The sequence below is a fragment of the Streptomyces sp. NPDC026673 genome (genome assembly GCF_040638135.1).
In the GTDB taxonomy this organism is placed as follows: domain Bacteria; phylum Actinomycetota; class Actinomycetes; order Streptomycetales; family Streptomycetaceae; genus Actinacidiphila.
Genome location: NZ_JBEZXR010000029.1, coordinates 1 through 57671, shown reverse-complemented (window position 1 = coordinate 57671; position 57671 = coordinate 1). Strand labels below are relative to the sequence as shown.

At 66.2% G+C, this 57671-nt stretch carries 17 protein-coding genes and 1 pseudogene (1 of these 18 running past the window's edge); 12 read left to right on the top strand and 6 right to left on the bottom strand.

Annotation, left to right across the window (positions count from 1 at the left end):
- The 3 genes from AB0F62_RS20800 to AB0F62_RS20790 form a co-directional block, all read left to right on the top strand.
- Positions 1-28817, top strand: partial view of a hypothetical protein gene (locus AB0F62_RS20800; protein ID WP_361800791.1) — the 3' portion only. 4636 nt of this gene lie to the left of the window's left edge; the window shows 28817 of its 33453 coding nt (coding positions 4637-33453); its start codon lies off the left edge, out of view; it ends in the stop codon at positions 28815-28817.
- 45 nt (positions 28818-28862) lie between these two features.
- Positions 28863-29624: a type VII secretion system-associated protein gene (locus AB0F62_RS20795; RefSeq protein WP_361800866.1), complete on the top strand. Its 762-nt coding sequence runs from the start codon at positions 28863-28865 to the stop codon at positions 29622-29624.
- 598 nt (positions 29625-30222) lie between these two features.
- The gene (locus AB0F62_RS20790) at positions 30223-31491 is read left to right on the top strand and encodes a ricin-type beta-trefoil lectin domain protein (RefSeq protein ID WP_361800788.1); all 1269 of its coding nucleotides are present in this window, start codon (positions 30223-30225) and stop codon (positions 31489-31491) included.
- A 271-nt stretch (positions 31492-31762) separates the two neighbouring features.
- Here the strand turns inward: AB0F62_RS20790 and AB0F62_RS20785 are convergent, their stop codons facing one another.
- Positions 31763-35038 carry a right-handed parallel beta-helix repeat-containing protein gene (locus AB0F62_RS20785; RefSeq protein WP_361800785.1) on the bottom strand — a complete coding sequence of 1092 codons (3276 nt, stop codon included), beginning with the start codon at positions 35036-35038 and terminating at the stop codon, positions 31763-31765.
- Between the two features lie 832 nt (positions 35039-35870).
- Between AB0F62_RS20785 and AB0F62_RS20780 the strand changes: the two genes are divergently transcribed.
- Positions 35871-36815 (top strand): S8 family serine peptidase, encoded by a 945-nt coding sequence (locus tag AB0F62_RS20780; protein ID WP_361800782.1) that lies wholly within the window; start codon positions 35871-35873, stop codon positions 36813-36815.
- Between the two features lie 201 nt (positions 36816-37016).
- Here the strand turns inward: AB0F62_RS20780 and eccCa are convergent, their stop codons facing one another.
- A complete protein-coding gene (eccCa, locus tag AB0F62_RS20775) occupies positions 37017-40928 on the bottom strand; it encodes a type VII secretion protein EccCa (RefSeq protein WP_361800863.1) in 3912 nt (1303 codons plus the stop codon).
- Between the two features lie 1357 nt (positions 40929-42285).
- On the opposite strand from eccCa, the gene casA reads away from it, so the two are divergent.
- The 4 genes from casA (at position 42286) to cas6e (ending at position 47493) form a co-directional block, all read left to right on the top strand.
- Positions 42286-43968 carry a type I-E CRISPR-associated protein Cse1/CasA gene (casA, locus tag AB0F62_RS20770; protein WP_361800779.1) on the top strand — a complete coding sequence of 561 codons (1683 nt, stop codon included), beginning with the start codon at positions 42286-42288 and terminating at the stop codon, positions 43966-43968.
- 742 nt (positions 43969-44710) lie between these two features.
- Positions 44711-45886, top strand: a complete 1176-nt coding sequence (gene cas7e / locus AB0F62_RS20765) for a type I-E CRISPR-associated protein Cas7/Cse4/CasC (RefSeq protein ID WP_361800776.1) — start codon at positions 44711-44713, stop codon at positions 45884-45886.
- Complete coding sequence (cas5e, locus tag AB0F62_RS20760) at positions 45883-46680, top strand: type I-E CRISPR-associated protein Cas5/CasD (protein ID WP_361800773.1); 798 nt, start codon at positions 45883-45885, stop codon at positions 46678-46680. The genes cas7e and cas5e overlap by 4 nt, the downstream gene beginning before the upstream one ends.
- Before the next feature lie 3 nt (positions 46681-46683).
- On the top strand, positions 46684-47493 hold the full coding sequence (gene cas6e, locus AB0F62_RS20755) for a type I-E CRISPR-associated protein Cas6/Cse3/CasE (RefSeq protein WP_361800770.1): 810 nt from the start codon (positions 46684-46686) through the stop codon (positions 47491-47493).
- A gap of 1645 nt (positions 47494-49138) precedes the next feature.
- Here cas6e and AB0F62_RS20750 read toward each other — a convergent pair.
- The gene (locus AB0F62_RS20750) at positions 49139-49606 is read right to left on the bottom strand and encodes a nuclear transport factor 2 family protein (RefSeq protein ID WP_361800767.1); all 468 of its coding nucleotides are present in this window, start codon (positions 49604-49606) and stop codon (positions 49139-49141) included.
- Positions 49607-50300: 694 nt separating this feature from the next.
- Between AB0F62_RS20750 and AB0F62_RS20745 the strand changes: the two genes are divergently transcribed.
- Both AB0F62_RS20745 and AB0F62_RS20740 read left to right on the top strand, forming a co-directional pair.
- The gene (locus tag AB0F62_RS20745) at positions 50301-51065 is read left to right on the top strand and encodes an SDR family NAD(P)-dependent oxidoreductase (RefSeq protein WP_361800764.1); all 765 of its coding nucleotides are present in this window, start codon (positions 50301-50303) and stop codon (positions 51063-51065) included.
- An 867-nt stretch (positions 51066-51932) separates the two neighbouring features.
- Positions 51933-52838 carry a LysR family transcriptional regulator gene (locus tag AB0F62_RS20740; RefSeq protein ID WP_361800760.1) on the top strand — a complete coding sequence of 302 codons (906 nt, stop codon included), beginning with the start codon at positions 51933-51935 and terminating at the stop codon, positions 52836-52838.
- 130 nt (positions 52839-52968) lie between these two features.
- Here the strand turns inward: AB0F62_RS20740 and AB0F62_RS20735 are convergent.
- The 3 genes and pseudogenes from AB0F62_RS20735 to AB0F62_RS20725 form a co-directional block, all read right to left on the bottom strand.
- Positions 52969-53254 (bottom strand): annotated as a pseudogene (locus AB0F62_RS20735) (RNA-guided endonuclease TnpB family protein); the annotation flags it as partial.
- 51 nt (positions 53255-53305) lie between these two features.
- Positions 53306-53863, bottom strand: a complete 558-nt coding sequence (gene ssuE, locus AB0F62_RS20730; RefSeq protein WP_361800757.1) for an NADPH-dependent FMN reductase — start codon at positions 53861-53863, stop codon at positions 53306-53308.
- A 529-nt stretch (positions 53864-54392) separates the two neighbouring features.
- On the bottom strand, positions 54393-55157 hold the full coding sequence (locus AB0F62_RS20725) for an SDR family oxidoreductase (RefSeq protein ID WP_361800754.1): 765 nt from the start codon (positions 55155-55157) through the stop codon (positions 54393-54395).
- 402 nt (positions 55158-55559) lie between these two features.
- Between AB0F62_RS20725 and AB0F62_RS20720 the strand changes: the two genes are divergently transcribed.
- A complete protein-coding gene (locus tag AB0F62_RS20720) occupies positions 55560-56141 on the top strand; it encodes a TetR/AcrR family transcriptional regulator (protein ID WP_361800751.1) in 582 nt (193 codons plus the stop codon).
- Between the two features lie 514 nt (positions 56142-56655).
- Positions 56656-57671: acyl-CoA dehydrogenase family protein (locus tag AB0F62_RS20715; protein WP_361800748.1), on the top strand; the 1016-nt coding region annotated here is incomplete at its 3' end.

Below are 57671 nucleotides of genomic sequence, written 5' to 3'. Positions count from 1 at the left end.
CGTCGGCATATTCATTCGGCGACTTGAAAGCCTGGGTCGACAGCGCCTTGCGTAAACTTCCCGGCACCTCCTCTCAATCGGCCACGGAGGAGGACATAACCGCAGCCATCGATAGAATCGATGGAGCGGCTCTCCGTAATCTACCTCGACTCGCAGAACAAGTGGCTCGAGTGATTGCCTACGATGCCGAACGGGCAGCAATGGCTTTGCCTGGGGGCGCTCCCAAAAGCACCGGAACGTCTGGTCTGTCTGGACCGAGTACACGGGTTTCACACACGGGCCGCCACCCAGACTTGCACTTGTCCCCACAAGGTCCTTCGCTAAGAGTCCGCGGCAGTCGCAAATCACGCAAGCCAATGCGTACTTCGAATCAGCTGACAGCAGCCTCCTGGAATGAAGTCGTGAGCGCGGTCCAGATTGATGGCGGATCGACACTCCTTGACATAGAGAAGGAGCGTCTTGATATATCCCTAGATCCTCAGACACTCATGGAGACCAGTCCGGAACTGGCGCATGTGCTTGGCTCCTCGATCCGGGAAATCATCAGCTCGTCGCCTCTGACTTCGCGAGCACAGGCCCTGGAGGCCGCCGGGAGGAGCGACGAACAAACTCGTCACTATTGGGAAACACAGGATCTACGCGACCGGCAACTCGTGCAGCAGGCCCGCTCCAGGCTAGAGCACTACCAAGCCTCGGGGAAAACGCTCCGTGAGCGGCATCAGAGGGTGGAATACGCGCTCAAGCAACGAGATCAGGCGAGTGCCCTGCGTGTCGCCTTGCAGGGATATCCCGGCGTAGCGATCGGCGGAATCCACTCGGGGTCTCCGTTGTGGAATTTTTTGACCTCCAATATGGAGCACATTAAAAACGCCGACGTACGTACACTCTACCTGGAAAGCATTCGCGGCGACAGCTACCAGGCTCACATCGACATTTTCCTGAAAACTGGGGACATGCCCGAGCCGCTCCGGCGCTACATTCGACGCTACGATACAAATATGCAGTTGACAGGCAAGGGATTGGAGATGCTGCTCCATTCCGCCCTGACCAACGGAATTCGAATTGTCGGCGTGGATGGCCGCCCAGCGCGCATGACCAGCAACGCTGGAGTCAATAGTCCGTACCAACGGGCTGTAACTCTTAATACATACGCCGCATCCGCAATTCACCGCGACCAGGAACGCACGCCCGGGCGCTATATAATAGAACTGGGATCCGCACACATAGGAAGCCACGATGGCCCTACTGCGGATATCGAAATCAATGGAGTTCACTTTAGTCGCGGAACTGAATTCCCGGGCATAGACGACCTGTTGAATATTCCGGCAATCCTTCAAGATGGCACGAGCGGCACCTTCACCAATGGACATCGATCCGCCAGCGAAACCAGCACCACGGCGTACCCATCTTTCACTGATCACACCCTCGATAGCGGGCTCCTGAAAGCTCTTAATGAAGCGCGCAGTGGCCCCAATTCCGAGCTTGCCGAGCGGCTCGAGGGGATTATTAAATCCCGGCAGGATGGCAGCGTTGCAAGGGAATCGGTGCGGATGGCACCATCCCCCGCTGGGCCCAAGCCCGTGCCCACCACCTACCAAGAAGCAGCCGTCGACACGCAGACCACAGCCCTGCCCACCTCAACCGCCACCAGCGGCCTTGGCGACGCCGTCGAGGTGACTGACCGCGGAGCGATCGGCACAGACGCCGACACCGCTGCCATCGACCCAGTCGTCCGTACAACCGACTCCAGTGATTCGTTGCTCCAAGGCTCGGAGAAGGCACTCGGCGACGCTCGTGAACGAAACGCCGCTCCGGAACATACCGAGCAGCCGGAAATTGCCCCGACACCCGGGCCCCGCATTCACCGGGGCCCTGGGGTGGCTGACGTGCTATCGGATCTTCATAATGTATTCGGGATCTTCCAGGCGGATGACACTCCGGGGTGGAGTGATTGGAAGGAGGCGCGTCAAGCCACTTCGGAAATCAATCAGATGCCGTCGGAAAGCGGCTTGAGGGACACAGGGCAGGGCCTCAGGCTGTTCTTCGCCGACAAGTTCAGCAGAGTGCTCCCCGGTCGCCGTAATACCGGTCAATTGAGAACCCCGGTGGATCCCGATGCGCCGGGTGATGCTCCGGTCGACAATCTGAGTGACCGTGACATCCGCCGGTTGCGAATCAACCGGGTGGACCACGGACCGACCGCTGGCGTCGTGAGTCTCCACAACGCCGAGGACTGGGCTTCTCGGCAGGTTCACTGGATGAACTACTCAGGCGCAGACGGGCATTATGCCTCGTTGCGCCCAGGTGCACTGAGCTGGCGCAAGGAGCCGGCGCCTTGGGGTGATGGCGATCGGGCCGTGTTCTACGTCACTACCCACGGCCAGTACAACAAGGCCAAGTCCTACCTACGGTCGGGTAAAAGGAAGATCATCGATGCACACGGGCTCAGCCGAATTCTGCGGCACGACCCCATCTTTCGAAACCTCTCACAACGGCCCGTCGACGTAGTGCTCGCAATCTGCGAGGCGGGCTGGACCGGCGAACAGAGCATGGCCCAGCAACTCGCCGACGAACTGGGTGTCACCGTGCACGCGCCGAACGGCAAAGTGGCTCTCCGGGCATCGCAGACTCACGGAACAACGCTGCTGACCGTCTTCGCACAGGGTGCAGAGGCGGGGGTATTCACGACGTTCATGCCTAGGACGGCCACAGCAGCCAACGGACCATCACTGCGCCTCAACTCGGGTAACGGCAGGTCCGAGGAGCTGCACTTCGCCACTGCGGTCATGGACGAGCGGGGTGTCCCACTGACCGACGCCTTGGGCGACGTCGAGGCCGGGATCAAGGATACTTTGCATGATTCGGACAAGACTGTGGGTGCCGCCTCTCACGCGTCAAGGCCCAGGCGGGACAGGCAGCAGGCCCTCGGCACACGTCAAGGGCGACGCCCTGCCGCGCTGACGATCGACGACCGGCCTCGGGTGACCGAGGACTACGTGATACAGCGCACGGGCGACCAGACGGCCGGCCCGGTCTTCAAGCGCGTCGCCCCGATGCTCCTCTCCGATGACCCAACGGTGGAGAAGGCCGCCACTCGGCCCGACGGGGATCGGTCCGGTCTGGTCACCGCGGTCCAACGTGTTGTAGCTGACGAGCACCCGGAACTCCGCGTGTCCGCAGACGGCACGCTCGCTATGAGCACACAGGGAGAGGCCCAGGAGGCATTCGCGACCCGGGAAGCCTTTGCACGCGCATCGGCGGCACTCAGAGAGACCGACAGCGGTGTGTCGCTCACCTTGGACCTCAGTGTAAAGCTGACGTTCGAGCACAACGGGGAGGAACGCACTCTCCACCCGATCAGGCCGGAGTTCAGCGAATCGCCTCCCGACGTGTGCCGCGATCTGGCCAGCGAGTTGATCGGCGGCATGCCTGACCATCTGGTCTTTCGCGGCAGTGACGGACGTACCGACCTCGGTCCCATGCAGGCGGCCGATAGTCTGAAGGTCCGCGAAATGCACTACCTCGCACAAGCCCTCTCCGATGTGGCCGACGGCAAGCACCCGGCTGCCGCCACGCCTGGCGTGTCCTGGGCTGTGGGAAAGCTTGTCAAGTCAGAGAACGCCGCCGATCCGAGCACGCCTCTCCCCGGCCGGACCTATGGCGCATACCTCGGAAACGCCCAGGAGTTCGCGTCTGAGCGGCGGATCCTACGGAATGCCGCCGCACAGGTCGGCGTAAACCAAAACGCCTGGGCACGGGTCGGCGAGGCCTACCTGTCCCAGTCCATCGGCAGCCCGGGCCCGGACGGAGCATTCCACCTCCAGGACCACGCGGGGGCGTTCCACCCGATCGAGAACCCGTTCGGCTACCACTATGCGACGGTCGTCCTCGACAGCGAAGACGGCAGGACGCAGGTGACGCTTGAGAATTACAACCGCCACGCCCCCACCAACCGTGCGCTTCGACTCGCCGCCTCACGGAACCTGGAACTCATCGGTGATCGGCTGGAGGCCATCCGGGACAGCCGCGCGCGGGAGAAGAACCTTGGCCCGCATGACGGCCGAGCCCTGGCGGCAGCCGAGTTCGACGCCGCCGTTGCGCTAATTGGCCTTCGTGACGCGAGGGCGGCACTCGGCACGGTGCACGGTCAAGATGGCGGCCGTGAAGCGGTCGAGGTGGCGCAGCGGGCCGTTGAGTCCGCCGCGCTTACCGCCGAACGGACGCTCCGCGTGCTCTCGAGCAAGCGGGGGAACCTGACCACGCCCGGCCATCTGTGGCATATGAGGTTCGTCAGCAAGGAGCACGCGACCTTCCACGATCAGATGGCAGGCTTGCGGGAGCACGAAACTTCGGGAGAGGTGGTCAATCCTCTGACCGCCGTGGTGCTAGGTGCCCATGGGGAGGTCGCCGAGTCGTCTCGCTGGATCGACTTCGGCAGCGACAGCGAGCAACTGCCCAGCGAAGCCCAGTTGAAGGTCGCGTCTGTGGCACACCGGGTGGCACGCGTGGCCTTGTGGAGCTTCCGTAATGGCCGCCCGTTGCCTGCCGTTCGCGTGTCGGCGGGTGGCGACAGCGCACGTTCCCTGATCCCCGGACGCCGTGAGCGGCTCGCGCACAAGCAGGCGGATGCCCGGCTGGAAGCCTTGACCAGCGCCTTTCGGATGGAGCTCCAGCGGAGTCTTCAGGACCTGCAGAGCAAGACCGCCGGGCGAGGCGGTGCTCTCCACGTCAGTCAGTTCACGGTGAGCGGCCATAATCGCGGACGCGCGTTCCCCGATGGCTCTGTTCCGACGCTGCACAGTCCGGCCAGGGTGCTGCGCGACCGAGCGGTGATCGATGTCGAGATGCATCCGAGGGCAGAGAACGAGCCTTCTCCCCTCACCGCCACCCTGCGGCACATCGGGATCACTTCCTCGGTTGCTCCCGGCAAGCTTGATCCACCGGTGGCGTATCCGGTCGGCACACCGGTGGAGGTGGCCTTCACGGGTGGAAACCACCTGCGGTCTTCCGGAGCCGCTCCGCACACGGTCGTCGTGACGTCGCATGTACATCCAGAAGGGGAGACAACAGGCACCACAGGCGCGGGCGTTGGTGACATCCCCCAGTCGAAGGGAAAGGAACGTGCCCGCACGTCGCAGTCGGCCGGCGAACGGCACGAGGAAGGTGGTTCCGCCACCGCGGCGCGGGCGGTCACCGACCTCAATGATGTGTACCGGGTCGTGCTGGCGGAACTGGACAAGCTGGACCCATCGCGCTCAAAGGAGCGTCCGAGCATCGAGCAGGTCACGGAGCTATATGACGAGGCACCTGACGCCTACAAGTGGCGCTATCCACTGCACGCGCTGTCTGGCCGGCTTGCGGTCCGTTGGTTGTCAGGCAAGTGGCCGCTCGGACTGCTCGGTGGCGCGAGGGAGTCTTCTGCTCCCGTGTTTGGGAGAATTCTGGAAGAGCACCGGAGAATTCCGGGCTTGGGGAACTCAAACGCTTACGAATCTCACTACGGAAAAATGGGTCCCGAGTTCGAGACCGAGTGGGTCCTAGACCGAGATCTCTGGCACGGCGATCAGCTGGCCGGAAACGGTGTAGTCACCTTGACCGCAGAAAGATTGCGACCTGATGCCCCGACGACACTTGAGATTGTCGGAGCGCCGATTGCTTTCCGTGGCGAGACAGACGGCGTGTCGGAGCAGGCGATATGGAAGTCGCTCGAAACCGTAATGGACACCTTGCGGCGGCGAACAGCTATCAAGTACCTGTTTGGACGCCAAAACGGATTCACTCCTCTGCGGCACGCCGATGCGGGGCTCTTGGAGGTTGCACCCGGTAGGGAACTCAGTCTCTCTGCGCAGTGGACGGTGGGCATGCCCGCCTCCGAACTGCTTGACTTCATCATGAATGACGTTAAAGCAATGTCAGTAAAAAGCGCCGATACCGCCCATGTCGATGCGGAAGTGGGCGCGGCCTTCGCTAAGGAAGTGGCGGCACTCTTTTATTCGACAGTTCACAGGACAACGCTTGCTAACCCGTGGGTCGCTTGGGAGACTTTGGACGACCCCGAGTACCGCTCCGTGGCCGGCTTGCTCCTACTGGTGTTCCTCCAGGCCATCACATCAGCACACATGGAGGATGACAAGATCGCCGGAAAGGAGGGTGGACAGTTCTTTAAGAGCTACACATTCGTCGCGTCTAGACACGACCCATGGATACTAAAGAACGCCCTGTCTTCTCGTGCCCACGATTTTCTTGACAGAAACTCGGATCACATCCTCCGCGAATTCTCTAAATATGCCAAACGCGCGTTGAGCGAACGATACTCCCGCGACCCGCTGCAGGCCGGTTTCGATTATATTGGCGCCACCGCTCGAGATTACCTTAATAGTTTCACAAAGCGACGCCCGGAGCGATTCGTGCCACAAAAGGCAATGCGAATCGCGACAATTTTCGAAAATCTCGACGGCGGAAAGCCGCTTGTCGAACTGCGAAACCTCGCGGACGTGCATGGCGTCAATCAAGCTCGCGAGCAATATGAGGCACTCAGGCGACGTGTCCACACGCGGTACGAAGGCTCGGCCCAGAGAGCCACGCTAGATCCTGTCCACCATGCTCGCCTCCACCAACTACAGGCGGGACTTGCGGAAAACGAGCTCATCGGATCATTGGAACGGTTGCTGCGGATCACGAGTGAACTAAACATCGCCCACCATCAGCGAGCTTTGGGGTTCGAGTTTCTCAAGCGGGAATCTGTCGGACCTCTGGTGCGTAGTGTTTTGAACGACCGCAGGGGAGGAACGGCGCATGGGGTGCTGGGACAGGAGCGCGCGCACGCTGCGTCCGCATTGAGGAAAATGGATGCCGATCTCACCGAGTTCGCCTACACCCTGAATCTATTCGACCATGCCGGTCGTTCTTGGGAACGCGTCAAGCGACCGTGGGCTCAAGCGATGCACGACCGGGCCACTCTCTTGGAGGCGCTGACCGGAGAGTCGGCAAATTGGCCGCCGCCCGAAGCCATGCGCAACTGGAAGTCGATTTCAGCTTTGCCAGGACTAAGAACCCGCACCAACCTAAAGGAAGTCGACGCTGCCGTCAAGAAGGCACTCGACCAGCCCGCCAATATGGCGACCCTTCAAGACATCCTATTCCGTGTCACTGAATGGCGTGATCATCATCAAGGAAGTAAGCGCGAAATCGCGATACAGCAGCTAGAACGCTACGTACTCCACCAGCTTGCCGGGAATCCGGAGCACGTCAGGAGGTCTCCGGCGCAAGTGCGACCGCAGGGGGCCGACCGAATGGAGTCAAGTGCGCTTCGGGATGCCGACACGATGGAGGCTACTAGTTCACGTACCGGTGGTGACCGCTACCCCCAGCCCTCCCCGGAGACGTTGCAGGAATGGTCCGACCGAATCCGTTTCGCGCGCGAATATATTCGCGATAATCTGGATGTAAATCGGCTTCGTCAGCAGGCAGAAGCGATTGTCAGCGAATACCACATCGCTCCCCCAAGTGATTCCGGACATCTCTCGCGCGAGGCTAGATCTTACCGTGAGCTCCACGGGAATGTGGTGGATGTCGTCACCTCTGTTTTGGGACGGGACCAGAACAGGTCTCAGCCAACGCGGCGCGCGGTTCAAGTAGCCCAGGACATGGCAGAGGCTTTCGGGAGTGGCCAACGCGCTCACACACATTCGAACGCGCTCGACTCACTCTCCGGTGCGGCGCAGCCACAGATGCAAGCCTTGACCGAGCAGCTCGGGCGCATGGAAATGCCCACTTCTGGCCCGCTCGAAAACCATCCCAATTCGACGCCTACAGGCACTCGACCATCGCAGCATGGACTACCCAGAAACCAAGTACCCAGAGGTTCACGGGCCGGTGCATATAGCGAGCAGCTCCCCACCCACACTCAGAGGGGACAGACGGTAACGAACAGCCCCGGCAATTCTGCTCATGGAGTCGGAAGCACCGGACCAGGCACCGTGTACCCCAATCGAGGACCACTTGAAGGCGGAGGGAACCGCCATCGAAATGCTCCTGGCCCCTTCATCGGGATGGCGCATACGGATGACGCGATGCTTGCTGGGTTGGCACGGGCCCTGGGCGACGCGCGAGCGTCGGTGCCCTCGAACACGGAACTCATCGAGCAACTCGAATCGACGCTGGCTGAGTGGACGTCCGGCAAGGATCACCGTCCCCCAACTCCCGCTATCGGCGATCCATCTGATTCAGCCGGTGCCGTTGTCTCCGACTCTGTCTCGAAGAACGGGACCGGGACGCGCCCTTCGCTGGACGAACTGTTCGGGCCCGCTGTGCCGCCGGAGACGGTGAAGCCCGGCGAGAAGGACGACTCGGTCCCGCCGCTGGTGCGGTTGAACCCGCTGTGGTATCCGCTGGAGGACTTCAAGCCCGCCCTGCTGGAGCGCGGCGGCGTATGGCTCTACGCGATCGACGAGGACGGCCGGTTCTTCATCGGCAGCGAGGACGTCTGGTCCATTGCGGGAGAAGAGGAGCGGCTGCAGCTCCTCGATGCGATGAGGACCACGGATCCCGGCTTGACGATGCAGGACCTGAAGGAACTGCTCAACGACCAGGGTGTGCCGACCATCGTGGCCGGCTTCAACGGGACCGGGGCCACGGTCGTCGGTTCCGCCCGCGTGGGTGGCGAACTGTTCCGCGATCCCCTCACCGCGCAGTGGACGATCGACGCGTCCAGCCGCTACGTGGGCCCCGCCGTCCGCCCCGGAGTCGAACCTTCAACCGTGAGCCGGTGGGTGCGAAACGCCGCGGACACCCTCAGTTCCACCCTGGGCATGACCATCCTCGCCAAGGACGCGGAACAACCGGTCATCGGCCACGGCGCGTTCGTGGCAGGCGCCGGGACCGAGGAGCTGGACCGCGCCTACGGTCCCCTTGCGGGGCCGAAGAAAGTCAGGGAGCAGGAACGCGACCGGCAGGACGCCACGCAGGTGCGCCTCAACCCGCTCTGGCACCGGCTCGAGGAATTCGATCCGGCCCTGCTGGAGCGCACCGACGGCGTCTGGCACTACGCCGTCGACGAGGACGGACAGATCAGCATCGGGAGCGAACGGGTCCTTTCCGTCACGTCGGAAGACGAGATCCACGAACTCTGGTCACGTATGCGCCGGGTCGAGAAGGACCTGACGCTGGAGCAACTCAAGGCGGCGATCGAGGGGCAGGGCCACCCGACTGTCGCCGTCGGCTTTCGGGCTGACGGAAGCACCGTCCTCCGGCCCGCGCGGATCAGTGGCGAGCTCTCCTACAACTCCGCTGCGGGGAAGTGGGAACTCAACGACAAGTCCGGCCGCTACATGAGCAACAAGATCCGGCCGGCCATCGCCCCGGAGGACGCGCAACGGTGGCTGGCCAACACCGCCCGGCGCATCAGCGAGCGGGTCGGCGTACCCGTCACTCCGGTCTTGTTCAAGAACGCGGCCGCGGCTACTGCCACCGAACCTCATCCGAACGCTGGTGCACCGACGTCCGGGGCCCTTGACGCAGGAACCGTCGCCCCCGCCGGCCCCCTCCGGCGCGGATCCGACCGCTATACCGTTGTCAGCGGTGACCCAAGCCTTCTGCTGCCTCCTGGCAACGGCGCACCACTCATCCTCGAAACCGTCCCGCAGCACGGTGACGGTGCCCGCGACCGCCTCGCCGACACCCTGCGCCTGGTCGTGGAGCGCGCCACCGCGGAGACGGGGAACACACGAACGGCGCCCGCCACCGACGACCGGTTGCGCGGTCAGATCGCCGACAGGCTGATGAGTCTGCCGGACGATTCCCACCTGCTCTCCCTGGTCGCCCCTGACCTCAGCGACACCTGGACCCAGGAAGAACTCGCCCGTGCCGGGGTCGCCCTCCCACCCGGGCAGCTGACACAATTCATCCTGGCCGGCGGGCAGGGCGTACTGCCCGCCGACTCGGAGCTCACACCTCGCCAGCGTGCCGTGCTCACCGCGCAGCAACTGCGCCGCTCCGGCGGCCGTGATCGCCTGGTCGACATGTTGCCGCTGCTGACGGCCCACACCTACGGCATCGATATCACCGTCGTTCAGGCCGACGGCACGGCCCGGCTCCATACGGCCTCGCGGGACGTGGACGCGACTGCCGAACGGCCCCACGTCACCTTGCTGATGGACGGCGATCGCATCCGCTTCAGCCTGCGGAGCACGAGTGTTGAGGCCGACGTCACCGACGGCGGCGGATCGCCGGTCTCCTCTGGGCCTCTGGAGACGACCGACTCACCTCCTGCCGTGGCCAGGCCGAATGCACCCGCCGGCGCAACCCGGGAGGCGTCCCGGCTGCCGGAAACCGATCCGTCGCCTTCCAGGGCGGCCACGGACCCGGCGACTGCGCCCGCGACCAGCACCGGTGCGCACGAGGGTCCCGCCGACTCCCATCCGGCCACCAGGCTCGCGGACGAGCCCGACGTGCCGCGCGACAGCGTCCTGCACGAAAACGCCGCGGCCCTCGATGCGCCGAACCACGGGATCGGAACAGCAGCACACGGCGAGGCTCACGCGGCAATGCCGGAGGCCGCAGACCCGGGGCGCGCTCAGCAGGCGGCCACCGCTGAGTCCAACCTCGCGCCGTGGTACATCGAGCACGGGATGCTCGGCGAATACACGCTGCGCGGTCTCGAGGAGTGGGATCCGGAAGAGGCAGTGAGCCACGCTCGGCGTGCGGCCGGCGCATTCACCCTCCCGGGTATCCGGGAAGAGGTCACGGAGCGGATCGCAGCCATGCTGCTCTCGGCTGATCTCGAGGGTTGGCGCAAATGGTTGGAGCGCGGGGAGCACTTCCTGCTTCCCGACGGCCGGGTGGGGTGGCTGCAGCCGCAACTGCACGAGCCGCAGCCCGTAGACGAGGTGGCACAGGACAAGGTCCGCAGGTACACCGTTCGGTTCGCGTCGACGTCCCTGACCGTGGAGAACGCGCAGGAACGCATCCAAGGCGCCGATCTGGCGATATTCCTCGCTGCACGGCTCACCGGTGTGGCCGCGTCCACGGCGGTCGTCGGTGCACCACAGCTCGACGTGCATTCTGCGAGCTCGGCGAAGTGGGGGGTCAAACAGAGCGTCATCAGCGGACGCAAACTGTTCGTTGACAGTACCGTTGGCTTCGGATCGCATCTGCGCTTCAGGTTGTCCGTGGACGGTGTGGAGCAGACTGCGACCACGACGCCTTCCGTGCCGCGCCGGATCCTGGTCGAGTTCCCGGCGGCTCGTGCTCGTCCCGCCGAGCCCCGCCTCGAACTGGATCCGCTGCCTGTCACCCCCAGCCGCAGCGCGGTGGCCACGGAGGCCGGCGCGGCCGGGGGGCCCCGGCGCTACCGGTTGGCCGGGGAGGTGCTCGACAGCCTCGACATGACCCACCTTGTCGACGGGCTCACAAGGGCGCTGCTCCACGCCGGGGTCCGGCCGAAGACGGCCGTCGAGGTGGTTCGCGACAGCATGCAGTGGCTGACCGAGCCGGCGGTCCGGAACCGGAGCCGGTGGTGGCTCACCGGCGGTGACGTCTCCGTACCGATCACGAGGGGCGTTCCGGGGCTGGGCGGGTTCCACGGGCATTTCCGGGCGAAGGCAGACTTCGTCGACCTGCAGTTGATCGGCGCCCCCGCCAAGGCCACGATCCGTGAGGATCTGGGTGTCGGCCTGTCGATCGTCCAGGAGCACGGCGGCAAGAGCGCGGCCACCGTGACCGCGGTCGGCAATGTGGCCGGAGTGGCGGATCCGGCACAGGAGCACCCGCGCCTGAAGGGCGTGCTTCCGTGGTTGTCCGCTTCCTACACCTCGGAGTCGAAATGGTCGCAGTCTCTGACCAGCCAGACGCTCAACCACACCATCCTCAAGAGTCAGGAGGTGATGGCTAGGTACCAGGCGAGAGTCGAGCTGTCGCTGGAGTGGCAGAGCACGACCCATCCCCGGCTGAGCACAGTCCGGGTCGAGACGTACGGCGAGGCGGGCGTGCCGTGGCGAGGGGCTCGGCAGTTCGAGGAGGCCGTTCTCGGCGAGGTGCGCAGCTCTGAACTGCTGGCGCCGTTGACTGCCGGGGTGTCCCCCGTCGTGGGGCAGCCTCATGTCAGGCAGCTGCTGCAGGAGTCCGGGCTGAAGACGAGGATGGTCGATGCCGGCGGAACGGCACTGCGACTTCAGCAACTTCGGGAGGAGGGAACGCCGGCTCACGTCGGCGGATCGGCGCCCGAGCCCCTGGCTCTGGCCGCCCGCCGTGGGGCCGGCTACGCGGCCACCGCGGCGCTGCCCGGCGCCGAGAAGGTGGAGGAGTCTTTCCGAGTGCTCCTGCACGACGCCGTTCCCGCGGGGGCCAAGTTCGACTGGGGCCCGGTGGATGGTCAGCTGTCGAGCTTCTTCGGTCGGCCCGCGCTTGAGGGCGTCGAGGTGGCCGACTTGCTCACCGGTGTCCACCAGAACGTCCGGGTGGGCGGGCGGGAGTACCGCCTGAAGGTGAGAGCCCACTTGCTGGAACACCGCGGTTCGGCGTTCTACGACACGTCGGTCAACCGGCGTGCCGTGATGGGCGAGACGGTCACTGGAGGCACTGACAGCGTCAGCCAGTGGCAATTCGGGTTCGGTGCGGCGGTACGCGTCGACGGGGGTCCCCAGGCCCGGTTGCAGCTGGGAGCGGTCCGGCTGCACGGCGCGTACGGCTCCTCCAGCGGACGCGGGCTGACAGGCGTCGCCAAGAGCTACCGGCGCATGGAAAACGTCGGAATCGTGGACGAACACCGTTACGACGTGGCCTACGAGTTGTCGGTCGCGCCGGTGGACCGGCCGCGCAAGGCACTCACCTATTGGCTCGACGAGCCCGGCAACCTGGTCGCCCAGATGGTGGTCGCCCGGGCACACGCGCCGGCTGAACCGGCTACCCGGGAGGAGCGGGTCGAAGCGGGTGATGATGTCCGGTACCTGCGGAGCTGGCCGAAGGGCGAGCCGCAGTTCGACTTCGCCAAGGGGGATTCGGGTCTGTATCCCGCGTTCCTCGCCACCGACCGCGTGCTGATGCTGGGTGGGCGACTGTACTCCTCGGTACATCGGCTGCCCGTCGGTGCGGATCGCGAGGAGGCCTGGCCGGTCCAGCTGACCCGTGTCTTCAGGGCCAACGCCTTGGCGGCGGCCTTCGGGCACCTCACCGACCCGGCCGGGCTCGTGGTGCCGCTGCCGGAGGTCAGGGGGTGGAAGTCCGCGATGACCGTGAGGTTGCGCGGATACAACCCGGTGCCCGTGGCCACATTCGCGGAGGGCCAGCCGACCGAGATCGAGCAGTATTCCCAGGGCCAGCTGGCACACGCGACGACGGCAGGACGACAGGTTTCGGCCGGCGCCTCGGCGGCGGCCGGACCCCAGTTCCGGTTCGGATCCGACTCGGGTACCGAGGTCACCACCATCGACCCGCACGATCTGGGACCCGAACAGCAACGCGCCGGCGGTCGGCAGGTCGCTCAGGTGATCGTCGACGGCACCTATCTGCGGGGGTCCTCGCAGGAGGTGTCCCAGGGGGAGATCGCGATCTCCCGCGTGACGTACCCGACGTCTGAGCCCTTCCGGGCCGACGCCGTCTGGGAAATCACGATGCAGCGATGGCGGAAGGGGAAGGAGAGCAGCGCCCAGACGGCGACCCGGCTGATCCGCATCACGTCCGGTATGGATCTTTTGGTGCCGACACGAATGATCGAGGATGTCCTGCCGCGCGCGGAATTTGCACCCGGGGCCGACCGCGGATCCGCGATGCGTGGCTACGCGGGCGGCAGTGTGATGGTCTCGGGAACCCGCGCGGAAACTCTGCAGGCTCCCGGTGTCCTCGAGCACATCCTGGACACCTTGAAGAGCCGTGGTGTGCTTCCCCGGAACGACGTGCCGACCACTCTGCGCACTGCCTTGCTGGCCAGATTCCGCTCCTCCGCCCTGGAGACGCATTGGACGCGGCTCCTCACGGGCGGCGTGTCCGGGTGGTTCCCGTTCCACGGCGACGAGACGTCTTCCTTGTCTGGTTTTGCCGGCACGTCGCACTACCTGTGGGTGAACGTCAAGGTGGTGGAGATGGGCCCGGCGACGGAATACCGAGACCGCGGCGAAGTGGGCCTCACGCTGCGGGGCGAGAGCGTGGAGGACGAGAAGAGCAAGAAGTTCGTAGGAAAGGCGTTCCGCTACGGTGTCGCGGTCACCGGGAGGGGCGGGGGCCACGCGGAGGAACACGAGGGCCACGTCGGCGCCGACCTCGGCGCCAGCCGCTTCCAGGTGAGCGGGCGGGGTGCCATAACGAAGCAGAAGGTACTGGACATTCAGCGGTCCAATCCGAAGGGCGGTAGCGCCGAGTTCAACCACACGCTGCACTTCCAGGTCGACATGGCCCTCACGTCGAAGGCACCCGAGATCCTCAATGCGCCGACCGGGTTCGCGGGTGCCATCGGCAGGATGGCGACCGCACTGGGCGACTGGGGGGCTATGAAGGAGGCCTGGCGCGAGCGGTCGTGGCCCACCCACCGGTCCTGGACGTGGCAGCACAGGAGCGAGCCGGGCACCCTTTCCGGTCACGTCAGGCTTCTCACGCCCCGCTTCCTCACGGTGCCGGTGGACAGCCCCGATCCGCAGCCTCTCAGGCAGGAGGTGACCAGCGGTGAGCCTCGATGGGACGCCGGGCAGCTCACGAACGAGCCCCGCAGGTCCATCGAGGAGGCCGGAATTCCGGGCATGCACCCATGGGACATACCTGCCGCAGCCGTGGTCGAACGGTGGGCGAAGGCGGTGGCACTCGCCAGCGGGCAACGGGCCCGTGACCCCTTGAGTATCGGCCCGGACATCGCTGTCGTCGGTACGGGAACCGACGCCGGCTGGGCTTACGAGCAGGCGACCGGTATGACGGCCCTGCGGGTCGGGATCGATCGGCTGCTCGCACACGCATACGAGATTCCGGTCGCGGGGCGAACGGTCACCGTCGGCTTCGACCTGATCTCCGCAGACCGGCGGCCGGAGGCCGACCACACGGCGAAGAACCGCAGGTACCGCCAGGCGGACGAGGATCAGGAGGCCAGCACCGTGCGTGCCGACGGGGTCGTCCGGGGCCTCGGTCCCGACACGGGCGGCGGCGTCGGCGACGTGGCGGCGCTGGCCCGCACAGCTGTCAACGAGGGAACGGGGCGGGACCACAAGGTCGAGCGCGGGGTCTCGGAGACGATCGAGACGAACGCGGAGTCCACCCGGCGCCACGCCGTGCTCGACTTCGGGGTCAGGGTGCACATCACAGCCCGCGGCCGGCGAGGCCGGATGAGCATCGACGTCCCGAACGGCCTCACCGCGAGTCTGCCACTCGACGACGCCGGAGAACTCGACGCCGGGGTTCGTGCGAGGATCGGGCATCTCCTCGATGCGCCGGTCGGCCCCGCAAACAGCCACGCAGCGGCGGCCCCAGTCGACCGGACCATCGCCCCGGTGGCACGGCAGACGCCTGATCCGGGACGGGAGACCGGCGGCGACCTCCACGTGCCCCCCGGCACCTCCCCCGAGTCGGATGACCCCGTCCTCGACACACTCCAGGGCCTCTTCGGCCTCACCATCGCCACCTCGCCGCAGTTCACCGTCCTCAAGGAAGGCCTCACCGCACTCCACGCCCTCACCGACCAGGGCGATCTCTACGGCGACAGCCCCTTCAAGGGCCGGCAGCTCTCCCCCGAACTCGTCCGCGATATCGCTTCCGAAAGAACCGGATTCCCCACCGGCGCCATCACCACCACCCACCTAACCGAGCTCCTCAACAACGCACCTCACGTCACCGACCTCGACGACCTCTACATCGAGATCACCGACACCACACTCAGTAATCCCCCGCGCCACGCGGACCCGGATCGCTACACCCTCATCAGGGGCGACGACGGGGACCCGGACCTCCTGATGCCGCCGTACAACGGCACCCCCCTCATCCTGGAAACCGCCCCGACACCCCCTGCCGGTACCGCCATTTCCCATGACTCGCTGATCGACACCCTTCGCCACATCGTCCAGCGAGTCGCCTCTCCCCGACGCCCCCTGCCCACCACCGACGAACGCTTTCGCGCAGAGCTCGCCGACACACTTCGCGCACTTCCCGACGACGACCCCCTGCTGTCCGCCGTCGCGCCGGACCTGAACGACACATGGACCGGGGAGGAACTGACCGCAGCCAGGGTCGGACTCCCGCCCGCAGTGCACGTCGAACTCACCCTCGGCGGGCAGGTCCAGTTGCCCGCCGATATCGCACTGACACCACGCCAGCGCGCCGGCTTGACCGCATTGCAGATGGTGCGCTCCGGAAGCCGAGAGCACCTGGTCAGCTTGATGCCGACGCTGACCGCCCGCACCTACGACATCGACATCACCGTCGTCCGAAGCGATGGCACACCGCTCGTCCAGGCGACGTCCTCACCCGTGGACGCCTCTGCCCGTCGACCCGGAGCAATCGTGCTACTCGACGGCGATCGCGTCCGCTACGGCCTGCCGACCCTGCCGAATCGGGTCGGCAGTCCCTCCTCGCCTGCCCCGGCACGTGGCATGGCACCGGATTCAAGCGCACCCACCCCTTGGGGCCAACTGTCATCGGAACGGCAGGGCAGCCTGGTTCAGGAGGTCACACGAGCCCTGACCGACCTCGGTGCGCCGCCCCTACTTCGCGGCGACATCGCCCGGCTTTACGCGGCGTACAACGAACTCCACCGGACTCCCGCAGCCTTCACACCGCCGCTCCGTGAGCAGGCACGCCTCTTGGCTCACCGTCTGACGGACGGAAGCGACGGTCCGCGTCTGCGAGGAGGGACGCGGGACAGCGACGCGGATCACTCCGACTTACCTCTAGGTCACACCCTGGTGCTGGGACGTCCGCGAACCTCCGGCGCGATCAGGGTCGCTCCGCCTGACGCCGCGGCCGGCGGCCACGAGGCCACCGGCAAGCTGCGCGAGTCCTGGACGCGATTCGAATACGCGGCTCCCCACCGACCGGCGGCCTTCGGATACGACGTCAGCAGCACAGGTGCTGTCCACCTCACCGCGGGCCAGGAGGCTGTTCACCTGTCCCCCGATGGCTGGATGTCATACGGGGACGACTTCCTGCACGAGGACGGCTGGGTCCTGAGGGGGGACAGCGGCTGGATCGGGCAGGTCGCGAATTGGGCGGAACTGCGAGAAGCTCTGCCGCCGGAGACGACGCCGCACTCGCTCGTGGTGCACGAGACACGGATGTATCTCGTGCCCGTGCGAGACGGCGAGGCCGTCGTGTTGCCGCTGACGGCGCGGGCAGCGAGGCAAACCGACATCGGTACCCGCGCGCAGGGCCCGCGCACCTCACCTGACGGGGTGAACCCTGCCGTGGCCGCGCCTGTAACCGTAAGCCCGGGCCTTCCTGATCCCTCACCGGAGAAGGCGTGGGTCTCCCGGGGCACTGCCGACACCTTGCAGCAGACCGATTCCGGCGGCAAAACGCGCACGCCCGGCGGCGCACGCCCTGATGCGCCGACCGGGACCGCGCCGGGAATCTCACCCCGCAACCCTGTCGCGGCGCCCTCGCTGACTGCCCTCGACGCTGCTGCGCCGCCGGCGGACCCCGCGGGCAAATCAGCTCCGCAGGAAACCCCAGTCAAGAGGGTTCGATTCGCTTCTGAACCGGGGCTGCCGGACCGGGCGTCGGAGAGGCGTGCGCCGTCCGCCGACACGATCTCAACGGAGTCGGGACTCGCCGTGCACCGACCGCCCCGGATCGACCGGCAGATGCTGCCACCACGCGTTCCGCGCGAACAGGTCCGGTTCAGCGACGGCAGCCGACTTCCGGAGTATCTGAGTGGCCACGGAAAGGAAGGCTTCTACGGAGCCAGCGTGGTGACGCTGCGCGGCCGTGAGATGGTCATACGGGAGATATCCGCGCGCAGCGGCCTGACCGCCTCGTCGGCGGACGACGTGGTCGAAGCCCTCGCCGACCTGGGCCAGGCCCTGCGTCATTCGCCCCGGTCGTTCCAGGGTGCCGGGTTCCTGTCCAGGCCCTTCCGCGGCACCGACGGCTCGGTCCAGGTGCTGAAGGTGACAACGCGACCGCACGGCAACTGGGAACGCTTCTCCGATTTCCTCGGTTCACCGGTCAAATTCGACCAGGTGCACCGCAGCCAGTTCACGACCGGAAGCGGGATCGCGCAGGTTACCGGAATCAGGGCAGGGATCGGGTTCTCCCTCGGACCGCCGTCGGGCGGGATGGTCTCGGCGTACGGACGGCTCGCCGCGTCTTTGGGCTACTCCCGTTCCTTCGGCTACGAAATGCAAAGTGCCACCCTCACGCAGAGCGAGTCGCGCAGCCTGGGCGCCTCCCATCTGCACCTGGACGACATCCACTACACGGTCGAGATCGTCAGGGGCGGCCCGTCCGCATCGGAAGGGGAGACCGAGGCGCGAGGTCCGTTCAGCTTCTCCGTGCGACACGGTCTGGCCGTGCGGCTGCCGGACAGTGAGACCCTTCCCTCGCAGCCTACGGAACAGGTGCCACACAACCTCGTCTTCGATTCCCGAACGGATTACAGGACCGTTCACACCGAGGAGATCGGTTCGGTGGACGAGATTCGCGCCTGGGCCTTGACACGTATCGGAGCGAAGATCGGCGAGACGGCTTACAACGAGGTGAGCAAGTTCTTCGACAAGGAGAACTTCACACGTATGGCTGATCGGCTCGCCCAAGGATCCGTGGCAACGCCGGAATTCTTCTCCGACGACACGAGGAACGCTTCTCTCGGGGCATTCATCGTGGATCGCGTGGTGCCGGTCAGGGCGACAAGACTCACCGAATCCTCCTCCACCGAAATGCGTCTGACGACCCAGGGCATCGGCCGCAGCGAACGTTCGATCGCCAAGACGTACTCGCAGCAGTTGTCCGCGGGTATCGGGCCCAGTCTGACGTTCCCCGTCACGTGGGGTACCGCCGTCCCGCGGATCATGCTCGGCCTGTCCGGCCGGTACACGCATGCCTCGACCAGGAGCAACGGCTTCGGTGGCACTGCCAGCCACAAGATCGTCGGACAGGCCAAGTCGGTCCCGACCGTTCTCTACGAGGTCGAGAAAACGGTGTATGTGCGACGGACCGGTGATGCGCACGCCACGGCCTTCACGGTCCGCAGCCTCGACCGCATGACGTATACCGAGGCGCGGCGGCTCGGAGGGTGGGACGACGGCACCACCCTGCGCAAGCGTCACGACAATGAACCGAACGCTCCCGTCTATCTCACCCTGGACAATCCTCCGGTCCTCGGCATGAGTCGCCCCGAGGCCTTCGTCCGGGAAGAGCCGTCCACCGAAGTGGTCGGCAGGCCGGACAATGAAGCCGCCGTGGCGCGGCCCACCCTTCTGCAGGAGTTCACCGACAGGGTGATCGCCTCGCTGGCCGCGCTCCACCCCCAGATGATCGCGCCAGTACGCGATCTCCGCTACCCGGACCCCCGCTGGAAGTCGCACGCGCAGTACCGGTCCGCGCTGCACAACACCCTGGCTGTCATCGAGGCACTGTCACAGCAGGCGATATCCACGAATCTCGAGACGCTGATGAGTACCGGTCTGCTCATCAGGCTGACCGATTCGGGACTCGTTACGCGCAAGACCCGCTACGTTCGCATCGAGGGATCTCTCGGCGCGCGCCGCTACGAGGGCACGCAGAACGACCTGATGGTCCGTGCGAGCTCGCCCGCCACTGAGAAACTGGACGGTTCCCGGACCGTTACTCGCGGTTGGGACGTCGGGGCCGACCTCGCCGTCTCCGTCCGCGACACCGCGCGCGACGAGACCAACCGCCCGATGAACATCGGAACGGCGCGTATCGGGCCGCGAACTGGCAGGAGTCGCGGTGAACGCACTGGTTTCGGAACCAATGTCGCCCTCGAGACGTTGACTGCCGGTACCTCCCGGTCTCACCTGTATTCCTACAGACTCGACCTGCGGGCAACCGTCGGCGGCTATTCACGGTTCAGCAGCCTGATCCGGGGGGCCGGCTCCCTCGGATTGCTCGGTCTCGGGTGGTTCGTCCGAAAGGAACCCGAAAGGAGCCTGGACGCTGTGGTCAGTGGACGCGTCGTCCTGGCCGTTCCCGACGAGCACATTCCGCACGACACTCCGCGAATCGAGGGCCCCGCCACCGCTGCACCGGTGGGTTCCCCCGACCCGACGCGCACGGACCCCGCCGTCTCGCCCGAGGCGGAGATTCTCACGGGATCCGAGGCCACGACCCTGGGGACCGGGGCCGATGCCGCCCTCACCGTCACCCATCCGTTCGGCGATCAGCCCTATCACACGATGAGTGTCGGAGCGAGCAGGGAACTCGCCCAGGCGGCAGGCGAAGTGCTCACCACCGCTTCCAACAGCTCGTGGCACTTCAGCACTCCGGGTTCGCCCGCCCGGGAGGCAGGTCTGCGAACGGTGGAGCCCCACTTCCTGTCCGCGGACTTCGATCAGATCTCGGCACCGGACGGAACGACGATCAGTAGCCTGTTCGGATCCGGACCGTACATGAACCGCATCGGCCGACTGGTCCACCGCACCCGCATCAGCGGAGTCCGCCCCGCGTCCAAACCGGTCAAGATACAGACGGAACAGACCCTGAGCAACGATGCCCAGACATCCGGCGGCACCATCACCAACTCCTTCTTCTCGTGGATGGCGGATGGCTTGGCGAGCAGCACGCAGGCCGGCGATCCGACGGTGGCGGGGACTTACGCTCTTCAGGCCGGTGCCACCCGAGGCACCACGTCTACCCGGTCCATCAGCCGAACCGCACTGTCCGACGTGAACGCCGTCGACGACAGCCCCAAGATCCTCCTTGTCGGTGACGCCACGCACGAGCTGGCTGCCACCGTCCACGCCGATGGCGTACTCGCCGACGTAGGCCATCTCTTTGCCCCGCACGTGGACTGGGCAGGACGACGCGTGCATGCCCCGAACACGTGGTTCGGGCACATCAGCGAGAAGTCCGCCCATCGGCTTCGGATCGTCAACGACGATCTCGGGCCCGTTCCCCGGTACACGCAAAGGCAGTGGCGTCAGCCGGGATGGCTGCGCGACCACCCCCTCGGTGGTTACCCCGTCAACTCCCTCACCACCACCGCGGCGCTCGACAGGTTCACCACTGCTCTCGCCCAGGGCGGCGTCAGCCTCGACGGGTCGAGCATGGCAAGGCTCCACTCCCTGCTCACCCCCCGTGTCATTCGCGCCCTGCGTGAGGAGATGACCTCCGGCGGGATCCAGAGAAACAGTCGCACCACAGGTCCCCTCGGTGGTGGTCGCGCACTGCTCAAGGTCGAACTCATCGCGGGCGAGGCGAGGTTCGACGGACTGGACCACAGTGTCGTCATCAGAGACGGCCGCCACGCCACGGAGACCCACGAGAACACCACGGTGCGAGCCGACTCCCTCGGGATCGCCATTACCGTCGCCGAGGCCGTACGCACGGGCGCCACTCCTGCCACCGCCGCGGGCCCGGTACTTCTGGGACAGGGGGCAACCACGAATCAGGCCAGGACGAGCCGAAGCAACGTACACCTGCGCAACAACATATTCTCCGCCACCGAACCCCATGCGGAATACCTGACTCCGTACTCCTTGACGATTACACTCACATTGGTCGACGGCAAAACCATAGGCATTCCCCCGACCGAAGTCGGCACCCTACGCCAGCAGATTCCGCTGAGTCTCAGCGTTCCCAGCACCGACGACTCCGCCGTCGGCACTCGAATCACCGCTCCCGAGGTGCCCGATCCCGACTTCTCGATCACCGTCTGGAACTCCGATCGGGCCGGGGAGCGAGACATCATCGCCTGGCGGAACCTGGGCCGGCATGAGGGCACTCCCTTCCGCCTGCCCTCGGAAGGCTTCCTGGTCCGCCGCGTGATCGGGCTGGCGAACCTGCGAGCGGCGGCCGAGGTGGCCATCGCCGGAGCCTACGGCTCCAACCTGCGGCTCCCCCGTCCCACATCGACCCCGGCAACACGCCAAGGACAGCCGGGAAATCAGGGACAGACGCTCATGGGCGACGCGCTGACCGGCGTTCTGCGCCAAGCCCGCAAGCGCGGCCTCACCCAGTCCGACGGCTTCGCCGCTCAGGCCCTGCGCGACGGAATGAGCAGCACCGCGCTCTCCTCCTTCTTCGCGGAGACCACCGAAGCCCACGGTTACCAGATCGCCGGCCTCAACGAAGACAGCTTTGTCGGTGGTACCCGAGGGCAGAACCGGCTCTACTCCCGTCTCGACCTTGCCAATGCCCGCCTGCTCGCGGTCGCGCCGGCCACGAGCATGGAGGTCGCCATCCGCAGTACGGCCGGCCCGGACTCGTCCCTGACAAGCGTTGACGCTCAGCAGGTCACCCTCAGCGGCGCCCCCGAACTGTCCACTGGCGCGGCAGGCCGTGCCATCCCCGGAGCCTCACCTGCCGAGGCCATGGATGGCGAGGGAGACGATCTGCGTCGCACGGATGCTCAGGGAGGGCAGATCACTTCGAAGCCCACCGCCGGACGCGCGTTTCTTTTCGTGATACCCAGCGGTTGGCTGAGTGTGGCGGAGGTCCAGCACGACCTGAGGGGCAGTTCCGCCGTCAGGAACATCAGGAAGCTGAGCCCGTTCGGAAACGTCGAGCGAGGTCCGCAGGTAACGGAAACGAAGGGCCAGGTACTGGCCTGGGTTCGCGAGGACGTCGCCCGGCAACTCGGTCTCGTCACCGAGGACAACTTCCCCACCGACCTGGAAACGGCCTGGAAGGCAGTGAGCAGGGCCGGCGACGAATGGGTCGCAGCCGACCGGGCGTACTGGAAGACCCGGCGTGGCATGGAGAACCACCACATCACCCGCGCCGCCAAGACGCAGGAGCTGCACAACCGTGCCAGCAGCCTCGCGGACATCGAGGAGCGGCTTGGGGCGGACTCCGAGGACGCGAAGGAGAAGCTCGCCGCCATCAAGGTTCTCGAAGGCGAGATAGCCGAGCTGGACGAGCAGAGGCAGGAACTCGACAGGAAGCTGAAGCAGTCGGAGGACGCGGCAACGGAATTCCACCGGATCCGCGCCGAGACAGATCAACTCACTTACTGGCACAGACTTCCCGAAGATCAACGCGCCGGCACACCCCAGCCGAAGGTCGAGGCTCACCAGGAACAATCGGCATCCGCCAGCACCACCGCCTCGGATAACTACGTGATCACCTCCGATGGCTTCGGGTCCCCGTCTGTGCTCACGTCGCCGTCCGGAACCCCCTACACCCTGCACGAAGTCCCCCGGGACGGAAACAGCTTCTACCACTCGTTCGCCGAGGCACTGCACCACGCCGATCCCACCGCTCTGGCCGAGCGTGTCACCACGGACAGCCGCACGCACCTCATCGCCGACCTACGTGCGCGCTTCGGAGAGGAACTCGCCAACAATCCGGGCAACCTCATGGACTTCACAACCCCGGAAGCGACGGACCAGGTACTGCCCGAAGACCTCGCCGCGGCCGGAGTCGACTTCGGAGCCTCAGCCACCGAGCTGCGCGAGTACCAGGACACCGGGCACCTGCCGCGACACGCTCGGCTCTCCGCCGAACAGCGGCTCCGGCTCGCCCGCACGCTGCTGGAGCGTCCGGGCGACAGCGACACCCGCTCCGGCTGGGACAACAGCAGCGCCGATCTCCTCCCGGCCCTGGCCGCGCGAGTCTTCAACACCCGCATCACAGTCGTCACAAACGAGGGCAGGCGTCACGAGTTCGGTTCGGCACACGCCGGGAGTCATCTCGTCCTCCACTACGTCGACGAGCACTTCCGGTACGCCCTCCCTCCGACGCCGCGCACCGCCTCCCGCAACACCCGGCCGCTGCCTCCGGCCGCGTTCGAGAGCACCCCGACTCCGGCCGGCACACAGCCGAACGACTCCGGCGCTTCCGCGGCCCGCCCTGCCCACACAACCGTGCCGTGGAACCACGGAGCCGGCGACGCGGCCTACCGGGCGACGGGCACGACCCTCAGCGCACCCGATGGCACGCACTTCGAGCTCCACGCGTCCAAGATCGACGGCAACGGATTCTGGCCGTCCGTCGCCCGGCGGTTCGAGGGCCAGGCCCCGGACACCGATGTGGCCGATGCCTGGAACCGGGCACCCGAGGACGGAGCTCTGCGCTCCGGTGCCAGGGCCAACCGAGCAGCCCTGTTCACCCGAACCGAGTTGCAGGACGCGGGTATCACCCTCGACGAGGAACAGGAGCGGCGGTTCCGCAGCGCCGGCGACCTGCTCCCGGCCGGCCTGACGCTGACCCCGGCACAGGAACAAGCGCTGCTGCTCACCCAGCTCACTACCAGCCGATCGTGGAACGACGACACAGCCGAAACCGCTGCCCGGCTGGCCGCGGACATGTACCGGGCCGAACTCACCATCGTCCACGAGGACGGCAGCCACGAGACCTACCCGGGCGAGGGTGCCATCAGCGGTCGCCACGTCACCCTCTATCGGCGTGGTGACGAGTACCTGCTGGCCAGTCCCACCGTCACCCCGATCGCAGGTCCTGGGAGACTGCCCGCATCGCACACGGAGACTTCCGGCCACGCCGACAGTCCCGGCAATACCGCTCGGACCGGTGGACACCACGGTGCTCCGAGCGCGGCGGCAGGGCACGACGTCACCGTCGCGAGGGCGGATTCCGCCGCGCCCGCCGCGGACAAGGGCAAGGGCAAGGCGTCGCCCGGCACCTCCGGTCCCACTCATGTCGAGCGGGAAAGCGGCATCGCCCGCCATGACGTCACGGACGACGCGTCGGCATTCGGGGCGGGAGCGAGCGTCGCGGACGCACAGCGGGTCCTGTCTGATGCCCAGTTGACCAGCGACGATCTGCGGGCACGGTACATGGAAGGGGTCGGTACCTCAGCCGAGTCCGACGGCGTGCGGTACCTCGAGTCGCAGGAGCGGGTGCGGCACGCTCACCGCACGCTCGCGCGAGCGCAGGTCCACTGGTCCGAAGTGACCGGCAGGGCCGACGGAATGCACCCGGCCGCGGAGGGCCGCGACCTGCCCTCCGGCATCGCGCGCACCGCAGATGGCGATGCCGGCCGCGTCGCACGCACGTGGTCCTCGATGCCCGACGGCGAGCGAGGGATGTTCCTGAGCATGGTCCGCCGGCTCGTGCGGCCTCAGGAACATCTGACACGAACCGACGACGAGATCCGGATCGCCTTCGAGACGCTGGACGACGTCCACCGCAAGGCGCCCTTGCACGACATCGCCTCCCACACCGCCACTCTGCTCCTTGCCGGCCGGGCCTTCCCCGTCCTCGGTGGGTCACGGAAGTTTCGTCGGAAGGGAAGCCGCGAGGCATACGCGAGAGCGGTCCTGGAGAACCCCGCCCTGATGCCGGTGTCGATTCACCCTTCGGCGGTCCCCTTCGGCCACCGGGGATCTCCTGTCGACGACCCCACGCCTCCCGGTGACCAGGTGCGCTGGTGGGGCATCGCCGACCCCGCCCACATGATCACGGCAGCACACAAGGTCAAACTCGCCCTCCGGGCATCCGATCTCGGTTCCTTCCTCACCGGCTCGGACGGTGAACTGGCCTCTGGAGCCGAAGCGCGAAAGCTCCGCATCAGCCAACTCCGGTATGTGTCAGAAAAGGAACTCTTCCCCGGCTTCACATCATCGGTGCACGCGGAGATCGAACTGTGGAGTCGGCAGGTCGGCGTCATCGAAGACGAGCTGAACAGGAGATCGCACCCCCCGCACACCCAGCAAATGGTGCCTTCTTATGCCGACATGGAGATCACCAAGGCTCTTGTCGGTAAGACCACGGAACAGTACCGGGTAACACACGTCCTCGCGGAACCGAGTCCACATCTCACGACGGGCAGCTTCTCCACCGGAGCCGTACGCAAACTGACTCACCGGCAATGGTCCCGCTCCAAGGAGAACCAGGAGATCCTGGCGACACTGGAGCGGCGACGCGGGATCTGGGACCGCGTGGACGAGAGCCGGGCGCTCACCCTGGTCATGTGCGAACGGCGCGCCCTGACGCAGCGCTCCCTCGACATGACGGCGGCTCTGAGGCGAATCGCTTCCGACAAACTGCTGGATCGTCTCTACGCGCACCGCATGGCATCATCCCGGACCCTGGACGAATTCGCCGCACGCGTACACGACTATTTGCTCAACAGGGCGGGACTCGTAAATTATGTCGCTCTGGGCAGCGCCACCAATGGCGTCCCCTTGCTCACCTCACTGACAGCGCGTCCCGACGTACCCATCGGCGAACTTCTGGCCGGCTCCCTCACCACACCTCCGGAGGAGCACAAGAAGCGCCTGACCCGAGCCGTACTCGTCTCGGACGTGAAGAATCAGCGCTTCGGGGGGTCCGCGCGTCCCACCGTGATCCGCTGGAAGTCCGAGGTCCGCAACCGGACCATTCAGGCAATCAACCCCGATATCGATCCGATGGGCGATCCTGCTCCCGCAACGCCGACGTCGATGTACCCCATCATCACCTACGCACCGCCGGACGTGGTACGCCACATCCTCGCCGCCGCAACGGATTTCCAATACGATGCGGATTTGCGACGAAGGAGGCAGGCCAGGAAGTCGGCCGAAAACGCTGCCGTCGCCGGCGCCTTCATCTTCGGCGACCTCACCTGGTCGGACGTCGCGAAGGTGGAAATGACCTATTGGGACACACAGTCGTGGCACCGGGCCGCACGCGAGTACCGGGCACTGAGTCAATTCATCCATGAGCACGGCCTTGACATTCCGATTGAGGTAACGTCGGTCCCGCCTCTTTCAGTTAGTGAACGGCACGGTACGTTGCCGTTCGCCACGGCAATCACCGGCCCCACCGGTACGATCGGCCGGGATTACACACCGGTGGCCGAACGCCCCGTCCGGGAGTTCGGCTTCGACAGAAAGCGCCTGCTTGTTGAGACCGTTGATGCAAACGGAAGAAGCTCCGCCACAGTACCCGCTCCTTGGGCGGACGCGCCGAGTGACCCCTTCTTCGTCAAGGGTCACTTGGACGCACGGGGCAACGTCAGTATCCGATTCGGAGCCACCGGGCCGCACGGCAGCGTGACCGGCGCAAAATTCGCCGAGATGCTCGCCAAGGATCCCGCGCTCACCACACTGTCCCCGTTGACCGATATTGTTCTCCTGATACCCCGCGGCGGCGCCGGGGGGCTTGACATGCCGCGCCAGGTGGCAGCTCGAACCAACCGGGATGTGTGGTCGTTCAGCGGCCATCTCGACATTCTTCCGGCCGCCGGCGGCAAGGAATTCATCACCACCTATTGGGACATAACCGCCGCCGGTCACCGCGGCAGCTGGATTCGCAGCTCGCCGCACGATCTGTCCGCAGACGCCGCTGCCGCCATCGGTTCTTCCGTCATCCGCACCTGGACGGGCGGGACCATACGAGACAGCGATGTCATTTCGCAGACCATCGTCGGTGCGGACGGAAGATCCAGAGGCCGCTGGATCCACGCAGCGCATGACATGTTCAGCATGGGCCTGGTAGCCGAATTTATCGCCCAAGAAAGAAAGTACCTCCAGTTCGACACGTACGGGAACACCGCAGCCTGGACCGACGTCCCATGGTCAACCAACGCCAAGGACCCGCAACCCTACTTCTGGGATTCGCACGGCACCTCGCGTACTGTCAAGCTCGCAACAGCTGACGGTGCGGTCGTTGAAGTCGACGGCCGGGAACTCGCACGCTTTCTTAAGCGACGCCCAAGCTACAACCGACTGGTCGCGAACGCACCCCTTGTGCTTCTCGCCTGTGACGCCGGTGGAGCCACTCCGAACGGCGAACTCAATGTGGCCGAACAGTTGGCCGAGGAAACCGGTCGATCGGTCTACGCTTCTCCCGGGCAAGTTCTTACGAGTGATGACTATCGAGCAGGAAAACGTGTGGGAGCCAGCACGTGGGCCGATCGAATAGTCCGCCTGGAGCCGGCTCCCGGGCAGGCTTTGGGGCAGTGGATCCGATTTGACCCGCCACACCACGCCACTTCCGCTGCCCCGGGCGGAATCTCAGCGGAAATCCAGACAGGCGGACAAGAAACCGGCATGGTTCGCGACGGATACATCACTCCCCACGATTCCTCCTCCCTGCTGGAGTCCCGACAGTCGCCTGTTCCGTCCAGTCCAATGCCGGACGTCGCGCGGCAGCCGTTCACCCTGACCGGGACACACGAATTGACGGCCGCCAACGGTGAGAAGTTCTCCGTGCGTCCGGTCCGGGGATTCGGGAACAGGTTCACGGAGGCACTGGCCACAGTTCTCGAACGGGATGCGATACCGCCTCGCACATTTGCCAACAGGCCGCTCGGATCAATCGCCGACCTTCAACGCAGTCTGGCCGTCGAGGTCGACGACGCAAACCTCCCCACCGGTGACGCGCTTCCTGCCGGCAGTGCGAGCGTCGGGCTCGACGTTCTGGCAGAACTCGGCATCACCGTGAACGCGGAGCGCCAGGCGCTCGCGCAGATGCTCGGCGGGCACATTCCCCTGAGCGACGCCGGACTGACCCGTGGCCAACAACTGTCGGTACTGCTCAGGACCCAGCAACAATGGAACGACGCCGTCACCCGGGTGGCGACCGCCACCGCGGCCAAGTTGCTGAATATCAACGTCGACCTCGTCGATCTGCGCGACGGATCGGTGTCCCGCTTCCAGGGACCGGGCGCGACGTACACCCTGATGCTGGCCACCGACGGGCAGACGTTCGGCGTGCTGATGCCCGGGAACACAGTGCCGGCCCCCGAAGCCGGTGAGGACAATCGGCCTTCGGATGACGCCCCATAACCTCGCTCCGGTAAGTAGCCAACCTGAGGAAAGCAGTTGAATGACGTGAACGAGGCAGTTACCTCGGAACCCATTCCCGAGGCGGGGTCATCGCATGCGGTGACCCCCGCGGTCCTGCAGGACAACGGGGATGTAGAAACCACGAGCACCGGGGGTCTCAGTGGGTGGGCGGCGCGTTTGCGTGCGGTACCCGTCGATCACGTGGCGGATTCTTCCGCCACCACCGGTGCCGAACCACTTGAGCTGCCCACAGAGGTCAGGGAAGCGGCTCGGCTCGCCCCCGACCATTGGCTCGGCCTTGTGGACCCGGCCTGGAGGGGCGAAGGGGAACCTCCCTCCTGGGCCGTTCTGGGCCAGTGGCGGTCGAATGGCGACGGTGAGATCGTCGAGTGGGCCGAGAATCCCGACTACCGGCCCTCGCCCGCGATGCTCGGCTGGGAAGAGCCGAAGGACCCCGTGGACGCCGCCGTTCAGCTGGCGGCCACCGGATACGGTCCCGCAGAGAACGTGACCCGTTTGCTCGCTGCGGCCGAGGTGGCGGTGCTGGTCGACACCTCAGGCTCTCCTGTGTGCGCGACGGCACCGGACGGCACAGCCGTGGTGCCCACATTCACTTCGGAGTCCCACCTGGCGAGTGCCGGCGCGCTCAAATTCGAGGTGCATCCGGTGACGATGCTGATCGGGCAAGTACCGCGGGGGCATCAGCTCTACCTCAATCCCGCCGGGCCTGTGGCCTTCGTCGTGGACCGCGAGGCACTTCTGGCAGCAGTTGAGGAGACGCCCTCCGAGCGATATAGGCGGCCGTAGGACAGCTGACGCCCGGCTCGCCGCACCCTGGCCAACCACCGCTCGAATCCAGGGGCCGAAATAATGTTCCAAGCGGCGCACCGCTTTGCGCGACCCGGACCCGAGCGCGACTCGACAGCGGCGACAACAGAAGCAAGACTGGGGATCATTGCCATGCCCGATGGAGCTCGACCGTTCGGATAGGCAATGTGCTGATGCCAGACGTACATCACCACTGGCACGCCACAACCGGCCAGAACGGAACTTGCAACCCGTCGACGCGTCCAGGCACGTCCCGAGCCCGACGGCGGGGTACTCACGCAGGTATCTGGGACTCCGGTGCGCCAACTCTCGCTGGCCTACTGCTGGAAATTCCCGGTGGCCGCCGGGCCATCGAGAGCCTGCCTAGGTACTTGAGTCCGCCCGACCACCGGGAGGCCCCCCAGAGCACGCCTCTTCTCGCAAGGGTGCCACCCTCGGGGACAAGGGCGACCCTCTGCTTTCCCGACCGCACGTCCGCCCCGCATACGAAGGAGACCATCGCAACCACCACGCCCCGGGGCTATCTAACATCACAACGACTAGCAGCTTCCTCCAGCGTTCATTGGAAGAAATTGACATGAAACCATCCACCGACAATAGCGTGTCGGAGGGTCTGGCCGCGGCAACTCAGTCCGCCACAGCCGAATCCGAAAGCGAGAGCAAACCCGCGGAGGAGTCGTCAGGCGCAGCATCCATCGAGGAGATACTCACCCCTTCGCCGGCCCACGAGCACTCTGCCGTACCCGCTATCGCGACAGAGTCGCGGGCGGAATCGCGCGGCACCGCCAAAGCTCGGCAGCCGGAGCCGGAAGTAGCTGGCGTCGATGCCGCCGCGGCAAGCAATTCCGCCTCCACCGAGCGCACCACCGCCACGGCCGCGGCAACGGAGAGGCCCCCTGCCGCGGAGGCGATCCCGGCTCGGGCCGCCGACGACGCCGGGCACAACGAAAACCGGAGAACGGCCACCGGTACGGGTGCCACGCCGGGCAAGCCCGGCAAGCCCGGCAAGGCGCTCCTGGCCGGGGCGGCCATCGCCGGGTCCTTGCTGCTCGCCGTCCTGATACCGCTCTCCCTCGGCAACAACGAGAAGCGCACCACGGGGGGCGAGCACGCAGGCAGCAGCGTCCTCAATGGCGACGGGGACGGTCCCCCGGGGGCGTACTCCTCCGCCGGCCCCGGAAAGAACCGCGGCGGGAGCGGGCGCACCGGAGCGGGCGCGGGCAACTCACAGTCAGGGCCCGGAACGCAAACCACAGCGGTCGGCCCGGGCACGTCGAATAGCCCCGCCACCGGGCCCAGCGACCGGCCGCACGACGGCGCAACAACCCCGGGACACCAGGGTGGAGGTAGCGGAGGGAACACCACACCGACCGCACCGCCGGCCACCACGTCAGCCGCCAAGCCCCCGGCCGCCGCGGCACCCCCGGTCGTGGTCCAGAACAGCAGCGCCCCCAGCGACAAGACCCAGATCTACAGCCACGGCTCCGGCCGGTGCATCGGGGTCGTGAACGGTCCGACAGCCGGCAGCGGTGCACGCATGGAGATCTGGGACTGTCAGAACGTGGCCTGGCACCGGTGGACGCTGAGCAACAACACGGTGCGTTCGCAGGGCAAATGCCTGACCTTGAACGGCGGGTCCACCGCGGACGGCACGGCCATCCTTTGGAAGGACTGCAACGGTTCGTCCTCGCAGCGCTTCTGGCTGAACCCGGCTCATGACCTCGTGAGCCTCAAGGCCGACAAGTGTGTCGATGTGTTGGACTTCGGTACCGCGAACGGCTCCCGTCTTCAGCTGTGGTCCTGCGGCGGCACGGACAACCAGAAGTGGAGCACTCGCCGGGTGTGAGCGGCCTCGTGCCGGGAACACAGGCATCCACCGTGGGGCGACCTCCCGTTCGGGGGGCCGCCCCATGGGCTTCGTACTCACCAAGCAGCCGGGATGCACCACGCAGCCCGTCAGTCGCCAGTGCGGCCGTGAGCCCATCCGTGAGCTTGGGGTACGTCGCGTGTCCAGATCATCGGGAACGTCGCGACTGGTGCGCGAGGTGCCCGCACGTGCCGTGCGGGCACTCTCTGCGCCATGACGGCAGCCGGCAGAGCGTCGTGGCCTTCCGGCGTCAGTCCCGGGCGGCCACGTCCTCTGGGAGCAGCAACCGGAGGTCCTCCAGGCTGGGCACGGACATGGTGATGAGGCGGCTCGCCTGGCGTGTGATCATGCGTTCCAGGACCTGGCGCGCGAGCCTGGCGTTACCGAACGACCGGTCCCTCGGAAGAGCGTCGAAGTACTCCCGCAGGACCTGGCTCGTGCCCGGCCCGCACTCGTACCCGGCTCCGGCCGCGTGCGACCGGACGATCGTGACGAGTTCGTCCGAGGAGTAGTCGGTGAACTCGACACGCCGCGAGAATCGGGACTGCAGGCCAGGGTTGGAGGCCATGAACCGCTCCATCTCCTCGGTGTATCCCGCGACGATCACCACTACTTCATTGCGGTGGTCCTCCATCAGCTTCAGCAGGGTGTCCACGGCTTCCTGGCCGAAGTCCGACCCGCTGGAGCCGACCGGGGTGAGAGTGTATGCCTCGTCGATGAAGAGCACGCCACCAAGCGCGCGTTCGAATACGTCCCGGGTGAGCTGGGCCGTATGGCCGATGTACCGGCCCACGAGATCCGCACGGGAGACTTCGACGAGCTGTCCGCGCGGCAGCACCCCGAGGGAGGCGAGGAGTTCGCCGTACAGGCGCGCCACGGTGGTCTTGCCCGTGCCGGGGGGGCCGGTGAACACCAGGTGGTTGCTGATCTGCGGGACGGGGAGACCGGCCGCCTTCCGTTGTCTGGCGGTCGACAGCAGATTGATCATGTCGGTCACCTCGCGCTTCACGCCGGACAGGCCGACCAGGTCACCCAGTCGCGCCAGCGGATCGCTGTCCTCTCCCGCTTCGGCCCCCGCCAGATCCTCGGCGACGTCCTCGGGCAGCAGCAACTGGAGGTCGTCCTCGGTGACCTTGGTCAACGTGGCCAGCCGGGATGCCTGCCGGTCGACCATTTCCTCGAAAACCCGCCTGGCCTCCCGGCCGTTGCCGAACGTCGAGTCCCTCGGCATTCGCTCGAAATGCACCGCCAGTGCCTTGAGTGTCTGCTCGTGCAGCTTGTACTGATGCTGGGAGCACATGCTCTCCATGATCGCCACGAGTTCCGGAACGGTGTAGTTCTGGAATTCGATGGTGCGCGAGAAGCGTGAAGCCAGGCCGGGGTTGGAGGCCAGAAAGGACTGCATCTCAGTCGAGTAGCCGGCGGCCACCACGACCACGTCTTCCCGGTGGTCTTCCATGAGCTTCAGGAGCGTGTCAACCGCCTCCTTGCCGAAGTCCGCACCGGAATTCTTGCTGTCCGACACAAGGGTGTAGGCCTCGTCGATGAACAGCACGCCGCCCAGTGCGCGGTTGAACGCCTCGGTGGCCTTGATGGCCGTACCCCCGACGATCTGTGCGACGAGGTCGGCTCGGGATACCTCTACGAGGTGCCCCGAACGCAGAGTGCCCAGGGAAGCGAGGATGCTCCCGTAGAGGCGCGCCACGGTGGTCTTGCCGGTGCCGGGAGGTCCGGCGAACACCAGGTGCCGACTCATCGGAGGCGCCGGCATTCCGAGTTTCGCCCGGCGTTGTGCCAGTTGGGTCAGGTTGACCAACGTCCGGACCTGCTGCTTGACATTGTCCAGGCCGATGAGCGCTTCAAGGGCGACCAGGGCTGGATCGCTGCCGTCCATGGTGAGCGTGCCCGCCGGTTCGGTCCCCTCGCTGTCCCCGACTCCCCACGCGTCGCGCTTTTCGTTGTCGTTGCTGCTGAGTCCCTCGATGACAACGCGGTCACCCGCCTTCGACTGGATGAGTCCCGCGCCCGCGTTGCCACGCGTGGAGCAGTTGACCACGGAGACCGGTGACTCCGAGTCGATGCGGATGCCATCCTTGGCGCTGCCGCTGACATCGCAGGCGTTGAGCGTGGCCCGGGCGCCTTCGGCGATTCTGACGCCGAATCCGCCGCTGTCGCGAACCTGCACGCGGCTCGCGGTCAATTCGCCCCCGGTCTCAACCAGCGCCCCTACGTCGCCTGGGCCCGTGACCGTGAAGTTCCTCACCGTTACGATGCCGCCTTCACCGACGGAGACGCCGGCGCTCGACGGGGCACTGGCGGCGCCTCCGGTGATGTGTACGTTTCCGTCCTTCTCCACCCTCACGGCGGTCTCGGCACCGTCGACGGCGCACTCCTCCAGCCGACCGCGTCCGTTGTCGCTGACCAGGACTCCAAAGGAACCGGCGGTGACACGGGTGCGGCGCAGCAGCGGATTGGCGGCGCTGTTGATGGAGACGCCCACGGCCGCAGCATCGACCACTTCCAGCCGGTCGAACTCGGCGGTCGACTCCTCCTCGAGCAAGACTCCAGGACCGGTGGAGTCCCGCACCGTCAGGGCGACCAGAACCGGTGAGGATGCGCCGGTCACTTTGAGGGACGCTGCCTCCGCCGACTCAATGCAGCAATCCTCGAAGGTGCCACGAGAGCGATCCGCGATCAGCAGGCCAGTCCCCCGCGGACGGCTGACGCGGCAGCCCTGCAGCAACGGGTCGCTCCCCATGCCGACATAGATTCCGACTCCGGTGGTAGCGGTGACGCTGGAGTCCTTCACTACGGTGCGTTCGGCGCTGGTGATGTGGATCCCTGTACTGGTGTCGCGTACGGAGGTGCGAAGCACCTCCGTAGTGCACTCGCCTTCCAGGGCGATGGCGGGTTTGTCGGTCGCCGATATCTCGCTGTCCTGAATGGAGCCCTGGGCCCGCCCGTTGGCCAATACGCCGTTGCCGCGGGTGTCCCTGATGGTGCAGCCGCGTACCGTGGCCCTGCCTTGTTCGCCGATCACCACCGCTGAGGTGCCCAGGTTCTCCAAAACGGAGGACTCCACGGAGGTCTCCGCGGCGGATGTCACCACCAGGCCGGCACCTTCCGGGTTACTGACACGGCAGTCTCGCATCGCCAGGGCACCCGTGTCGCGGGCGAAGAGAACGGCCCAGCCGACTCCGGAGACGTCGCAGCCGTCCATTGCCACCTGACCTCGAGGGACGTCTATGACCGGGAGGTCCCTGTCCTTGCCCTGCAGGGCAAGGTCCGCGAGCATCAGCGCATCGGCCTTCAGCGTGATGGCACTCCCGCGATGCGGTGCGATTTTCACGGTTCCCCGCCCCTGCGCCGCCACAATGGTGACAGGTGTGTGGATGGTGAGGTTCTCCGAGTAGGTGCCCGCGTGGACGCTGATGAGAGCCCCACTACGGGCCCTGGCCAGGGCCTCGCCGATCGTTGGGAAGTCGCCTGCCTGGTCGGGGCCGACGGTCAATACCTGGCGTGACACGCGTGAAATCCTCCTAGGACAAGGCAGCCGGGTCTGTGACGGACGCCTGGACGAGCAGCTCACATCATCCCCCGCGAAGCGACAGGCGATCGAGCGCAACCCCCTTGCAAGCGGGCAGATCGCCGGCCCGCGAGGTTGCAGGTGACACTCCGCGGATCCCAAGACGGCGAATGCGATCATCTCGCCCTGAGGTTCGCGGAGTACGCCCCGCCCGCTCGGCGTCCATGGACGGTTGCGGTTCCGCAGCTCTTGCGACACCTTCCTCCCCGGCCACCGCGTCGTCTCGAGTTCGCGTCGTCGGGCTGACCCTCGGCTGGCCTGAGGCAGCCTGACCGCCGGCCCCTGATCACCACATAGCGGGACCGCACATCTCACCCCGCGACCATGCTGCCGACCAGGACGCCTGTCACATAAGCGAGGCATTCACCGATGCCGGCAACCGGCCGGTGATCGCTCCGCCGAAGCCGACCGATAGCGATGTGGACGACACAACAGCCACGCGACACGATGCCACCCCGGCCCCGGGCTACCTGTCCCACACCGTGGTCGGACACGGCAGACCGGACACCTATGATCCGGAAACATGCGTTCCTTGCGTAGATCCCACACCTGGCGGCTCGCCCCCACCCTGTCACTCCTACTCTCCCTCACCGCTCCCGGCGCCGCGCAGGCGGCGGGAGCAAAGGAGCCGGTCAAGCTACCCGTCCTCCAATCCGAACTTCCGCCTGAAGCGCCCTGTGTCAAGGAGCACAACACCGCGGTGTCCACGGTGCCCTGGGAGCAGCGCATGCTCGCCCTGCGATCTGTCTGGCGCACGGCGTCAGGCGCGGGTGTGACCGTCGCGGTGGTCGACACGGGAGTGTCGACTGACCTGCCCGCACTGAAACAGCGTGTCACCGCGGTCGGGCAGGCAGCTGCAGACTGTGTGGGCCACGGGAGCTTCGTCGCCGGGCTGATCGCGGCCAGCCCCTCGGCCGCGATCCAGTTCGCCGGGGTCGCCCCGCAGGCCCGAATCATCGCGGCCCGCGGTACCGACGAGCGGGGCCAGGCGACCCCGGACAGCGTCGCGGGCGGGATATCCGCAGCCGTAAAGGCGGGTGCGGCCGTCATCACCGTGTCCCCGGCGCTCGACCGCTCCTCGGAAGCGCTGGCGAAGGCGGTACGCCTCGCCCTGCAGAACGACGCCGTTGTCGTAGCCGCAGCGACGCCCGACCCGCCCAAGGGCACCTTCCCCAGCAAGCCGCCGAAGGCACGGGACTACTTTCCCGCTGCGCTGCCGGGTGTGCTGTCGGTGGTCGACTTCGACAAGCAGGCAAAGCGGCCGCAGAACGCGCTGCTGCCCCGGCAGGCAGACCTCTCGGCTCCTGGGGATGGCGTGATCAGCGTCGGTCCCCGGGGCAAGGGCCACCTGATCGGCTCCGGGGCTTCGCTCGCCGCCGCGTACGCGGCGGGTACCGCCGCACTCGTCAGGTCCGCCCATCCCTCCATGCGGGCAGCCGAAGTCAGCAGGTACCTGGTGACGACCGCCTATCCGGCTGATGTGCCGCGCCTGGATCCGTACGCCGCGGTGGGGTCACTGCGGGATACCCCTGAACCCGAGGACGCGAAGGTCGCCACGCCCCTGGTCGACTTGCCGGACCGGACGGTCGCACACCGCACCATCAGCCGGGCCTCGCTGGTCAGCGCTGCAGGCGTCGCCCTGGTGATCGCGGTTGCCTGGGCGGGGGCCGCGGTACCCCGGGCGCGGGCGCGCCGTCGGGGCCAAATCGCGGGGTGAGGTCGTCGCCGGTCTGCCATTCGGAGCACGGGAGGCGGTTCGCTTGCGGCCGAGGACCGCAAGGTACAGGAAAGCCGAGGCTCCCGGGTCAGAGTCGCTCTCTTGGCCCGGGAGCCGTCGACCGTCTCCAGTGTGATGTGCCCCCGAATGGAACTACATTTTGCGCAATCCCTGCGCACCGCTACAGCAGGGGCCGATCTGTCACGGCGCGACGGCCGTCTGCATCGCGGTGATTCCTCGCCGGGCAATGTACCGAGCGCGGCCTGCAGGGAGTTTGCGCGGCTTGACGTTGCCGAAAACGTACCCTTCGGACGGCGGGCAGGACAGCAGCAGTGCGGGGGTATTCACGTCGCCGAGTCGCCGGAACAGTTGATCGCCCTGGGCACGCCCGGCTCCGGAAGCGGACCGGAGCACAATGACGTGGAGTCCCACCTCGTGCCCAAGGGCGAGGAACTCGAAAAGCGGCGAGAGGGGGTTGTCGAAGCCCGACCCACTGAGCATGTCGTAGTCATCGATCAGGACGAACAGCCGGGGCCCCACCCACCAGTCGGCCTGCCGCATCCTGGCGGGACTGATCTCCTCGCTGGGCAGCCGGGTCTTCAGGGCTCGCTGCGCGCCGCTTACCATCTCCTGTAGCTGGGTCAGCGCGACTGCGTGCCCGAGGCGGTACTCCTGCGGGACGGCTTCGGCAAGTTCGCGCCGGTAGTCGACCAACAGGATGCGGGCTTCCGCCGGGGTGTAGCGCGCCATGATCGCCGATGCGACGACCCGCAAGAGGTTGGTCTTGCCCGACTCGGAGTCGCCTATCCCCATGAGGTGCGGCGTCCGGCTGAAGTCGTGCCAAACCGGGGCCAGGTTCTCCTCGTCAAGTCCCAGCGGAACCCGAAGCCCGTCACCCAGCTCGGGGGCGGGCAGTTCCGCCGCGGGAAGTTGAGCAGGCAGCATCCGTACCTGGGGGGCCGACCGACCGGACCAGTGCGCGGATGCCTTATCAACCAGGTTCGCTGCTCCCTCGGCGAGATCGGAAGCGCTGGAAGAGCCGTCTATCCGCGGGAGCGCAGCAAGGTAGTGCAGTTTCGTCCCCACGGTGAGCCCTCGGCCCGGACTATGGGGAACGCGGGCGGCCTTGCGCGTGTCCACGACGGAATCCATGGCATCGCCAAGCCGAAGCTCGAGGCGGGTGACGATCTGGTCGCGCACCGCCGTCTGCAGTTCAAGCCACCGCGCCGCGCTCACCATCAGGTGCACTCCGTAGTTCAGGCCGCGGCTCGCGAATTGGGAGACCACGTCGACCAATGAGTCGAAGTCCTGCCGAAGGGTTCCCCAGCCGTCGATCACCAGGAACACGTCGCCGTGTGCCTCCCCGGCGAACTCCCCCGCCGCCCGTCGCCTGCGGTAGGTGGCCATGGAGTCGATGTTGTGCTCGAGGAAGAATTCCTCCCGGTGCTGGAGGACCGCGCCGACCTCGGCTACCGTCCGGCTGATCCGCTCGGTGTCGAGCCGCGACGACACCCCGCCCACGTGCGGCAGCCCGGCCAGCGAGGACAGCGAACCACCCCCCAGGTCGAGACAGTAGAACTGAACCTCCTCGGGCGTATGCGTGAGGGCCAGGGCGCTGATGAGAGTCCGCAGCAGCGTCGACTTGCCGGACTGGGCACCACCCACCACCGCGACATGCCCACCCGCCGCCGCCAAGTCCACCACGAGTGGATCCCGACGCTGTTCGAACGGCCGGTCGATCAAGCCCACTGGGACCGTCAGTGCCCCGCTCTTCGGCCACCCGGTGGCGGCGAATCCCCGATCCGGTGTCGGTGCCAGGCCGGGCAGGAGTTCGTCGAGTGACGCCGGCACGCCGAGCGGCGGCAGCCACACCTGGCGTGCGGGTGGTCCTGCGTCCCGCAGGCGTTCCAGGGCGACCGTCATCAGGGGTTTTTCGGCAGCGGTTTCATCCGGCTGGGCCACCTGGCGGACCGGGGCCCGTGGCACAACGTAGTCGGACGTCCAAGGCACCATCTGGCTCTCCACCTGCGCCCGTGTGACGGCTCCGGCCCGTCGGCGGTAGTTGCCGGAAACATAGGCGGCGCGGAACCTGGTCAGTGCCTCCACGCCGCTCTTCAGGTAGCCGGCGCCAGGCTGCGGCGGCAGCTGGTAGGCATCGGGTACCCCGAGCACGCCACGGCTCTCCATTGCCGAAAAGGTCCGCAGGCCGATGCGGTAGGAAAGGTGCCCCTCAAGGTGGTGCATCCTTCCCTCATCGAGACGCTGCGAGGCAAGCAGCAAATGCACTCCGAGTGACCGGCCAAGGCGCCCGATCATCACGAAGAGGTCCATGAAGTCCCGATGCGCGGAGAGCAGCTCGCTGAACTCGTCGACGACGACGAAGAGGCTGGGCAAGGGGTCCAGTTCGGCCCCGGCCGCCCGTGCGCGCTCGTAATCAAGGGCTGAGGTGTAGTTGCCGGCCGCGCGTAGCAGCTCCTGGCGGCGGACCAGTTCGCCGTGGAGGGCATCCTGCATGCGTTCGACGAGGGAAACCTCGTCGGAGAGGTTGGTGATGAGTGCCGAAGTGTGCGGCAGTTCGTCCAGTCCCAGAAAGGTGGCTCCACCCTTGAAGTCCACCAGCACGAAGTTCAGGATCTCCGAGGAGTTGGTCAGTGCGAGGGCCAGTACCAGTGTGCGCAAGAGTTCGCTCTTGCCCGAGCCGGTCGCACCGATCAGCATGCCGTGCGGTCCCATGCCGCCCTCGGCGGACTCCTTGATATCCAACTCGACCGGTGTGCCGTCCGCGCTGACGGCGATGGGAACCCTCAGCCTGGTGCGATCCGTGATCCGCTGCCAGAACGCCTGAGGGTTATGCGAGTGGAGGTCGGATATGCCCAGGAGAGCGGTCAGTTCGAGGTCGGAGGCCATCGGGTCGCCGGAGGTCTCCCGGCCCAGGCTCATCCGGAAGGGAGCGATCAGGCGGGCGAGCGCTTCGGAGCCCCGGAGGCCGGAGACGTCGGGTACGCCCAGGTCGGTGGTCTGCTCCTTGCGATTCCGATCCGTCCGCACCAGCCTGACCTGATCGGGCTGCACATCCAGGCGGACGGTGACCCGGCCCGGGCGCCACTCCAGGGTTTCACTGACATCGATCACCACGGCATTGCGGAATCCGGGGCCGTTGATGCGGTGTCCGTTCGGAACCGCGGCTCCGTCGATGATGATGACGACGAACGGTTCCTCTCGGCCCGGCGCCACCTGTGGGTCGAGCGCCGGGCGCTCCCGGAACTCCGCCCCCAGTAGTTCTTCCAGATCGTTGATCGATGATGCCGTCATCCTCAGTTGGCCAGCCCCGTCGTGCTCCTGCGGATGCAGGTGGTGTGGCAGCCACTTGAGCCATTCCCATTCGCCACGAGTCTCGGGGGTCGCGCACACCGCAATCCACAGATCCTCCGGCCCGTGGAACGTCGTCAGCTGGGCCACCATGGCACGGGTCACATTTCGTATTGCCGCAGAGTCTCCGCGCATCAGAATCCGCGCCCACGAGCGAAGTGAAATCGCCACGGGCTGCTCACGAATATTCCCGAAAGCTCTGATGAACCGACGCAACGCATGCGCCGACAGAGGGTCGAGATCCTCAACGGGCTTGGTGGAGAGCGGCACGAGCTTCAACGCCAGCTGCTGGTCCCCCAATGCCAGGCGGACCTCAGCAAAGTCAGGGTCCTGTGGACGGCGCTCCCACAACCTGCTGGTTCGGGCCAACGACAGCAGTTGAACGGGGTCCGGGTGCCGCCAGGCAAGTGCCGCCCGCTGCTCGCCAACAGCGCGGTGCACCTGCTTGCGAGCCTGCGTCAAGTACCGCAGGTAATCCCTGCGCTCACCCTTCGTACGCTGTTTCCGTTCACCGTTGCGACGCATGACCTGGCCGAGCACCATGCCGACTGCCGAGAGAAGCATCACTCCCATTACCACGTACATGAAAGCTCCCCCGCCTCCAGACATGCCTGGGCGAAGGAACATCATCATCATGGAAACGGACATGAGGGCCATCGGCCCGTACGTCCAAATGGCTGAGCTGTCGGGGACCACCTCCGACTGGGTCGGCGGTTCCTGGAGGCTCAACTCTCCCTGCGGCATGTCCGGCCCCCGACGGCGCGCGGGGCGGCGGAACAAGGTAAAGCTCACTGAAGTAACTCCTCCTGGGGCAGTGAATCCTGCTTCCCGAGGCCGGACGCGAGAAGGCGTGGGAAGCCGGGCCCTTCCCGTAGTCTGCATGCGATCAACCGAGTCGTTCAACAACGGGTGATCGCGATCCGCGCGAGGTTGACCTCCAGTCCTTCCAACTGGCCGTTACCCCTGGTGGGCTTGTCACGGACCATGCAGAGCGGGAATTCCCGGAACCGCGTGGACGGACGCCCCAAGCCGGTAAGGAGCCCCTCCTTACCATGGTCCCTCAGAAACGAAATCTGGACCTCACGAATTTGACGTCGACTCGATCCATAGAACGTAGAACGCCGAGCAATACGCCTGCGCGCTTGGCTCGGCGGGCTCGGGCACTCGGACACGAACGTTCAGCGGGCTCGCGAAATCGGCCTCTTCAGCAGTCGCGTCACGTGGTACCGCCGGTAGGGGCAGCCGCGCCCGCAAGACCATCAGCGACCGAACCGGCCCGCCGGCTGGAAGCGGGCCTGGATCGGCACTGCCGCGCCGGAAGTGGTGTCTTCGCCACTCCGACGCAACCCGCGTAGCGGGTAGGGCTGCCGGACACACAAGAACGTGCACAGGCAGGTTGATCACCCCGCGTAGGCGGGGAGGACGGCCGACCGTCTTCGAAGCAGCGCATCCACGCAGAACCACCCCCGCTTGGGCGGGGACTCACGTACCGGGAGAGATACGCGGGTACTGACCATTGAACCATCCCCGTGTGGGCGAGAACGACCGTGCCCGAATCCTCAAGGACGTCCCGACGCCGGCATCACCCCGGCACGGATAGCGACGCCTTGTGGAGCGCATCCACGGAACACACAGCGGCGGGCGTCGTGCGGACGCGAGAACACCTCCTGTCCTGAAGCGATGCTGGTAAAGGTGCGGGCGGCTCATGTGTCGTGACCGCTCCCGTCCCGGTCGAGAAGGCCGCGGCTCCGTTACGCACCTGCCGTGGTGTGGAGGCCGGGCTGGACAGTGTGGTGGCCATCGGCTCTTCGACGACGGGAACGGCAGGCAGCGCCCGACTTGCGTGACTCCCCGTGGCACGGCTTGCAACGGCACGGAGAACGTCCTACACGGCGACGGCAGCGGCGGTGCTTTTCAAGAACGGGTGCCGATGATGGGTCGATGCTGCTGATGTATGAATGAGAGTTCGCTTCGGTTGACCTGCACGACCTTTCCAGTCAGGGGCAACGTGCGCTGCTGATTCACCGCACGCGCACGACCAGTCAAACAAATTCGGTCGATGCGTCCTGGAAAGCGTGCCTCATCCAGAAAAGGGACTTCCATGGGGCCTGAAGGCGATCTCGTCCGCGACGAGTGGTTGTCAGTAGTCCGCACGGACGGTACGACGCGCACGGTTGGATTGCTGGAGGTACTGATGGCCTCGGATTCGGTGCGCCGGCTGGACCTTCCGGTGGCGACGATGCTGCCGGCCCTGCTACGGCAGCTACTGCTGCCGGTGGTGCTGGACGCCGTCGGCGCGCCTCGGACGCGTGAGGAATGGCAGGAGCGATTCCAGCGTGGTCGATTTTCCAAGCAGGAGATCGAGGAGCTCGCGAATTATCTCTCCCCCTCTCGATACGCGGACCGGTTCCGGTTGTTCCCCCGTGCATCTGAGCGTCCGTTCGCTCAGGCCAGCGGGCTAGCCGCGCTGACGGGAGAGACCAAGCCCTCGACGTTGCTGATCCCGTCGATCGCGACGGGCAACAACGTGCCGCTGTTCAGCGCAGTCACCGAAGCAGACGGCCTGAATCTGACGCCTGCCCAGGCCGCCTTGTGGTTGCTGCACGCACACTGCTGGGACACCGCATCCATCAAAACCGGCGCAGTCGGCGATCCTCGGGCGGCAAGGGGCAACAAGACCACCGGGAACCCGACTGGCCCCCTCGGTCAGCTCGGAGTCATAGTGCCGACCGGGCGGACACTTTACGAGACTCTGCTGCTGAATACTGTGATTCTGCCGGGTGGGCTCGATCCAGCCGACCGCCCCCAGTGGGCGTGGCCGGAGCGCTTGCCCATGGCCGCGACGAAGGACCCGGCCGGCCCGGAGTGGTCCGTGCGCTCCGCGCCTGGCCTCCTGGATCTGCTGACCTTCCAGAGTCGGCGGATCCGGCTGATCCCTCGGGAGACACCGGATGGTCCGCGAGTGCAGCGGGTGGTGGTCTGCGCGGGCGATCGGCTCGACTCCACCGCGCGGATCGATCCGCACACTGCGTGGAATCACTTCGCCCAGCCGCATGGAGGCCGGCCGTCATTGCGGCCGCGCCGCCACCTGTCCGGGCGGGCGGCCTGGCTTGGCGTGGCTGCACTCCTCGCATCCACGGCACCCGACGATTCCGACGGGCCACGCACCTCCGTGCTGCTACAGCAGCTCGGCCAACTCCGGACGGAAGGCCTGCTGCCCGCCGATTACCCGCTCAACGTGGAAATCTACGGCCTGGAGTACGGCAACCAGAACTCGGTGGTCGAGAACGCCGTCGTCGATGCCATTCCACTGCCGGTCACATCCCTGATGAGCAAGGACGTCCTCCTGCGGCCTGCGATCTTGGAATGCGTCGAGCAGGCGGAAGGGGTCGGCCGCGCTTTGGACGATCTCTATGCCGGCCTGCGCCGGGCTGCGGGCGGTCATCCACTCCCCCAGGGCAAGAGGGAAGTCGCCTCGACACGGTTTCTCGGCATGGTCGACCGCAGCATGCGCCGCCTCCTGGCCGGCCTCCGCACCGCCTCAGACAACCCCGAGTTCGTCGAGCGCGGCCGGGCCGCCTGGGAGGAAGTACTTCATCGGGCAGCACTCGATGAGTGCCGAATCCTGCTGGCTGCCACTCCACCCCGTCCCGCGGTCTCGCGAAGAATCAAAGCGAACGGCACTGAGGCGGTCGTCTCTCACCTCGGCAGCCCGGAGGGCATCTTCCACAGGTCGGTCTCGGAGATCCTGTCTCGGGTCTACCGGGCACGTTCGCTCGAATAGTGAGATGCCGCATGCCGACCAGCGCCCGTGCCTCACGCGCCGCCACTGCGGGCAGCCCATGACGACGTGCCTGCCCCGTGCTGTACGCAACCTGCGGCACTACAGGGCAGCACGGACCGCACAGCGCGCAGCATGACGGTCATGGGCCCGGCGTACGGGAGCACGCTGCCGAACCATCTCCATACCGGTCCGGCTGAACCCAGCGCCACGTTGCCCAACACGCCGCGTCAACCCTGTTTGGCCTCCACCAGCCACTGACCGAGCCTTTGGTTCACCTTGCCGGGACCGCGGAATTGCCCACCGTGAACTGTGCCAAACCCAGCCAACGACCCGCAGGGTTGAGAGGATCGTCGCCACCCGTTAGAGCAGGCACGCATCCGGGGACCAGGGGTCGGGGCTTCTCCATTCACGCGCACACGATTCGGCCTGAAGGCGGGGGCTCGCCACTCACAGCTTCCACGACGGCACGTCCGGCCCCGACGCCCGCAGCCGGTACGCCCATATGATCATCCGTGACAAGTTCCCGTGTCGCTCACTGCGGCTCTGCGCCGCTTCGCGGTGTCGCTCCCCCGCACGGCAGTGTCTGGCCCGGACGCCGGTACGGGCCGCGGCCGACCGCTGTCGGGTCACGCCCCGTCGCGGCGCCAGGTGTGAGCCCCCTGGGCGGCCCGCACCTGGCACGCAGCTCATTTCCGCCAGTGCTGCCGCAAACGGCGCACGACCGCACCGAAGGAGCCCGCTCTTGGATAGCACGCTCTACATCGAAGTTCACATTCTCCAGAGCGTCCCCCCATCCAGCATCAACCGTGATGACTCGGGCGCCCCAAAGCAGGCCGTCTACGGGGGAACCCCCCGCGCCCGCGTCTCCTCGCAAGCCTGGAAGCGCGCCACCCGGATCCACTTCGCGAACAGCGTGCCATCCACGGACCGCGCCACCCGCACCAAGCAAATCGGAGTCCTTCTCGCCGACCGGCTCGCTCAGCCCACGAACGAGGGCGGGTCCGGATTGACATCCGATCAGGCCAGGCGACTGGCCAGCAGCCTGCTGGAGCCACTGGGCATCACCAAGTCGCCCAAGAGGGAGGGAGAATCCGCGTACCTACTGTTCTTCGGCAAGCGGCAGCTCGACGCGCTCGTGGCTCTTCTGGGCAGCCGACCCTCGGAGCTCGCTGCCCTGCCCGACAAGGATCTCAAGGAGGAAGTCTGCAAGCTCCCCGTGGCAGCCGCCCTGTCCACCGGGCACCCTGCGGAGGTAGCCCTTTTCGGCCGGATGGTCGCCGACCTAAGGGCTCTCAACGTGGACGCCGCGGTGCAGGTCGCGCATGCCTTGTCCACCCACGCCGTGCGCACCGAGTTCGACTACTACACGGCCGTGGATGACGAGAATGTCGAGGACTCCGGAGTCGGAATGATCGGCACCGTGGACTTCAACTCCTCCACGCTCTACCGCTACGCCGTCCTAGGCGTCCACCAGCTCAATCACAACCTTTCCTCCGCCGACGCCACCAGCGAGACCGCAGTCCAGTTCGTGGACTCCTTCACCCGCTCCATGCCAGCCGGCCGCCAGAATTCCTTCGCCCATCGCACCCTGCCGCACCTGGTCTTGATCACCGTCCGCACCGACCAGCCCGTCAACCTCGTATCCGCATTCGAAGAGCCGGTCACTGGCCACGACGGCCTGGCCGCAAAATCCGCCACACGCCTGGCCTGCGAACTCACAGCGATCGCCGCCACGTGGGGCAGCCGACCACACCGCACCATGGCCACCTACGCACTGAAAGCAGACAAGCTGGCGGACGCCGTCGGCCCCTCCCTGCCCTTCCCGGCCCTGCTGGAATCGCTTGGGGACTTGGTGGGTCAGTGGCTCGCCGACGGCACCCTCCCCACCGACGGCACCCGGCGGGCGGACGCCTCATGACCAACTCGGCTGTGCTCGTGCTGCGACTGGCCGGGCCCCTCCAGTCGTGGGGCGCAATCTCCCGTTACAACCGACGCGACACCCACTCCCAGCCCACCAAATCCGGCATCCTCGGACTGTTGGCCGCAGCCTGCGGCCGCTCCCGCGGCGACTCGCTCACCGACTTACTGAATCTGCGACTCGGGATCCGCGTCGACCAGCCCGGCAGCCAGCTGCGTGACTACCACACCGTCAGCGACCATCGCGGCCTACCGCTCCCGGCCAGCAAGGTCGATGCCAAGGGGATTCAGAAACGGACCAGCCCTGCGAAGCACGTGCACGTCACCTTGCGTTACTACCTGCAGGACGCCGTATTCATTGCCGCATTGCGGGGTCCCGCATCCCTCCTGGAACGCCTCGATCACTCCGTGAAGCACCCCCACTATCCTTTGTCACTGGGGCGTCGCTCCTGTCCGCCCACCGGGCCGGTCAGCCTCGGACTTCGACCCGACGCCGAGCTCGATGTCATTCTGTCCACGGTGCCCTGGCAGGCATCCCCCCACTATCGCCGCCGCACCCACGACGCGCACATCGCCCTCGAAGCCACCGTCGAGGACGCGGCAGGCGAGGATCTCGTCGCCGACGTGCCTGACACCTACGACCTTCACAATGGCACCGCCTTCAGCCATAGACCACTACGTCGCCTGTGGGTCACCGTCTCCACCGGGCACGAGCCACAGACCACGGACGCACCAAGTCTCTCTACCAATCCTGGCTACCCCGGCCACGACCCCTTCGCGCTCCTGGGTTGGTGACCCATGCCATACCTGTCAAAGATCCCTCTCAACCCACGCCGCCGCGGAGCCACCGCCCTCCTCGGCAACCCGTATCGGCTTCACACAGCAGTTCTCGCTGGCCTCGCCCTCCAACCGGTCTCCGAGCGCGTCCTGTGGCGCCTGGAAAGCCACACTGCACACCGCGCCGAACTCCTGGTCCTCACCGAGAGCCGCCCGGCATGGCAACACCTCATCGAGGAGGCCGGCTGGCCCGACGCCGACGGCGGCCAAGCCTTCACCGCTGATTACGCCCCGGTACTTGAGCGACTCGTCGTTGGCCGGGAATTCGCCTTCAAACTCACCGCCAACCCGGTCCACTCAGTGCGCCGCCCTTCGCAGCCTAAAGCCGCGCAGGCCTCCCGGCTTGAAGGGCAGGACAGCATCCCCGGCACCTCAACCGAACGCAGCGCCCGAGGCGTCCGCGTCCCCCAACGCACTGCGGCACAACAGCTCAACTGGCTCCTGAACAAGGCTGATCGTCACGGTTTCACCATCCCCGCCATGGACCCAGCAACCGGTGCACCGGCCCCCTCGCATGAGTCACCCCAATCGCAGGCCCCCACCCCCGCCGTGTCCCTGTTTGCCCGCAATATCCTTTACTTCCGCAAACACAGCCAGGGCCGACAAATCACCCTGGCCACCGCCACCTTCCAAGGGAAGCTCCGCGTCACCGACCCAACCGCGTTGCGTGCGGCCCTCCTCTGTGGCATCGGGCCGGGCAGGGGCTACGGGCAAGGGCTCCTCACTCTCGCTCCGCCCCGAGACCACCCATGCCTGACGTCGGAACAATGACTCATGAAATCCGTGGCTGCTCTTGTGATGCCGAGTGACCGAACCGCGCAGCCTCAAGGTGTGCTGTTCTGGGGATTTGGTGCGGTTGCTTCCATATCTGTTGGGTGAGGCGGTGGAGTCGATCTCGCGGGATGAGTCGGGCAGTTCTTCAAGGGCCTTGGCCCTGGATGCCCGACAGCGACCTGCACCGAACAGATCCTGAGACCGACCAGCCCCCAAGCCCGGCAACCCCCAGCCCTTCACAAGCTACTCGCGCCGGTCGCTGAGGCTCTGGCCTGCCGGGCCGGAGCCCGGCCGGCGCGACAGATGCTGCCGGTGGCGAGTGACACCTGCCACGGCCCCTCCGAGCTTCCGGCCTCGAGTAATCCGGTGCGGTGCGTCTACGCGACACTGCTGGCAGACCTACCCGGCCGGGACGCCGAGACCGTCGCCCTGTGCGAGCAAATCACCGCCGGGCACCGGTCCCTAAATCCATGGTACGCCCGCCCTCACCACCCCATCCAACGCGACGTGGCCACTCTCAGCCGCCGGCACATCTCCTGGCAAGCTCACAGCCTCAACCGCTTTTCGTCAGAAGCCAAAGCCATCCCGCCCTGCATAATCAACGCTGAGACTGCGGCAAGATCGGGGATTGACCTGGCGACTGGCGAGCACCCCTTCATGAAATTCTTATATGAACGCTGCCGCCCGAGCACCCCTTCGTGAGATTTATCGAACCTCACGGCTAATCGCCACGATGGCATAGCCGGCGCCGCACACACAGGCATCAAGGCCGAAGTGATGACTCCCTATCAACTCCTTGCCGGCCTCGGAAGCTACCTCTCGGCATACATCAACGTCAACCACTCCGGCAGGATGGCATACTGAAAGGGTGACGGAGTCCCTCGTCCGAGCCATGAAGACTTGGTCGCCTTCACGGCAACCGGAGGGGCTCCGTCCTCCATCGCACAGAGACCCAATAAGCGACTAGTGACATTGTCGCGACCGACCGGGTCATAAAATTACATCTCGAGTGATTGCAGGCTTCGAGGCATTCGTCAGCACCCCTACACTTGAGCGGCAGCCAGTAGCGAGTATCACCTCCTCAGAATCAAGTCCACCCTCCAGGGCATTCGAAGCAAATGCCCGACGGCCGCAAAAGTTTCGCCTGGACCTGCTACCGCGATCTGATCCAGGCGGCCCACCACCAGCTCGCCGGTCCGATCCGTGCTCGTGTGGGACAACTGTGAGACTGATGCGGCGCACCACCACCGCCAGCCGGGCCTTCACCGACCCGCAAGACCTGATCACCGCAGTCCGCCAGGGCTTACACCGACGCCAATACCGCCACGACGTCCTCGACGGCTGCCTCACCGGAACCCGGCTCATCCCCGCCCCGCCATGACGACATCATGCATTCAACGTCGTTGGCTGCTGCACCGGGCGCGACGGAAGACGCGCCCACGCTTGGGGGTGGCCATGCCACGTTCGACGGGTCGCTCGTACGCCCAGTTCAGCGATCTTTGCCGAGCGGTGAGCCACATGCAGGGCGGGCGTCTGGTCGGCGTGGCGCAGGTACCGCGAGCGCCGCAGTAGATCCGCCTCGCGTGCGACGGTCTGGGCCGCCCGCGGCGCGAGTGGAGCTGCGGCGCCAGGCGCGCGCGGCTCAGAACCCGAGGTCGGACAGACCCGGGTGATCGTCGGGCCGCCGCCCCGGCGGCCAGTGGTACGCGCGGTCCGACTCGGCGATGGGGAGGTCGTTGATGCAGGCCAGCCGTACGCGCATCAGGCCCTCGTCGTCGAACTCCCAGTTCTCGTTGCCGTAGGAGCGGTACCAGTTGCCGGAGTCGTCGTGGCACTCGTAGGCGAAGCGCACCGCGATGCGATTGCCGTCGAAGGCCCAGAGCTCCTTGATGAGCCGGTAGTCCTGTTCCCTGGTCCACTTGCGGGTAAGGAAGGCGACGATCTCCTCGCGCCCGTTGACGAACTCGGCGCGATTGCGCCACCTGCTGTCCGGTGTGTAGCCGAGGGACACCTTCTCGGGGTCGCGGGTGTTCCAGGCGTCCTCCGCCAGGCGGACCTTCTCGATGGCGGTCTCGCGCGTGAACGGGGGTGCCGGGGGCTTCATCGGCATGCTCTCTCCGTGACGTGAGGGGGATGGCGCTGACCCACCCCGATACGACCAAGTGCAGCCCACAGCGGACCCGAGCGCATCTCGACCGCTCCCACCCCGCCCCGCTTGCCACGCACGCACGACGTGCTCACCGACGGCAACTACCTGAACCCAGGGCCTCACGAGGGGTTCCGTCGGATATTTACGGGCAGAAGCGCTCACGAAGTAGTCGTCCACCTCGAGACACCCCACTCCTCCTGCGAAGGCGGCGACGACCGCCACGAGCCCGAGGAGTAGATTTCTTGAGTCGCCGCTCTCGAGGGGGCTTTCAGTCCGCGCGTGGCCGCAATACGAGCACCCAGGTATCCACGGCCAGGACCCACGACCCCGGGGAGAACGGTTGGCCTCGGCCGCTGATCTGCCTCTCCCACACGCACGGACCGGCCAATCTCACGGCCGGATAACACTGCAGGTCACAGCTCTCCGCCCCAACGAGATGAGGGTCCCGCCATCTCACAGCAGCTGCACTGCCGAATTTTTACCTATCGTTCATTCCAGATAATGCTAGTCTGTCTTCCCAAGACTCGGAGGGGCCGGCCTTGCTCCGCGTACAACGACGTGCGCGCCCCAATCCGGCCTCCCGATACGCGTAAGCACCCCACCCCGGACCAGGCGCCTCAGCATGCCCCTGGTCCGGGGCAACGAACGGAGACAGATGTCCAACCGTCTGGAGTCGAAGGTCATCATCGTCACTGGAGGCACGTCCGGCATGGGCTCGGCCTTCGCGAGGCGGGCCGCGTCCGAAGGGGCGACCGTGCTCATTGGCGCGCGTGACAAGCAGCGTGGCGAGACGATCGTGGCGGAGATCACCGCGGAGGGCGGCACCGCCCTGTTCGTCCCGACGGATGTGACCGTCGAGGAGGAAGTCGCCAACCTGGTCGACGTCGCGGTCAAGGAGTTCGGCGGCCTGCACGGCGCCTTCAACAACGCCGGCGGCGGCGACAGCCAAGGTCCCATCAGGGGCATGGAGGCGTCGTTCTGGGACAGCGTCCTCGCTCTCAACCTGACCAGCGTCTTCTACAGCCTCAAGCACGAGATCCCCGCGATCGTCGCCAGCGGCGGCGGCTCCATCGTCAACAACGCCTCCGTGGTCGGTGTGGTGGGCGACCCCGGAGCCGTCGCCTACGCCGCCGCCAAGCACGGCGTTGTGGGCCTTTCCCGCTCTGCGGCGCTCGACGCCGCCAAGGAGAACGTGCGGGTCAACGCCCTGGTGACGGGTCTGGTGGACACCCCGCTGTGGCGCGGCCACACCGAGCGCAACCCGGAAGCCGCACGCGCCATGCTCAACCTGCAGCCGACCGGCCGCGCCGCCGACGAGGACGAGATCGCCGCGTTCACCGCCTTCCTGATCAGCGACGAGAGCCCGTTCATCAACGGCGCGGCCCTGGCAATCGACGGCGCACTCACCTCCGGCGTCTAGAGCCCACCTCTCGGGCAATCCGCATTCCGGCGCGGTCGGCCCCGGCTGACGGGTTTGTCCCGCGTGACGACGTGAACGGAGGCTCGGGCGACCAACCGAGCACCCAGCCTCTATCGTTCGCGCACCATGCCTGTGGTGCACGACCGCGGGGCCGGCCCGTCGTGATCTGCCCAAACCGGCCTGACCTCGTGGTGCCGAACGGGATGCCGTCGGTGATCGACGGGTGCGGCTTCTGCCGGGCCCAGCCAACGGCATCCCGTCCTCATCGACCGCCACCGTGGGCGACCTCCGCAGGGCCCTCGGCCCCGTGCGGATCCCTACGTGACCAAGGAGTGCGACTTGCGCGCAGTCCTTTCCCGCATCGGAACCGTGCTTCGGCGCAACGCGCAGTCGTTCGTACGCCGGACCCTCCACCCGTATCGACCTTGGCCACGGCGCGGCGGCCACGCCATCCAAGAGAAGCATCGTGCGCAGATCGCCGACCCGCGCCAAGTCCTGGAAAGCTGCTGCTCACCCCGTACCCGACACGCCACCCCGTATTCGTGATGAACAAAGCCCCCTCGCTGCTGACGACAGCAGCTTGAGGGTATCCGAATAGTCCGGCCGCGATGAGCACGCCTCCGCGGTACCTCGCAATTCGACAGATGGACCTCCCGGCACACCCGGCGGGATGTCGGGTGACGGCCTGGCGAGGGGCACAGCAATGCTTCGGTCCCCCATACCTTCCCCGCAGTCGCGGAACCGGCTGGCATCAAGAGACGACAGGCGCCGGGCCAGCCCCCTCCATCCTGGGCACTATGATTATCTCGAACGAAAAACGTGATTCTTGAGCAGTGGTGCCATGAACCATCCCAGGGGAGAACGACCGTGGAAATCCGCCAATTGCGGCACTTCATTGCGGTCGCAGAAGAACGGAGCTTCACCCGGGCCGCCGAGCAACTCAACATGGTGCAGTCCGGCGTTTCGGCATCGATCCGCGTCCTGGAACGTGAGCTGGGCACCATACTCTTCGAGCGCAGCACGCAGCGCGTCCAACTGACTTCGGCCGGGCAGTCGTTGCTCCCGCAGGCACGTCGTATCCTCGGCGCGGTGCGGACCGCCCGACAGCTCGTCGACGAAGCCCGCGCCGGCCTGCGTGGAACCCTGGAATTCGGGATCCTCTATGGTCTCACCCCCGATAACATCCTTGACGCGCTCGCGACTTTCCGCAGAACATACTCGGGGGTCCAAGTCCACATGCGAGGCCCCGGCAACCGCGGCTCCAGCTCGCATGTCAATGACCTCCGCAAGGGAAATCTCGACCTGGCTGTCGTCATGACCACCGGACGCTCGCTGCCGGGATTGTGCTTGCACCCGCTGAGCACCGAATTTGTCGGGCTCGCTTGTGCCACAGACCATCCCCTGGCCGACCGGGCCAGCATCGAACTCGCCGACTTGGCGAATTACGAGGTGATCGACTTCCCGCGCGGTTGGGGGGTGCGTTCCGCAGTCGATTTCTCCTTCAGCCACGCCGAGTTGCCACCCCGCAAAGCCACCCTCGAAATCGACGACATCCCTACAGCCCTCGACCTCGTCCGCCATGGCCTCGGCCTCGCCTTCGTGCCCGAGCGCCTTGTCGAACGCAATGCCGGCGTGCGATTCGTACCCGTAGAACACCACCGCCCGAAGTATTACATCAGCCTGGCCGAACCCGACGATCGCCCGCTGAATCCAACCGCCCGGGCATTCCTGGACGCGGCACTACGCAACGCACGACTTGCGGAGGGTGTTTGAGAGGATCCCGATCGGCATTCCCTCCGGGTGTTGACGTTCCTCCCCGCCCTGAAGGACTGGGAATCCCGGCTCACGTGGGCTGGGGGCCAGCGGTCCACCAGCACTTACACGATCAGCACCAGCTCAGGCGGAGACAAGCCCGGGCCAGCATCACACGGGCGGAATTCTCGTCCCCCGGGGGCACAACTCCACACCCGGTGCCGAGGATCGCGGTACAGGTGTAAGTACGCTCCAAAAAAGGAAGTGCTGGCCTGGTTCTCGCTCCGCACGACCCGCAGTGGTAAATGTTGGTGTGCGCGGGGTGCACGAGGCGGACGTCCCTCCCGTACTTGCGGCCCGACCGCCGCATCCGCCACCTTGCGCACCGTGGTGGTAAGGCTGAGAAACCGCGGCCGGAAGCCCTCGACCGCGATCGCGAGTGAGGAGCTGCCAACCCGATCCAGCACCGATCGGTGCTCTCGACGCGCTCATCCGATAGGCGCAGCCGGGGTCGGGAAATCACCCAGCGCGTGCGAGAACTGGTCCGTGACGCGGGCCAATGCCTTGTCCGAAGCCTGTGCCACAGTCAGCGCGCCATCATCGTCCACGACAATCTCCCTGTCGAGGGTAAACCAGCCCGGCGTAATGTGCGCGGGGTTCATGGAGCTCAGTACGGGGCGCAGTGCGTAGTCGATGGCGAGGACGTGTGCGGTGGTGCCACCAGTGGCCAGTGGTAGAACCGTCTTGCCTGTGAGCGCATACTGCGGAAGCAGGTCGAGTAGCGCCTTGAGAAGCCCGGAATAGGCAGCCTTGTAAATGGGGGTTCCAATCACCACCCCGTCTACGCGTTCGAACAGTCCGATCGCTTCTATAATCGCCGGGTGATCGACATCGGCATGAAGCAGAGCCTCAGGTGGGAGCACGCGGACGTCCAGCGGAACCACCTCATGACCATGGGCCCTGAGCCGGTCATCCACATGTCGCAGCAGTCGGGCGGTGCGGGATGTCGCAGAGGGGCTTCCGGAGACGGACAATACAGTAGCCATACGGAAACCTTTCAAGAGTTTTGGTAGCCCCCGAAGAGCGGTGTCAGCGACGGCCGGACCCGGTGACGGGCAGATGAGGCTTGTGCCGATCCGTGCGCATGGAGCAGTACCGCCGTCTCCGTTCGACGGTCGGGCCTTGTCTCGGGGCCGGGATCTCTCGTAGAGCCCGTCGAGGAGTCCGTTGCCGTAGGCGGATCGATGTGCCCTATGCGAGTTGGCACATCGATCCGCGGTCTACTGGGCTGTGCCCCGGGCACGTTGACCAGACCTGCGCCATGGACGGGCTGCCCGATATCGCGCGGCGTCTGCGAGGGAACCGGCTGACACCCACAGCACGTATTCCCGTGTCCGCGCACGCGGGGACCCACGCCGCGCGTTGCAAGTCGGCCGGACGTATCCCCGCCCGCGGCAGCTGGGTCGAGAGTGGCTGCTGCCAGCATCACAAGCAGGCTGAGGTGACTGACAGTGACACATGGCAATCATCTGAACTCAGGCGATTGCAGGCAGGTCACGGTGGAATGCCGGGGCTCTAGACGCCGGAGGTGAGTGCGCCGTCGATGGCCAGGGCCGCGCCGTTGATGAACGGGCTCTCGTCGCTGATCAGGAAGGCGGTGAACGCGGCGATCTCGTCCTCGTCGGCGGCGCGGCCGGTCGGCTGCAGGTTGAGCATGGCGCGTGCGGCTTCCGGGTCGCGCTCGGTGTGGCCGCGCCACAGCGGGGTGTCCACCAGACCCGTCACCAGGGCGTTGACCCGCACGTTCTCCTTGGCGGCGTCGAGCGCCGCAGAGCGGGAAAGGCCCACAACGCCGTGCTTGGCAGCCGAGTAGGCCACGACCCCCGGGTCGCCCACCACACCGAGCACCGAGGCGTTGTTGACGATGGAGCCGCCGCCGCTGGCGACGATCGCGGGGATCTCGTGCTTGAGGCTGTAGAAGACGCTGGTCAGGTTGAGAGCGAGGACGCTGTTCCAGAAGGACGCGTCCATGTTCCGGATCGCTCCCGGGACGTCGCCGCCGCCGGCGTTGTTGAAGGCGCCGTGCAGGCCGCCGAACTCCTTGACCGCGACGTCGACCAGGTTGGCGACTTCCTCCTCGACGGTCACATCCGTCGGGACGAACAGGGCGGTGCCGCCCTCCGCGGTGATCTCCGCCACGGTCGTCTCGCCACGCTGCTTGTCACGCGCGCCAATGAGCACGGTCGCCCCTTCGGACGCGGCCCGCCTCGCGAAGGCCGAGCCCATGCCGGACGTGCCTCCAGTGACGATGATGACCTTCGACTCCAGACGGTTGGACATCTGTCTCCGTTCGTTGCCCGACATGACGAGATCGCGGCTTGTCGGGGAAGTGTGTGATGGCCGACGGGGTAGCCAGATCGGCATGCGTGCGACCGCCTCCGCAACGCCGCCTGCTCCCTCTCACCACCATACATCAGGAACGATCGATCGATAAAGATTGATCCACTTCGTCCTGATCTCGACCAATAGGACACAAATGTCGGTGGCAAGGGCTCACGAGTTGCCGCACCCTCGATTCAGGGTGCGCACGAGACGACCTGACTCCCGAGTAGCGTCCCACCGGGTCGGCGCATCACCGCAGTTCGAGGCGAGGCTGGGATGCCCCGCTCGATCCAGGCTCGCGGCACCCCCACCGCGCAGGAATCTGTACCGTTCGTTCTGGTGTGCATGTACTCTTGGGTTATGGCACGCCTCAGGGAGTTCGACACCGAAAAGGCAGTGGAAGCGGCAATGAACGCCTTCCGCCTCCACGGTTACGACGGCACATCGGTCCAAGACCTTGTCGACGCCACCGGCGTGGGCCGCGGGTCCCTGTACGCAGCTTTCGGTAGCAAGGAAGGGCTGTACCTGGCGGCCATGGACCGCTACCGGGAGTACTACGCGGCGCCACTGGTGGACATCCTCCGTGAGGGGGCCCCAGGCCTTGAGCTTCTGCGTTACGTCCTGGTGGCAGCAATCGACGAGATCGTGCGCGACGGCAGCAGGCGAGCGTGCCTGATCGTCGGAGCCGCTGTAGGCCGGATTGCCCACGACCCTCAGGTCGCCTCCCATGTGCAGTCGACGACGGAGTTGCTGGAGGACGCGCTCTATCAGGTCATTGTGGAGGCGCAGGGGGACGGGCAGCTGTCGGATAAGCGCGATGCGCGGGATCTAGCCCGTTACCTAGTCATCACCATGCATGGCTTGCGAGTCATGGGTGCCATGAACCCCGACCGCGCGGCGCTCATGGGGGTCGTCGACACTGCTCTCGAAGCGCTCACCTGATCGCTCGATGGTAATCACGCCATCGGTTCGGGGCGCTCCCGCTTCGGCGTGTGTTACTAAGTCAAAAAGTGAGTGCGGTACCGACGAGTTCGGCGGCGGCTTTGGTGCCTGCCGTACGAGAGAACCATGGTCCACTCCCCGGATGTGAGCGCTGGCCGGGAAGTCGAAAATCCATGAGTGAAAATGGCCCCTACGCAACGACACGTCCCAGTTGAACGTCCTCTGCGGGGGACGTCCCTGCTGCTTCCACGGGCCGGGTTGCCTCCAGCTCAACAGGCGCCATCGCCCTTCTCCCCCACCGACCACGAACACGGCACTGGTGTGAGACGAACTTTACCGTCCCTGGCCGTCCTTCCGTGGTCTTCGCGATCCTCCCGCCGGCGCACAGCGGATAGTCGACCGCCCAAATGATCGATACCGCACACTTCCGTCAAGGTTGACCAACAGCGCCGATCCCGGATGCATCGAGATCCGGCCTCCACGGCGCCTGCGTTGTCACACGCATTGAATAGCAATGGAGAAGGCAACTAACTTGGATAGCACCACGTACCCCAGGGCGCCGCGGAGCGGGCCGGATCGAGCCGATCTGACAGCCGAACTGGCTTCACTGGCCGCAGCGTTTCGCCCGTTGTTGCGTGAGTACGCCGCACAGGGTGACGCTGACCGCGTCGTACCTCATGCCGTTGTCGAGTCCCTGAGGGAGGCCGGTGTCTTCCGGCTGCTGACTCCGAAGCGTTTTGGTGGCTACGAGACGGATCTGCGAACGCTGACCGAGGTGTCGGAGGCCTTGGGGCAGGGCGACGGATCGGCGGCATGGGTCGGGATGATCATCTCGACGACGAACTGGCTGGCGTGCCTCTTCCCGGACAAGGCGCAGGAGGAGGTCTTCGGGGCTGACCCCGACGCGCGGGTGACCGGTGTGGCCGCGCCGACCGGCATGGGGGAGAAGGTTCCCGGTGGGTGGCGGGTGAGTGGCCGCTGGTCGTTCAACTCCGGTGCCCCGTACGCGACGTGGGCGGCGGTCGGTGCGCTCCTGAAGGACGAGCGGGGTGAGGTCGTCGACCAGGCTCTGGTGCTGATCCCGGCCGCTGAACTGACCGTGGAGGACACGTGGCACACCGCGGGTATGCGGGGTACCGCCAGCAACACCCTGGTCGGTCATGAGGTCTTCGTCCCCGAGCACCGGGTACTGTCGGTCCCGGCCGCCGCCAAAGACATCTACCCGCGATCTTCGCGTGATGGCGTCCTCTACAGGGCCTCATTCGGGCCCATGCTCCTGCTGCGTTTGGTCGGGCCTCTGCTGGGTCTGGGGCGTGCCGCTCTCGACGTGGTGACGGAGGCCGCGGTGTCCAAGCCTTTGTCGTTCACCGTTCACGGGCGGCAGGCGGACTCCGTGGGCATCCAGACGCAGATCGCCGAAGCGGCACTTAAGATCGAGACAGCACGTCTGCACATCTACCGCGCGGTGGACAAGGTCGACGCGGCCGCGGCGGTGGCCCCGCTGGACTACTCGGCACGCGCCCACATCAG

Coding starts and splice junctions, on each gene's coding strand:
- AB0F62_RS20790 (WP_361800788.1), top strand. CDS start 30,223: ATGAAACCATCCACCGACAATAGCGTGTCGGAGGGTCTGGCCGCGGCA.
- ssuE (WP_361800757.1), bottom strand. CDS start 53,863: ATGGCTACTGTATTGTCCGTCTCCGGAAGCCCCTCTGCGACATCCCGC.
- AB0F62_RS20750 (WP_361800767.1), bottom strand. CDS start 49,606: ATGCCGATGAAGCCCCCGGCACCCCCGTTCACGCGCGAGACCGCCATC.
- AB0F62_RS20720 (WP_361800751.1), top strand. CDS start 55,560: ATGGCACGCCTCAGGGAGTTCGACACCGAAAAGGCAGTGGAAGCGGCA.
- AB0F62_RS20725 (WP_361800754.1), bottom strand. CDS start 55,157: ATGTCCAACCGTCTGGAGTCGAAGGTCATCATCGTCACTGGAGGCACG.
- cas5e (WP_361800773.1), top strand. CDS start 45,883: ATGACCAACTCGGCTGTGCTCGTGCTGCGACTGGCCGGGCCCCTCCAG.
- AB0F62_RS20745 (WP_361800764.1), top strand. CDS start 50,301: ATGTCCAACCGTCTGGAGTCGAAGGTCATCATCGTCACTGGAGGCACG.
- casA (WP_361800779.1), top strand. CDS start 42,286: ATGGGGCCTGAAGGCGATCTCGTCCGCGACGAGTGGTTGTCAGTAGTC.
- cas6e (WP_361800770.1), top strand. CDS start 46,684: ATGCCATACCTGTCAAAGATCCCTCTCAACCCACGCCGCCGCGGAGCC.
- eccCa (WP_361800863.1), bottom strand. CDS start 40,928: ATGCCGCAGGGAGAGTTGAGCCTCCAGGAACCGCCGACCCAGTCGGAG.